The sequence below is a fragment of the Paenibacillus sp. Pae15 genome (genome assembly GCF_024519685.1).
GTDB classification, from domain to species: Bacteria; Bacillota; Bacilli; order Paenibacillales; family NBRC-103111; genus Paenibacillus_G; species Paenibacillus_G naphthalenovorans.
In genome coordinates this window covers 1-57671 of sequence record NZ_JALJRM010000013.1, presented here as the reverse complement: position 1 = coordinate 57671, position 57671 = coordinate 1, and the positions used below count along the sequence as shown (strand labels likewise).

General features: G+C 49.8%; 48 protein-coding genes, 7 tRNA genes and 1 rRNA gene (1 of these 56 running past the window's edge). 9 read left to right on the top strand and 47 right to left on the bottom strand.

The features are described 5' to 3' along the window. A protein-coding gene (gene ggt, locus NR121_RS12855; RefSeq protein WP_062406340.1) for a gamma-glutamyltransferase crosses the window boundary here: on the bottom strand, positions 1–1461 show its 5' portion. 120 nt of this gene lie to the left of the window's left edge; 1461 of the gene's 1581 nt are visible here — the first part of the coding sequence; it begins with the start codon at positions 1459–1461; its stop codon lies beyond the left edge, outside the window. Between the two features lie 222 nt (positions 1462–1683). Here ggt and chrS point away from each other — a divergent pair, with 222 nt between their 5' ends. The 4 genes from chrS to NR121_RS12835 all read left to right on the top strand — a co-directional run bounded on the left by chrS (position 1684) and on the right by NR121_RS12835 (position 4870). Beyond that, on the top strand, positions 1684–2166 hold the full coding sequence (gene chrS, locus NR121_RS12850) for a chromate efflux transcriptional regulator ChrS (protein WP_062406338.1): 483 nt from the start codon (positions 1684–1686) through the stop codon (positions 2164–2166). A gap of 4 nt (positions 2167–2170) precedes the next feature. Beyond that, entirely contained in the window at positions 2171–2782 is a 612-nt protein-coding gene (chrB, locus tag NR121_RS12845) for a chromate efflux transporter ChrB (RefSeq protein WP_082660583.1), read from the top strand. Further along, positions 2770–3309, top strand: a complete 540-nt coding sequence (chrA, locus tag NR121_RS12840; RefSeq protein ID WP_054817581.1) for a chromate efflux transporter ChrA — start codon at positions 2770–2772, stop codon at positions 3307–3309. Before chrB ends, chrA begins: the two co-directional genes overlap by 13 nt. Positions 3310–3616: 307 nt before the next feature. Further along, entirely contained in the window at positions 3617–4870 is a 1254-nt protein-coding gene (locus NR121_RS12835) for an MFS transporter (RefSeq protein ID WP_256831292.1), read from the top strand. A 49-nt stretch (positions 4871–4919) separates the two neighbouring features. Here NR121_RS12835 and NR121_RS12830 read toward each other — a convergent pair whose 3' ends face one another. From NR121_RS12830 to NR121_RS25325, 31 genes are all read right to left on the bottom strand, one after another. After that, positions 4920–5480, bottom strand: a complete 561-nt coding sequence (locus tag NR121_RS12830) for a Fe-S-containing hydro-lyase (protein ID WP_062406330.1) — start codon at positions 5478–5480, stop codon at positions 4920–4922. A 24-nt stretch (positions 5481–5504) separates the two neighbouring features. Next, entirely contained in the window at positions 5505–6347 is an 843-nt protein-coding gene (locus NR121_RS12825; protein ID WP_062406328.1) for a fumarate hydratase, read from the bottom strand. A 64-nt stretch (positions 6348–6411) separates the two neighbouring features. Continuing rightward, complete coding sequence (locus NR121_RS12820; protein WP_062406326.1) at positions 6412–7197, bottom strand: TrmB family transcriptional regulator; 786 nt, start codon at positions 7195–7197, stop codon at positions 6412–6414. Between the two features lie 189 nt (positions 7198–7386). Then, positions 7387–8775, bottom strand: coding sequence for a threonine synthase (gene thrC, locus NR121_RS12815; RefSeq protein ID WP_054817579.1), 1389 nt, complete (start codon positions 8773–8775; stop codon positions 7387–7389). A 90-nt stretch (positions 8776–8865) separates the two neighbouring features. Beyond that, positions 8866–10449 (bottom strand): FGGY-family carbohydrate kinase, encoded by a 1584-nt coding sequence (locus NR121_RS12810; protein WP_137670642.1) that lies wholly within the window; start codon positions 10447–10449, stop codon positions 8866–8868. A 157-nt stretch (positions 10450–10606) separates the two neighbouring features. Beyond that, positions 10607–11680: a 2-hydroxyacid dehydrogenase gene (locus NR121_RS12805; protein ID WP_054817577.1), complete on the bottom strand. Its 1074-nt coding sequence runs from the start codon at positions 11678–11680 to the stop codon at positions 10607–10609. A 13-nt stretch (positions 11681–11693) separates the two neighbouring features. Continuing rightward, the gene (locus NR121_RS12800) at positions 11694–12539 is read right to left on the bottom strand and encodes a MurR/RpiR family transcriptional regulator (protein WP_062406321.1); all 846 of its coding nucleotides are present in this window, start codon (positions 12537–12539) and stop codon (positions 11694–11696) included. A 199-nt stretch (positions 12540–12738) separates the two neighbouring features. Then, positions 12739–13803, bottom strand: a complete 1065-nt coding sequence (locus tag NR121_RS12795) for an LLM class flavin-dependent oxidoreductase (RefSeq protein ID WP_074728080.1) — start codon at positions 13801–13803, stop codon at positions 12739–12741. Positions 13804–13946: 143 nt separating this feature from the next. Further along, positions 13947–15659, bottom strand: coding sequence for an adenine deaminase (locus tag NR121_RS12790; RefSeq protein ID WP_062406317.1), 1713 nt, complete (start codon positions 15657–15659; stop codon positions 13947–13949). A gap of 20 nt (positions 15660–15679) precedes the next feature. Continuing rightward, the gene (locus NR121_RS12785; protein WP_054817574.1) at positions 15680–16747 is read right to left on the bottom strand and encodes an ABC transporter ATP-binding protein; all 1068 of its coding nucleotides are present in this window, start codon (positions 16745–16747) and stop codon (positions 15680–15682) included. A gap of 14 nt (positions 16748–16761) precedes the next feature. Then, positions 16762–17550, bottom strand: coding sequence for an ABC transporter permease (locus NR121_RS12780; protein WP_256831290.1), 789 nt, complete (start codon positions 17548–17550; stop codon positions 16762–16764). A 6-nt stretch (positions 17551–17556) separates the two neighbouring features. Next, a complete protein-coding gene (locus tag NR121_RS12775) occupies positions 17557–18378 on the bottom strand; it encodes an ABC transporter permease (protein WP_256831289.1) in 822 nt (273 codons plus the stop codon). A 39-nt stretch (positions 18379–18417) separates the two neighbouring features. After that, positions 18418–19353 carry a nucleoside hydrolase gene (locus NR121_RS12770; protein WP_256831288.1) on the bottom strand — a complete coding sequence of 312 codons (936 nt, stop codon included), beginning with the start codon at positions 19351–19353 and terminating at the stop codon, positions 18418–18420. A gap of 91 nt (positions 19354–19444) precedes the next feature. Then, positions 19445–20518 (bottom strand): ABC transporter substrate-binding protein, encoded by a 1074-nt coding sequence (locus NR121_RS12765; RefSeq protein WP_062406309.1) that lies wholly within the window; start codon positions 20516–20518, stop codon positions 19445–19447. Between the two features lie 178 nt (positions 20519–20696). Next, positions 20697–21041 carry a hypothetical protein gene (locus NR121_RS12760; protein ID WP_054817573.1) on the bottom strand — a complete coding sequence of 115 codons (345 nt, stop codon included), beginning with the start codon at positions 21039–21041 and terminating at the stop codon, positions 20697–20699. Between the two features lie 181 nt (positions 21042–21222). Then, positions 21223–22017, bottom strand: a complete 795-nt coding sequence (locus NR121_RS12755) for an MBL fold metallo-hydrolase (protein WP_174350576.1) — start codon at positions 22015–22017, stop codon at positions 21223–21225. A 364-nt stretch (positions 22018–22381) separates the two neighbouring features. Continuing rightward, entirely contained in the window at positions 22382–24703 is a 2322-nt protein-coding gene (locus NR121_RS12750; RefSeq protein ID WP_256831287.1) for an S-layer homology domain-containing protein, read from the bottom strand. 40 nt (positions 24704–24743) lie between these two features. Beyond that, on the bottom strand, positions 24744–26306 hold the full coding sequence (locus NR121_RS12745) for a DHA2 family efflux MFS transporter permease subunit (protein ID WP_256831286.1): 1563 nt from the start codon (positions 26304–26306) through the stop codon (positions 24744–24746). A 15-nt stretch (positions 26307–26321) separates the two neighbouring features. Next, positions 26322–27641, bottom strand: a complete 1320-nt coding sequence (locus NR121_RS12740; RefSeq protein ID WP_074728091.1) for an efflux RND transporter periplasmic adaptor subunit — start codon at positions 27639–27641, stop codon at positions 26322–26324. Positions 27642–27658: 17 nt separating this feature from the next. Continuing rightward, positions 27659–28318 (bottom strand): HlyD family secretion protein, encoded by a 660-nt coding sequence (locus NR121_RS12735; protein ID WP_054819140.1) that lies wholly within the window; start codon positions 28316–28318, stop codon positions 27659–27661. Continuing rightward, positions 28315–28752 carry a MarR family winged helix-turn-helix transcriptional regulator gene (locus tag NR121_RS12730; RefSeq protein ID WP_054819139.1) on the bottom strand — a complete coding sequence of 146 codons (438 nt, stop codon included), beginning with the start codon at positions 28750–28752 and terminating at the stop codon, positions 28315–28317. Before NR121_RS12730 ends, NR121_RS12735 begins: the two co-directional genes overlap by 4 nt. 313 nt (positions 28753–29065) lie before the next feature. Further along, positions 29066–30412, bottom strand: a complete 1347-nt coding sequence (locus tag NR121_RS12725; protein WP_137670634.1) for a hypothetical protein — start codon at positions 30410–30412, stop codon at positions 29066–29068. Positions 30413–30523: 111 nt separating this feature from the next. Continuing rightward, positions 30524–31996, bottom strand: coding sequence for an alpha-ketoglutaric semialdehyde dehydrogenase GucD (gucD, locus tag NR121_RS12720; protein ID WP_062406296.1), 1473 nt, complete (start codon positions 31994–31996; stop codon positions 30524–30526). 58 nt (positions 31997–32054) lie between these two features. Further along, the gene (locus NR121_RS12715; protein ID WP_137670633.1) at positions 32055–33107 is read right to left on the bottom strand and encodes an Ldh family oxidoreductase; all 1053 of its coding nucleotides are present in this window, start codon (positions 33105–33107) and stop codon (positions 32055–32057) included. A 17-nt stretch (positions 33108–33124) separates the two neighbouring features. Beyond that, the gene (kdgD, locus tag NR121_RS12710; RefSeq protein ID WP_256831285.1) at positions 33125–34060 is read right to left on the bottom strand and encodes a 5-dehydro-4-deoxyglucarate dehydratase; all 936 of its coding nucleotides are present in this window, start codon (positions 34058–34060) and stop codon (positions 33125–33127) included. Further along, positions 34057–35358, bottom strand: a complete 1302-nt coding sequence (locus tag NR121_RS12705) for a nickel pincer cofactor-dependent isomerase, group 22 (RefSeq protein WP_054819135.1) — start codon at positions 35356–35358, stop codon at positions 34057–34059. The genes kdgD and NR121_RS12705 overlap by 4 nt, the downstream gene beginning before the upstream one ends. An 86-nt stretch (positions 35359–35444) precedes the next feature. Next, on the bottom strand, positions 35445–36275 hold the full coding sequence (locus tag NR121_RS12700) for a Bug family tripartite tricarboxylate transporter substrate binding protein (protein WP_256831314.1): 831 nt from the start codon (positions 36273–36275) through the stop codon (positions 35445–35447). A gap of 36 nt (positions 36276–36311) precedes the next feature. Continuing rightward, the gene (locus NR121_RS12695; RefSeq protein WP_256831284.1) at positions 36312–36488 is read right to left on the bottom strand and encodes a hypothetical protein; all 177 of its coding nucleotides are present in this window, start codon (positions 36486–36488) and stop codon (positions 36312–36314) included. A 197-nt stretch (positions 36489–36685) separates the two neighbouring features. Next, entirely contained in the window at positions 36686–37390 is a 705-nt protein-coding gene (locus NR121_RS12690; protein ID WP_256831283.1) for a FadR/GntR family transcriptional regulator, read from the bottom strand. 75 nt (positions 37391–37465) lie between these two features. Beyond that, the gene (locus NR121_RS12685) at positions 37466–38971 is read right to left on the bottom strand and encodes a tripartite tricarboxylate transporter permease (RefSeq protein ID WP_256831282.1); all 1506 of its coding nucleotides are present in this window, start codon (positions 38969–38971) and stop codon (positions 37466–37468) included. Positions 38972–38980: 9 nt separating this feature from the next. After that, entirely contained in the window at positions 38981–39394 is a 414-nt protein-coding gene (locus NR121_RS25325; protein WP_375162526.1) for a tripartite tricarboxylate transporter TctB family protein, read from the bottom strand. A 263-nt stretch (positions 39395–39657) separates the two neighbouring features. Between NR121_RS25325 and NR121_RS12680 the strand changes: the two genes are divergently transcribed. Then, the gene (locus NR121_RS12680; RefSeq protein ID WP_062406281.1) at positions 39658–39933 is read left to right on the top strand and encodes an amidase family protein; all 276 of its coding nucleotides are present in this window, start codon (positions 39658–39660) and stop codon (positions 39931–39933) included. A 147-nt stretch (positions 39934–40080) separates the two neighbouring features. Here the strand turns inward: NR121_RS12680 and NR121_RS12675 are convergent, their stop codons facing one another. The 7 genes from NR121_RS12675 to NR121_RS12645 form a co-directional block, all read right to left on the bottom strand. Beyond that, positions 40081–41703: a glycoside hydrolase family 13 protein gene (locus tag NR121_RS12675; RefSeq protein ID WP_256831281.1), complete on the bottom strand. Its 1623-nt coding sequence runs from the start codon at positions 41701–41703 to the stop codon at positions 40081–40083. A gap of 22 nt (positions 41704–41725) precedes the next feature. Then, positions 41726–43807 (bottom strand): amylo-alpha-1,6-glucosidase, encoded by a 2082-nt coding sequence (locus NR121_RS12670; RefSeq protein ID WP_256831280.1) that lies wholly within the window; start codon positions 43805–43807, stop codon positions 41726–41728. Between the two features lie 79 nt (positions 43808–43886). Continuing rightward, the gene (locus NR121_RS12665) at positions 43887–44711 is read right to left on the bottom strand and encodes a carbohydrate ABC transporter permease (protein WP_256831279.1); all 825 of its coding nucleotides are present in this window, start codon (positions 44709–44711) and stop codon (positions 43887–43889) included. 5 nt (positions 44712–44716) lie between these two features. Continuing rightward, complete coding sequence (locus tag NR121_RS12660; RefSeq protein ID WP_074728098.1) at positions 44717–45664, bottom strand: carbohydrate ABC transporter permease; 948 nt, start codon at positions 45662–45664, stop codon at positions 44717–44719. Positions 45665–45753: 89 nt separating this feature from the next. Beyond that, entirely contained in the window at positions 45754–46980 is a 1227-nt protein-coding gene (locus tag NR121_RS12655) for an ABC transporter substrate-binding protein (RefSeq protein WP_137670618.1), read from the bottom strand. A gap of 173 nt (positions 46981–47153) precedes the next feature. Beyond that, positions 47154–48692 (bottom strand): response regulator transcription factor, encoded by a 1539-nt coding sequence (locus NR121_RS12650; RefSeq protein WP_256831278.1) that lies wholly within the window; start codon positions 48690–48692, stop codon positions 47154–47156. Then, complete coding sequence (locus NR121_RS12645; protein WP_306277262.1) at positions 48689–50362, bottom strand: sensor histidine kinase; 1674 nt, start codon at positions 50360–50362, stop codon at positions 48689–48691. Before NR121_RS12645 ends, NR121_RS12650 begins: the two co-directional genes overlap by 4 nt. A 391-nt stretch (positions 50363–50753) precedes the next feature. Here NR121_RS12645 and NR121_RS12640 point away from each other — a divergent pair, with 391 nt between their 5' ends. The 4 genes from NR121_RS12640 (at position 50754) to NR121_RS12625 (ending at position 56157) form a co-directional block, all read left to right on the top strand. Then, complete coding sequence (locus tag NR121_RS12640) at positions 50754–51746, top strand: sugar-binding protein (protein ID WP_174350588.1); 993 nt, start codon at positions 50754–50756, stop codon at positions 51744–51746. After that, the gene (locus NR121_RS12635; protein WP_174350589.1) at positions 51743–53194 is read left to right on the top strand and encodes a sensor histidine kinase; all 1452 of its coding nucleotides are present in this window, start codon (positions 51743–51745) and stop codon (positions 53192–53194) included. The genes NR121_RS12640 and NR121_RS12635 overlap by 4 nt, the downstream gene beginning before the upstream one ends. After that, positions 53169–54512 carry an AraC family transcriptional regulator gene (locus NR121_RS12630; protein WP_256831275.1) on the top strand — a complete coding sequence of 448 codons (1344 nt, stop codon included), beginning with the start codon at positions 53169–53171 and terminating at the stop codon, positions 54510–54512. The genes NR121_RS12635 and NR121_RS12630 overlap by 26 nt, the downstream gene beginning before the upstream one ends. Before the next feature lie 175 nt (positions 54513–54687). Continuing rightward, positions 54688–56157 carry a sugar porter family MFS transporter gene (locus tag NR121_RS12625; protein ID WP_074728111.1) on the top strand — a complete coding sequence of 490 codons (1470 nt, stop codon included), beginning with the start codon at positions 54688–54690 and terminating at the stop codon, positions 56155–56157. A 233-nt stretch (positions 56158–56390) separates the two neighbouring features. On the opposite strand, the gene NR121_RS12620 is transcribed toward NR121_RS12625, so the two are convergent. The 8 genes from NR121_RS12620 to rrf all read right to left on the bottom strand — a co-directional run bounded on the left by NR121_RS12620 (position 56391) and on the right by rrf (position 57515). Further along, a tRNA-Pro gene (locus NR121_RS12620) sits at positions 56391–56467 on the bottom strand. 293 nt (positions 56468–56760) lie between these two features. Beyond that, positions 56761–56834, bottom strand: a tRNA-Arg gene (locus NR121_RS12615). 127 nt (positions 56835–56961) lie between these two features. Then, positions 56962–57033: transfer RNA gene (locus tag NR121_RS12610), tRNA-Gly, on the bottom strand. A gap of 4 nt (positions 57034–57037) precedes the next feature. Next, a tRNA-Met gene (locus tag NR121_RS12605) sits at positions 57038–57114 on the bottom strand. A gap of 8 nt (positions 57115–57122) precedes the next feature. Then, a tRNA-Val gene (locus tag NR121_RS12600) sits at positions 57123–57198 on the bottom strand. A 6-nt stretch (positions 57199–57204) separates the two neighbouring features. After that, positions 57205–57276 (bottom strand) — tRNA-Glu (locus NR121_RS12595). A 41-nt stretch (positions 57277–57317) separates the two neighbouring features. After that, a tRNA-Asn gene (locus tag NR121_RS12590) sits at positions 57318–57393 on the bottom strand. A gap of 5 nt (positions 57394–57398) precedes the next feature. Further along, a 5S ribosomal RNA gene (gene rrf, locus NR121_RS12585) occupies positions 57399–57515 on the bottom strand. Positions 57516–57671 lie beyond the last annotated feature (156 nt).

Sequence of the window (57671 nt, the reverse complement as noted above, 5' to 3'; positions counted from 1 at the left end):
TACGGTGTGACCGGCCTTGGCTAAAGCTTCTGTCACTTCCGGGGAGATGCGGCCTTCAACCCTCAGATCCTGCGTCGACGCCCCCCACGTCCTACCCCATACCCATCGCGGCTCATCAACAGCCTGCTGGGGATCCATTCCAAAATCGACCATACGGGTCAAGATCGCCGTTTGGGTTTGCGGTTGTCCCTCCCCTCCCTGCGTGCCGTAAAGAATAACCGGCTTGCCCTCACGGCAGGCCATCGCCGGCATCAACGTATGGAAGGTTCTTTTGCGCGGCTGCAGGCAGTTGGCATGCGCCGGGTTCAGCGAGAAGAACGATCCACGGTTCTGCAGCGTAATGCCGGTATTCCCGGCCGTAACCCCCGAGCCGAATTCAAAGTACAGGCTCTGTATGAACGAAACGGCATTGCCCTCCTGATCGACCACGGCGGCATAGGCCGTATCGCTGCCCATTTGTTCAGCCTCCAGGCTCAGGGCGCGATCCATCCGGATGGAGGCCGCAAGCTCGCGGGCATACTCTTGGCTCAGCAGACGATGAAGCGGAATATCGGCAAAATCGGGGTCCGTCAAATATTCGTTGCGATCGCGAAACCCGAGTTTCAAGGCTTCGATCATCGAATGATAATATTCAAAAGACCCGTGCTCCATGCTGCCGAGGTCGAAGTTCTCCAGGATGTGAAGCGCCATCAAGCCCACAAAGCCTTGGGAATTCGGCGGCATTTGATAAACGGAGTACCCCCGGTACGACCCCTGCAATGGAGTGACCCAGTTCCCCTCATGATCGGCAAAGTCGTCCATGACCAGCAGTCCCCCCTGTTCCTGCAAATAGGAGGTCATCTCCTCCGCTATGGCACCCTTATAGAAAAAGTCCCTTCCATGCTGCGCCAATTCGCGCAGCGTTTGCGCCAGTTCAGCTTGCACGAAACGCCGGCCCGGCTTCACAATCCGCCCTTCCGGCAGGTAAATGGCCGATGTCGGTGCCGTCCCCCTCAGCATCGCCTCGTTCATAACCGTGTACTCGTATTGATTTCGGGACATCGCAAATCCTTTGGAAGCATACTCGATGGCCGGTGCAAGCACTTGCCCCAAGGTCAACCGTCCGTATTCACGAAGCATCGCATCCCAGCCGTCCACCATCCCCGGAACGGTTACAACGCTGAGCACACCGCGGGTTGGAATCTCGATCCGGCCCGCATAAACCTCCCGATTCGCCCGATACCCGGACCGACCGCTGGCGTTGTAGCCCCGCACCTGCCCGTCACTGTGATGATAAGTCAGCCAAAAGGAATCTCCGCCAAGACCGGTCATATGAGGATAGACCACAGCCAGGCAGGCGCTGACCGCCACAGCCGCATCAAATGCATTCCCGCCCTGTTCCAAGATACGGGCTCCGGCCGCCGAAGCCAAATAATGCGGACTCACCACCATCGTTTTTGTTCCCACAACCGCTTTCCTCATCTGCAGCCCCTCCTACATGGCATATAACCTGACATTTAATATTTTAAAAAATAACACGTTCTATCGCGCATAGCAACTAAAAAATTAAAAAATGTCATCATTTTTCTGAAATTGTATTGAAAATGAAGTTGATTGAATATATATTTATCCATATGGTAATGAAATCGAAATAATAACTTTCTTTTCGTAATTTATAATTCTTATAACAAGGAGTCGGTCTCTGTGCATTCCAGAACCTCCGGTGAAATTCCTCCGGTTCCCATCGATGAAATCGACCGTAAAATCATTGCCGCTCTCCATCAAAACGGAAGAATTTCTTACACCGATTTGGCCAAAGAAATCGGATTGTCCCGTGTAGCTGTTCAAGCCCGCATTAATGCCCTGATGGAGTCCGGCGTCATCGAACGGTTTACGGCCGTCATTAATCCCGAGAAAATCGGCATCCACGTATCCGCTTTTTTCAACGTGGAGGTCGAACCGAAGCATCTGCAAGATGTTGCCGAGCAGTTGGCGTCGGAGCCGGTCGTCACAAGCCTTTATCACATGACCGGACCGAGCAAGCTTCACATGCACGGTTTGTTTACGAACAATCTGGAGATGGAGACGTTTTTGAAGGAAAAGCTCTATAAGCTGCCCGGCATCATGAGCGTCGACTGCCAGGTTCTGATTACGCGGTACAAAAGCCGCATGGGAATGAGGTTATAAGAAGATGACCAAATCAAATGGAGTACGTCCTTATATGGATCTGGTATGGGCTATGGGCAGGACAGGGATTCTGGGCTTTGGCGGAGGACCTTCGGTGATTCCGTTAATCCGCTACGAAGCGGTAACCCGTTACCGCTGGATGGAGGATGACGAGTTTGGCGAGATTCTCGCTTTGGCCAATGCGCTGCCGGGGCCGATCGCCACCAAAATCGCCGCCTATCTTGGCTACCGGCAAAAAGGCGTTTCCGGTGCGATCATCTCCGTCCTGGCTCACATCATGCCTTCCGCTGTGGCCATGATCGCTTTGCTTTCGGCCGCCCAACTGCTGAGCGCCTCCCCGATCGTGCAGGGAATGATTGCAGCCGTGACGCCGGTGATCGCGGTTATGCTGGGGGTCATGGCTTACGAATTTGCCGAACGCGCCGTCAAAGGTCTCGGCAAGCCTGTCGGCTTCGCTTTATTTCTCGTCTGTTTTGCACTTTTGCAAATCATCGATATTCATCCGGCTTTCGTTGTCATTGCCTTTCTGGGGTATGGCGCTTTTCATTTCAAAACGACGGCATGGTTTAACAAGAAGAAAACCAGAAAAGAGGACTACACGACATGGAGTGGATAAATCTCTTCATCGGCTTTTTCCTAGCCAACGTACTCGGATACGGCGGCGGCCCCGCTTCCATTCCGCTGATGTATCAGGAAATCGTCGTTCGCCATCATTGGGCGACGGATGCGCAGTTTTCCAATATTTTGGCTCTAGGCAACGCTTTGCCCGGTCCGATCGCCACGAAAATCGCCGCATTTGTCGGCTATGACACCGTCGGGTGGCTCGGCATGACGATTGCTTTAGCCGCAACCGTGGTTCCCACAGCGGCCGCGCTCATTCTGATGCTGAGAATACTGAACAAGCATCGCCAATCGCCGGTCGTCAAAGGAATGACGCTGCTTGTCCAACCCGTGATTGCCGTCATGATGGTCATCCTCACCTGGCAAATGGCATCCACCAGTTGGCAATCGCTCGGCCTGTGGCAATCCCTTGCGATTGCCGCCATTGCTTATTGGGCGATGGAACGGCGCAAAATTCATCCCGCCCTAGTCATTATCGGCGCCTTCGCTTACGGAGGATTGGTTCTGCCTTATTTTATATAATCGTTGGAGACTGCCGGTTTAAGCCGGTTTAACCATTCCCGTATCAGCCTCATCCGGTCCGCCCCGCCGTTTGGATACTGCGTGTATCCGAACGGCGGGGCGCTCGCATTAAAGAACGGTTTTATAAAAATACGGAGTAATTACTATATTTTATTTTATCCAAATATTGTACAATCATGGAAAAGAGCTGCGAACCAGCCAACGGACGACGGGTTTTTCACGAATCGATAAAACCGCTCTCCAAGCCTATCGAACCATTCGCCATTCGGAAGTCGAACTAAAACCAATGCTTCGGGGAGGGTTTTCTATGCATTATGGATGGATTATCGTATCGATCACCTTTATTACCATACTGATTGTGGCAGGAATCCGTTCCACTACAGGAGTGCTAATCATTCCGTTGGAACAAGAATTCGAATGGAGCCGTTCAGCCATTTCTCTCGCTTTTGCGGTCAATTTGACGTTATACGGATTCTCCGGTCCCTTTATTGCGGCAGGAATGGAACGGTTCGGCGTCCGCAAGATGATGGTGTACGGCATGATCCTTTTGGTTTCCAGTATTGCTGCAAGCCTTGTCATGACGCACATCTGGCAGCTTCACCTGATATGGGGGATCATTATAAGCCTGGGCTCCGGTGTATTTCTCACCGTCCTTTCGGCAACCGTGGCCAACCGCTGGTTCGAGCAAAAGAGGGGGATGGTGCTGGGGCTGCTGATGGCAAGTACGGCCGCGGGGCAAATGGTGTTTCTTCCTCTGCTCTCCTATCTGATTCAAGCCTATTCCTGGCGTATCGCTTTATCCCTATTTCTTGGTTTAGGGATTTTGATGATTCCGCTTATCGCATTTTGGATGAGGGAGCGTCCTTCGGATAAAGGGCTTCTGCCCTATGGAGCAGCGGATGACAAACCGCCAATGCCATCGGATACAAGGAAGAAAGACCCCGTTTCTGCGGCTTTTGAAGGTTTATGGGCCGGGGTTCGCTCCGTGCCCTTTTGGCTGCTGGCAGCAAGCTTTTTTATTTGCGGCGCATCATCGACAGGTCTCATCGGCACTCATTTCATACCCGCATCCTCCCATCACGGTATTCCGGAGGTTCAGGCTGCCGGTCTGTTTGCTTTCATGGGTATTTTTAATATTATCGGAACGATCTTTTCCGGATGGCTGTCCGACCGGTTTGACAACCGCTGGCTTCTGTTTTGGTTTTATGGATTGAGAGGCTTGTCCCTGCTTTTGCTGCCCTATCTTTTTGACCTGAAATCGTATGTTCTTTTTATGGTTTTCGCTGTATTTTACGGTCTGGATTGGATCGCCACCGTTCCTCCTACCGTCCGTTTGGCTGCGGATCATTTCGGCAAAGAGCGCGGCATTGTCATCTATGGCTGGCTGTTCGCCGCACATCAGTTAGGTTCCGGCGCAGCCGCTTACTTAGGAGGATACATTTACGAGCAATACCATAGCTATACGCTTTCCTTTATCTTTGCCGGACTCCTGTGCATTGTAGCGACTTTATTTGTGTTTAGCGTAAGGAAGAAGCCCCAGTCGCGGCCTCTTAATGCATAAATCAAACAAGCTGATTGTCTGTTTGTACAGGCATCAGCTTGTTTGTCCATCAAGAATCGAGCGTTCTATATTTGGCTATCTCCTGCTCGTACAGGTCTCCTCCATGTGCATCGTACACCACCAGTACCGGAAAATCCTCTACCGTCAGCTTACGGATGGCTTCCGGCCCCAGATCTTCGTAAGCGATAATTTCAGCCGATTTGACTCTCTGCGCCAACAGCGCGGATAAACCGCCGATCGCCGAGAAGCATACGGCTTGTTCCTTTATGCAGGCCTCCTTGACTTCCTTGCTCCGCGGCCCTTTCCCGATGGTGCCTTTGACTCCGTACTTATACATTGCGGGTGTATAAGGATCCATACGCGACGCTGTCGTCGGCGCAATCGATCCTATAATTTGTCCCGGCTTCGGAGGGGTGGGGCCGGCATAAAATACAATTTCATTTTTTAAATCGACCGGAAAATCGCGGTGTTGAGCCAGCAATTCCAACAGCCTCTTATGTGCCGCATCCCGGGCCACATAAATCGTTCCATTGAGGAGCACTTCGTCGCCCGCTTTAAGCTGGATTACCGCCTCTCGGGTCAGAGGAGTTTCCAGACGAACTTTTGCCATAACCAATCACCTTCCCGATCTAGTTTAGATGATACACGTTTTTTTGCGCGCAGCATGACATTGAAGATTCACGGCCACCGGAAGAGCGGTAATATGACAGCCGTAGGTTTCCACGGCAACCCATAGAGCCGTACTCGTGCCTCCCAGTCCTTGAGGTCCGATGCCCGTCTTGTTGATATCCTCCAGCAGCTCTTTCTCCAGCTGAGCGATATGGGGCTCATGATGATAAACCCCCACTTCCCGCAAAACGGCTTCCTTCGCGATTTCAGTGACCTTATCGAAGCTTCCGCCAATACCTACACCTACGACCAATGGCGGGCATGCCCTTCCTCCCGCGGCCTGGATCGTATCCAGGACGAACTTCTTCACGCCGGCGACGCCGTCTCCGGGAAGCAAAAACTTCATGGCGCTCATGTTCTCGCTTCCGCCTCCTTTCGGAAGAACGGTGAATTGGATTTTATCCCCGGGCACAATCTTGGTATGAATCACGCCGGGTGTGTTATCGTTCGTGTTATTGCGCAGCAGCGGATCGCCTACAATGGAATTACGCAGATACCCTTCTTTGTATCCTTTGCGAATGCCCTCATGAATCGCGTCGGTGAAGCTGCCGCCTTGAATATGAACATCCTGGCCCACTTCGGCAAAAACCACCGTAAGTCCCGTATCATGACAATAAGGCCGATTTTCTTCAGCAGCCAATTGAGCGTTTTCAATCAACTGATCCAAAATACTTTTGCCCAGGGGCGATTTCTCGCTTTCACTGGCCCTATGAAAGCCTGCAAGGATATCATCAGGCAGATAATAACAGGCTTCCCAGCACAAAACGGCGATAGAATCACGAATTTGATCAACATGAACGGTTCTCATGGTCATCTATCCTCTCTCATTTGATTTGCTTCAAGAGCACATGTGATCAGGTCAGGGCGCCGATTCATTGTTCCCCGAAAAAGCGCTTCCTTGCCGGAGTGATCCATTGATCCATTTCTTCCCGCTTATCTTCCGTGACCAACCGGTTGACCAGCACATCGTGCCAAATATAATCCTCCAGCAGGTAAATATGAACCGGGTCGTCGGTATAGAAGGCGCCGCCGCTCTGTTCAGGAGAATGGCCATAGAACAGCTCCTTGCCATCTATGGACAGAATAAACCACGGATGGTCCACATGCTCCACGTAATGGGTTTTACGGTGAACCTCCAGGCCCGGCAACGGGTCCTTTACCTGGAACAGAAGCCCGCTCAGCAGACATTGATCCCGCTTGGCCTCCAGATCCTCCTTAAGCCTCCGATACATGGGCTCCCACAAAGACAGCAGAATTCGCTTCTCCGCACGCCGGATAAGAACGCGGCAAAAGGATAAGATGTTGTCCTCTCCTTTAATCGTCGTCACATAGACTTCCGGTTCGGGGCTTTGTTTTTCAAGAAGCTTCAATTCGGTTTCCAAACGGCTGTAGGTCGCTTCCCATTTCGTTTTCATCGACTCCAGGAAAACCTCGACCGGCAAGGAGGAATAATGGGCTCCTCCGTCCACGTCTTCCTTCATCACCAGTCCATGCTGCACCAAGCCGTCCAATACTTCATACACGCGTGCCCGCGGCACACCCGAGGCTTTGCTTACCTGATAGGCATTCGAAGGTCCGCGGGAAACCAGCGTCAGGTACACCTTGGCCTCGTACTGGGTCAATCCCGTCGATTGAATCTTTTGCAGCAGATCCTCCATCCCTCTCCCTCATTTCTAATTCCAACAATAGTTACTACTACAGTAGTGTACACTGCTCTTAATGCCATAATAACCAGTTGCAGAATTTTTTACAACTATTTTTTTGATCGGCCGATGATTTATCCCGACTCGTGACTCAAAACAAAATAAAACCGCCCGGAACTTCCCGGACGGTGGTTTGATCAGATATTAAAAGAAACGTTTCAGTTGTTCGGCTACTTCCTGCTTCGAGTTTTCAACCACAGTCATATGCTGGGGCTTGTCGAAAAGCGCTTGAATTTCGGCAGGGAACTTCTGGGAGATATCGCAAAGCTGAATGGATTCGTTAAACTTGGCCGGGTGAGCGGTAGCCAGCGTTACGCACACCTCATCCTTGTCGCAGCAGGCCTCGTAAGCCGCGATGCCGCAGGCCGTATGCGGATCGGCCAAATAGTCGTATTCCCCGGAATATTTGCTGATGATTTGCAGGCATTCCTCGTTCTTCACCCCGTGAGCCGAGAAGTCCGACTGTACTTTCTTCAGCAGCTGCGGGTCGATGACGATTTGGCCTTCCGACTGGAACTGCTGCATGAGAGACGTAACCTTCTCCTGATTTTGATCCAGCAGGTAATACAAATATCGCTCGAAATTGCTTGCAATCTGAATATCCATAGACGGGCTATGAGTAACCCGGAAATCTCCCGGACGATACACGCCCTCTTTTACAAAACGCTCCAAAATATTGTTCTCGTTGGTAGCCAGCACGAGGCGGTGAATCGGAAGTCCCATCCGCTTCGCCAGATAGGCCGAGAAAATATTGCCGAAATTACCGGTAGGAACGCTAAAGCTGATTTTCTCCGCTTGGGTCCTCCTGGAAATTTGGAAATAGGCGTAAAAATAATATACCGTCTGCGCCAATATGCGAACGAAATTAATCGAATTGATCGCCCGCAGATGATATTTGTTTTTATACTCCACATCGGCGAACAGCTCTTTAATGATCCGCTGACAATCGTCGAAATTGCCATGAACCGATAAGTTCAGGACGTTCTCGTCGTCGACCGTGGTCATTTGCAGCTCCTGCACCTTGCTTACCTTTTGATGCGGATGCAGAATGCAGATGCGGATGCCTTCTTTCCCCCTGACCCCTTGAATGGCGGCAGCCCCCGTATCCCCGGATGTTGCCCCCAGAATGTTAATGATTTCGTTCTCCTTGCGGGAGACGTACGAATACAGGTTGCCCATAAATTGCAGGGCGATATCCTTGAATGCGAACGTCGGTCCGTGAAACAGCTCAAGCACATACAGCGAATCGTGAATTTGTTTCACCGGCGTCACTTCAGGGCTGCGGAAGCCCGAGTAGCTTTCGTCAATTAATTGCTTCAGATCTTCCCGCGGAATCTCACCGTTGGTGAAATAGGAGAAAATTTCGAGCATCAGGTCCCGATAGCTTAATTGCTCCCATTGTTTGAACACTTCTTGCGGAACGGCCGGAATATCCGTCGGAAGCATGAGCCCCCCGTCATCTCCAAGCCCCATCAAAAAGGTTCGGATAAAACCCGTTTTTTCCACTTTGCCTCGTGTGCTTATAAAGTCCATAGCAGTCCCCTCACGTCATAATTAGCCCCTATTATAACACACTTTTTCGCAAAGCGGAAAAGCCCCGGGGGCGTTCGGGGCTTTTTTCGTTTATTCCCGTTTATGCAAAGCATTCAGCTTTTCCGTCACGCGTCTTGCCCGTTCATAAATTCGCTCTTTATTCAAAGTCTCGTAGATGGCATGATGAAGCTCGGCCATTTCCCGGTAGATGTCTTTCATCTCGCGGTTCGCCGTTTTCATCCTTTGCAGATCGAGCCTGCCCATCTTTTTATGCGCCTCGTTCAAGTCGGGAAACAGGCCCAATGCGGTGAAGGCGATCATGGCAGCTCCGAGGGAGGTCGCCTGCTCCGTTTGGTCGGGAATGACGACCAGACCGTAAATATCCGCCTGAATTTGATTGAATAAGTCCAACCGGGCCAACCCCCCGCTGACATGAACCGCCGTGAGCCGGATATGGTCCGCCTTCTGATCCTGCGAAAGCAGGGAATCGATCACATTCAGATTTTTTTGAATTTCAAAGCAGATGCCCTCCAGATAGGCGCGAACGACATCGCTCTTCTTGGTCCCCAGCGACAAATTGAACAAAATTCCCGAGGCGTTGGCATTCCAATATGGCGCGGCGCTGCCTGCATAATGCGGAATATGAAACAGACCGTTCGCCCCGGGGGCGGACATCTCCGCCTGCTGATTCAGGGCATCGTAAGATCCGTCCGTCCCAAGGAAATCCCTCAGCCAGCGATAGGTGGAGCCGGTCGTAAAGATGCCCGCTTCAATGACCCACTGGCCCAAAACCGCGGAGGCGCTGCACACGACCTTCTGATCGGCGCTGCGAATCGGCCGGGCTGTCGGGGCGACGACAAAAGATCCGGTGCCTGTCGTTACTTTCACGATGCCGGGACGGATCGCGCCAAGCCCGACCGCCGCGCACTGCTGATCCCCGCCTGCCATTACAACCGGCGTTCCCGCCTTTAGGCCGAACCGGTCCGCCGCCGCGTTCGTTACATTGCCGGCAATGGTACCCGTCGGATAAGCTTCCGGCATCTTGTGAAGATCCACATTCATCGCCTCGGCAATGGTCCGATCCCAGGCGAACTCGTGAATATTGAACAGCATCGTGCGGGACGCCTGGGTCCAGTCGGTCTTAAATTCGCCGGTCAAGGCGTGGACAAGATAATCGTGGACCGTTAGGAAGCAGGCCGTCCGGGCGTATATCTCCGGTTTATGATTCCGGAACCACATGATTTTGGGCAGTGAAAAGTACGGATCGATCTTGAGTCCCGTCCGCTCATAAATCATCTTTTGTCCCAAGCGTTCTTCAATTTGTTTGCTTTCCTCGATCGGACGCTTATCCTGCCACAGAATCGCATGAGCCAAAGGGATGCCGTTCTCGTCAACCGGAACGATCGTCGCCCGCTGCGTGGCAATGGAGATAGCCCGAACCTTGTTCCATAGCTGCGCGGCCGTTTGCCGCAATTCGGCAATCCCCTGCTCGATCGCCAGCAGCCAGGTCGCAGGATCATGGTCAATCACGGTCGGAGCATGAAACACACTCTGATATTCACGATAGGCCATACCAAGGATTTCCCCGGCCTGGTCTATAAGAATGACGCGCCCGCCGGTTGTTCCGATATCCAGGACGAGCACCAATGGACCGTCGGTCATGTGATGGGTCATACGGGTCTCCTCCGCTTATGCTATAGTTCAACGTGCAGGTATTGCCGGAAGCGATGGCTGCAAGGTGAACCGATGATGATAATCATCTGCATACACCGGAGAGCGGACAAAAAGGGTCATGACCTCGTCTGCTCCCGGTTTCATGATCACCATACGTTTATGATTTCAGTAGGGTAAGCCATTCCTTCACTTTGGGATGCTCCAGAACCTCGGGGTTTTTGATCCAGTTGGCTTTCTCCCCGTCAAGCACCTTTTTCACTTCTTCTGCCAGCAAATAAGGCGATTGAGTCAAAGCGTCCGAAGTCGTTCCGGCAATATGCGTGGTCAGCGTTACGTTATCGAGCGCAAGCAGCGGATGATCCGCAGGAATCGGTTCGATATCGAACACATCGAGTCCGGCGCCGGCAATCTTCTTCTCGGACAGCGCTTGAACCAACGCCTCCGTATCGATCAGCCCGGACCGGGCGCAATTGATCAGATAGGCCGTAGGCTTCATCATGGACAGCTCCGCATGGCTGACGAAATGATGGTTTTCCTCGGTCAATCTCGCGTGGATGGAGATAAAATCGGATTCGGCAAACAGCGTTTCCTTCCCGACCAAAGTCACGCCCGGCATATCGACGGATTCCGCTTTGACGTATGGATCATACACCAGGATTTGAACATCGAATCCGGCCAGCTTCTTTGCCACCAGGCGTCCGATATAACCGAAGCCGACGATACCGATTTTTTTGCCTTTCAGCTCCGGAATGTAATCCGAGTTGCTGAACACCTTCCGCCATTCCCCATTCTTGATCGACAGATGCGCACGGGCGATGTTTCTCGACTCGCTCAGCATCAAGCCTATGGTAAAATCCGAAACGGCCTGTGCATTTCTGCCCATGACATGGACGACGATAATCCCGCGCTGCGTAGCCGCTTTCACATCGACGTTCTCCGTTCCCGCCCTTGCCACGCCGATCAGCTTTAAATGATCAAAGGCATCCATCCCGTCGGCAGAGAAGGGTCCGAACAAACCGAGCACCATATCGGCGTCCTTGTTCTCTCGAAACACCGCGGGAACTTCCTCCACCGCCGGCCCCTGCTGCTCGATGACAAGCCGTCTGTTCTGCAGCCGTCCCCAATCGGTTTCCCAATCCGTCGTAACGATTTCATGGTCCCCCAATAAGCGTGCGGCCTCCGTAAACTGCTTGCCGCTGATCATCGCGTCTCCAAAAGTAAGTATCTTCATGTTGCACCCTCCATTATGTTTTTAATTTGGCCACCGCAAGGCGGGAAAGGTTCACGGCTTCAATCGCATGATTTCCTTTATGCAGCACCGTAATCACGTAAAGGCAATCGATAATCGTCATTTGCACGATTCGGCTTACCATGGCGTCCGGCCGGTAGTTGGTCTCATTCGCACTGGTGACCAGCAACTCGTCTGCGATCTGGGCGATCGACGACTTGCTGAAGCCCGTAATGACGATAATGCGGGCTTGTTTTTCTTTAGCCAATTGGAGCACCTTGAGCAGCCCTTCGCTTTCGCCGGAGTGCGATATGGCGACAATGACATCGCCCTCGTTCATATGGGAGGCCGCAATGGCTTCCATATGAAGGTCGATAATCGGCATCACCGTCTCCCCAAGCCTGAGAAATTTGTGAGCCGCATCGCTGGCCATAATCCCCGAAACCCCTTGTCCGAAAAAGAAAAGACGTTTGGCCGCGGCCATCATGGCGCCTGCACGCTCAACGGCTTCATAGTTAATCAATTCCTTGGTTGTATGCAGAGCGACCATGGTTTGATCGATAATTTTATGAAAAATTTGATCGGCGGAATCCGATAAATCGATCTCTTCATAAATGCTGCCGGCCGCGTTATCGTTTGCATTTTCCTGAACCAGCGCCACCTTGAGCTCTTGATAACTGGCATACCCGAGTCTTCGGTAAAACCGGACTACGCTGGGCTCGCTGACTTCGCTCAATTTGGACAGCTCATTCATGGAAAGCAGAAAAGGCTTCTCCGTTTGGGACAAAATGCTGTAAATCTTTTTCTCGGAATTGGTCATCTCCTTTTCAATGGCTTTGACGCGATGCTGAAAAGTAGCCATACCTGCAGTCCTCTCTTTCAGTATAATGTAGTTTTACTACATTTTTGAACTGATATCAATATATTTTTATTACAAAAAAATCCCCGCCAAAAAGGCTTTGACAATAACATTACGGGCAAAATGAAACGGCCTTAGTCCAAAAAAATTCAGGACCAAGGCCGCTTCAAGGATTTTTATTTGTTGTACATTCCCATTCAGATTAAAGCGCGACCGGGTTCAAGCTGCGAACACGCGGGAAAACCTCCCTCGCAAAGCGTTCCAGCTCGGATTCAAGCGGTTGGAACTGCAGCATAAACAGTTCGACGCCAATCTCGTGAAACGCTGCGATCCGCTCGGCTACCTGGTCATATGAACCGACCAGCCCCGCTGCCGTGCCCCCGTTCGTACCTATAGCCGGATACTTGGCAATCGTTTGAAACATGACTGCTTTCTGGTCTGCATGTCCGAAAAGCTGTTCATTCAGAGGCTGGTCGGCCTTGGCATATTCCCAGGCTTTAGCCAGCTCGGCCTGCGCTTCCTCCTCCGTCTCACGCGCAATGACAAAAGCGGACAGCCCAAAGCGGACGGGGACGCCTTCCCGTTTCCGCCCGGCAACGGAACGGATGAGCCTCTCGACATTCTCAAGCGGCTGCCCGTTAATAAACCAGACGTCGCCCAGACCCGCAGCCAAATCTCTCGCCGGCTCCGACTCTCCACCCACATAAATGGCAGGACGCTGCCTTGTTTTCGGTTTCGGGTTCAATTCAATTCCATCCACGTGGAAGTACTTGCCCTCAAAGCTGGTTTTCTCCCCGGACAGCAGCGAACGGACAATCGTGAGCCATTCGGTTCCGTAAATATAACGCTCGTCATGTTCGGCAAAAGGAATGCCCGATTGGAGCAGCTCCGGTTTGTACCAGGCATTGACCACATTGATCGAGAACCGTCCGCCGCTGATCTCCTCGATGCCGAGAGCTTGCTTGGCGAGCACCACCGGGTGGAAGAGCGTCGGCTTTATCGCGGCGATAATTTCAATGCTTGAGGTTAATGAGGCCAGACCGGCGGCTGCGGTCCAGGTCTCCAAAATATCAAATTCATGCCCGTACGGATTGACGATATGCTGGGCTATAAGCGTTGAATCGTAGCCGAGCTTTTCGGCGGACAGCACCAGCCGTTTAGCTCTTTCCCAGGAAGCGTCAAAGGGGTCCTCCGGATGCGTCGTAGCCCCCCATGTTCCATAAACCGGTGTCCATACTCCAAACCTAGGACCTGCAATTCGACTCATATTTTACATCCTCCTATCTTCTCATAAGAATAAAAAAATCCATTCTCGCAGCGAGAATGGATTTTCCGGCGTACCGGTCAAATCATATTAATTCAATTGGAATAATTTAAATTATAAAATTGATCCGTTTTTTTGTCAATTCCTTATTTTCCTGTTATCAATGATACGATCTTTCCCGCGTTTACATCGATCAAACCCCGGTCGGTTATTTTCAAATGCGGGCTGACAGGCAGCGAGTGCGTGCTGATCGACATAATCGGATTATAATGGCGGTATCCGAGCGATTCCATCGCTTGGCACAGCCGCTCCACTTCCTTAGCCACCTGCTCCAGCGGGGCCTCGGTCAAGATGCCGCCGACGGACAGCCGGAGATGGGCCAGCACACGGCCGTCCTCCACTACACAGAAGCCTCCGTGGCAACGGATCACCTCATTGGCCGCCAGCATCATGTCCTGCGGATGATGACCGACGACAAGCAGGTTGTGGTTATCGTGGGAGTAAGTCGTCGCCACCGCGCCGCGCTGGATCGTATCTCCGCCGATCAAACCGTACGCCCGATTGCCAGTCTTGCCGTAGCGCTCGAAGGTAGCGATCAGGCCATAGGGGCTTTCCTGCCATAGGAGCTCCCCGCCCCGGATGTCCACCTCCCCGCGGTGCTCCCGGGTGAACGTCGAATCTTTATTGACCATCATCACCCGGCAGGCATACCGGCCGTCGGCCTCCTCCGTGCGGATCGCGAAATCGGCTTCGGTCAGCAGAGGAAGTTTGACGCTTTCGTAATAATGGGCCGGGAATGCCGGCGGAAACTCCTGCTGCCGGTAATCATCGTTAACATCGAACGCTAGCCGCCCGTTCTTGTACACCTGATCAATGGCGAACTCCCGGATATCGGATACGACCAGGAAATCTGCGATCTTCCCTGGGGCGATCGCCCCCCGATCGTGAAGCCGCATCCTCCTGGACGGGGTGAATGTACTCGCGTAAATGGCCCGCTCGGGGCTCATGCCCATACAGATCGCTTTGCGCACCAGATGGTTCAAATGGCCCCGCCGCTGAAGGGAATCGGCCATGACGTCGTCGGTTACAAAGCAAAAATGCTCCGAGACGTCGTTGGCAATCAAAAAGTCCATCACCTCTTCGCTCATCGATTTTTCCTGAATTTCGATAAACATCCCTGCGCCGATACGCGCTTTCAACCCTTCCACGGTCTGATGCGTATGGTCCGAATCGACTCCGGCATAAATGACGCGCTGCAAATCCAGATCCAGCAGCCTCGGGCAGTGCCCCTCAATGATCAAATCGGGATAATGGCTGCGGACATGCTTCAGAATCCGATTCGTCTTGCTGTCGGGAGCGGTCACGACATCGACGTAGTTCATGATTTCGCCCAAGCAAATGATGTTCTCCGATTGCAGCAGCTCGTCCAATTCGGGAATGTCCAGAGAGCCTCCCGACGTTTCCAGCGAAGTTGCAGGAACCGAGCTGGGGACGGCATAGAACATATCGACCATACAGCCTTCACTCGCCCGGATCATCTGCTTCACGCCGTCCATCCCGAATACATTGGCCATCTCATGGGGCTCGGGCACAATGGTCGTGACGCCGTTCGGGAGGAGCCCGTAAGAGAACGTCCGGGGCGTCACCATCGTGCTTTCGATATGAAGATGAATGTCAATCAGTCCCGGAATCAGATAGCGTCCGCTCCCGTCCATCACCTCATCGCTTTCAAGGTCTTCCGCTCCGCGGGGGCCGATGTACAAAAACCTGCCGTCCGCGACAGCCGCGTTTCCCTGAATGAATGATTTAAAATAACTGTTGTAGATATGAATGTTTTGGATCAGCAGATCCGCTCGCATGCCGGGCACCTCCAAGTTCATTATTTAACCAATACCAGCTTGTCCTTAGGGAATTGCAGATGAACCTGCCGCCCGTTGACATAAGGTAAATCCATTTCTTTGTTGACCGTAAAATTCCCGAGCTCCGTTTCAACGATATATTGGTAGCTTCGTCCCAGGAATGTGCTCACCTTGACGGTTCCCGTCAGGCTGTTCCCGCCGGAGGAGTAAGCCTCGCCAACGCCGTGAAGGACGATATCGTCAGGACGTATGGCGCCTTTCCGGCCGGCATGCTGCGCATACTTCGGATTCGGAGCGACCGTGAATGTATGCCCGCCCCGGTGCTTCAGCTCAATGTCTCCGCCGCGGTCTCTGCGCGCTTCGAAATCGATAAAGTTGGTAAAGCCGGTGAACTTGGCGACAAATTCGGTTTTAGGGTATTTAAATATGGCGGCCGGTGTATCGAGCTGTTCGATTAACCCTTTGTTCATAATGGCCACCTGATCCGAAATCGAAAAGCACTCCTCCTGATCATGCGAAACATAGACGGTAGTAATGCCGAGCTCCTGCTGAATGCGGCGGATTTCCACCCTCATGTTGATCCGGAGATTGGCGTCGAGGTTGCTGAGCGGCTCGTCAAACAGTAGCAGGTCGGGCTCGATCACCAGCGCGCGGGCGATCGCTACCCTCTGCCTCTGCCCTCCCGATAAAGCTTTGGGCATTCGCTTGTCTAGGCCTCCGAGACTGACAATGTCCAATATTTTTTTGACCCGCCGGTCGATGTCTTCCCTGGGAACCTTGCGCATCTGCAGGCCAAAAGCGACATTATCGTAAACGTTCAGGTGCGGGAATAAAGCATAGCTTTGAAACACAAAGCCAAAATTCCGTTTGCTGACCGGAACCCGGGTGTAGTCTTTTCCGTTAAATATGAATCGCCCAGCCCTGGCTTCCAGGAATCCGGCGATCAATCTCAAGGTCGTCGTTTTCCCGCAGCCGCTCGGACCGAGCAGCGACACAAACTGCCCCTTGTCTATATCCAGACTGAAATTTTGCAATATATTTTGCTGATCGTAAGCGACCGATACGTTGTCCAGCATAAGCAATGCCATGATAATAGCCTCCGTTATTTTTTGGTAAAATAAGATAATCCCATCAATCGCTCGATCACAAACATCAGCATGGCCGTAAAGATCATGAGCAGCACGGAAATCGCCGCAATCGTCGGGTCAAAGTTATTTTCCACATAAGTCAGCATCTGGATCGGCAGCGTGCTGACGCCCGGTCCCGTCATAAAGACGGAAATGTCCACATTGTTGAACGACTCCAAAAACGCAATGAGTACAGCTGCGATAAGGCCCGACTTGATATTGGGCAGCACGATGGTGAAAAAGGTGCGGAGAGGCCCCGCCCCAAGACTATGCGCCGCTTCCTCGACGGCAAAATCGAAATTGGACAAGCTGGAAGCGATGACGCGGATCATAAACGGAAGCATAATGACGGTATGCCCCGCGAACAAGGCCGTATAAATCGGCAGTTGATAAGCGACGATCAAATACTTCAGCATGATAAAGCCGAGCACAATGCCGGGGATGAGCACCGGCGAAATAAAGACCGCATTCCAGGTGTCCTTGCCTTTGAAGCTAAACCGGCTTAACGCGTACGCCGCGGGAATGCCCAGCAGAAGCGCCAATACGTTGCCGACAAACGAAACAAGCACGGATGTCCGGAAGGTCTTCATGAACATCTCGACTTCAAAGATATGTTGATACCATTTGAATGAAAATCCCTGGGGAGGAAATTTCAGAATTGTGCCCGGTTCAAAGGAAGCCACCCCGATAATCAGCAGGGGCCCGAGCAGAAAGATATAGACCAGCAGCGTAAACAAACCCAGTCCGCGATGGTTCTCCCGCACATCAAGCTACCCCTTCGGATTCAATTTATTGGCGACGGCATTCATCAGGGCGATGACAGCCAATGTCACGACAATCATAATCGCGGCGATCACCGATGCCGAATACCAATCATTCAGCGTAATTGCATTTTGGTACAAAAAGGTGGAGACGACAAGCTGCTTGCCTCCGAGCAGGGCAGGCGTCGTATAAGCCGTCAGGCTGCCTACGAACACCAGAATGCTCCCTACGATCAGACCGGGCACGCTCAGCGGCACGACGACTCTGAAAAAGGCTTTCAGCCTGGATGCCCCCAGGCTCTCCGCGGCCTTCAACAAATCGGGATCGATGTTCTCCAGCACGCCGACGAGAGTGATCACAATCAGCGGCAGAAACAGATGAACCATGCCGATCATCATCGCCGCAGGAGTATACAGAATTTCGAGCGGCTGATCGATCATGCCCAGAGCCGACAGAGAACGATTCAGAAGTCCGTTCTTGCCTAGAATGATCATCCAGCTGAACGAGCGGACGACCGGGCTCGTCAGCAGCGGAAAGATGGCCAAAGCCAGCAGCACTGCTTTTGTACGGGGAGACTGCCTGGAGATGTAATACGCCACCGGGAATCCCACAATAACGCACATTGCGGTTGTCACAAGACTCACCCGCAGCGTCGTGAGCAATATTTTGAGAAAATACGGATCCTTGAAAAACTGCATATACCCGCCGAGCGTAAAGCTCCCTTCCGGAAAGAAGGTCGAACCGATCGTCAGCAGGATAGGCATGAGCATAAATACCGCCAAAAACAATAGGCCGGGCAGCAGCAGCAGATAAATATACGTTTTTTTCATGTAAAGCAATCTCCTGTTCCGTTCCTTGTTTCGCCGGTACTAGATGCTGCGAAGAGCACGGATAAACAGCCGGAGGAAAGCGCCGGTATCGACTTCCAGGCATACATGGACGTTCGGCTGCTTGTGAAGCCGGTTCTGAAAATCGCAGACCGTCTGCCCGTCGCACAAGTCGCTTCGGGTCTCCACATCCACGTAATAATATCCGGTTGTGACCAGGTCGCGGTTTATGGCTACGCCGACGGCCAGCGGATCGTGCATGGCGCAAGCACGCACTCCGTACCGTTCATAGTAACGCTTCATATAATCTGCCGTGCTCTGCCGGACATAAGCACCTAAGGGAGAGCCGGCCAGCTGCCCGATGTGCTCTTCTGTCAGCAGCGCACGGCGTGTGACGTCCAGCCCGACCAGCGTTAATGAACGAAAGCCCGCATGCATAACGATCTTCGCTGCTTCCGGATCGACGTACATGTTGTACTCGGCGGTGGGCGTCACGTTGCCGAAGCTTTGGACTGCTCCTCCCATGAAGATCACCTCCTTCACGCGATGGACCAAGCCCGGATCTTTCCTGACGGCATGGGCCAGATTGGTGAGAGGCCCCGTCATGACCAGCGTAACCTCGCCCGGAAACCGCGCCGCACTCGCGATCATGAAATCGGGAGCAAAGCCGTCCGCAGCCGTTTTCTCAAGCTGCATTGCGGATAACGCGCCGCCTAGACCGTCTTCCCCATGCACTCTGTGTTCAAACACGGCCGGCCGGAACAAAGGCCGGTCCGCCCCCCGGATGACGAGAATCCGCTCTGCCGCATCCAGCAGCTCCAAGATTTTGCATGTATTCTCGGTCGCTTTGGCTAAAGAAACGTTTCCGCTCACTGTGGTAATCCCCAGAATATCGAGCTGCCGGCTGCGAACCGCAAGCACAATCCCGAGCGCGTCATCAATACCGGTATCCACATCCAGGATAACTTTCTTTTGCATAACCGTCCCCTTTCTTCCGCATAAGCTCCCGTCAAGAAAAAACAAGGATACACTGGAAAACCGCATATCCTTGTTTATCCGTTCATTCGCCTTATTGCGTGATTTCCCGGTTCCAACGGTCGGTCCAGGCTTTCAAACGTTCATTGACGAATTTCATATCCAGCATACGCAGTTTCTCCACAACCTCTATACCATAGGTGATTCCTTGTACTTCCTCCGGTTTCAGCTGCAATGTTTTATTCACCGGAGAATCGACAGCCGCTTTGGCCGCCTTCTCCTGAACTTCCTTGCTCAGATGCCAGTTAATGAACTCTTCGGCCAACGGTTTGTTCTTGCTGCCCTTCACTACATTCACGGTGTTGATTACAGCGTAAGCTCCTTCCTGCGGGGCGATGAACTTCGCGTCCGGAACAGCGGCTTTCAGATCTTTCACGTACATTTCCAAAATCGGTCCCGCGACGATTTCGCCTTGGGCGAACATATTCACGAATTCGGACGTCTTGCTGTAATACTTGACTACATGGGGGTTCAGCTCTTTCAGCTTGGCAAACGCCTGCTCTTCATCGAATGAGGAGGAGCCGGCCACATGCGATGCGGCATCAAGAACCATCGGGCCGCTCGTCGAGGTGATCGACGGCAGCGTCAGCTTCTTGGCCAGCTCAGGACTCCATAGATCACTCCAGGATTTCAGCTCCTTGCCCGCCGTTTTCGGATTGTATGCAATGCCCAGTTGGCCGATCGTATACGCCGGACCGTACTCCTCGCCGAGCGGCGCTTTGGCTATATCGTAAATCTGCTCGATATTAGGTATTCTGCTCCGGTCGATCTTCTCGAACAAGCCGGCTTCAATCGCCTGCTGCGCATAGTAATCCGACAAATAAATGAGGTCCACTTGAGAGCTGCCCTGCTTTACTTTGCTCAAACGTTCCGCATTGTTACCAATTTCAACGACGATTCGGGCATGATGCCGTTTTTCGAACGGTTCATAGACTTCTTTCTTGAAAAAATCCTCCGAGAAGCCCCAGGTGGAAATAACGAGTTTGGTCGGTTCCCCACCGCCCTCCGACGCCGTACCGCTTGGTTCTTGCTTTTCCGTTCCGCACCCGGCCAGAGCCAGTCCCAAAAGAGATACTGAAACCAGGCCGCTAATCCATTTTTTCTTCACATCCTATTCCTCCCCTTGTTTTATGTGGTTAAATAAAAAAAAGGAAAGCGTTTCAGCTAGAAAGAATCTTCTAACCAAAGCGCTTTCCCTTCGTAAACAAAGTCAGGCGTTATCCGTTGGTTTCCGTGGGGTAGCTCCCCTTAAGATATATCAAAAAGGGAACGTACCGGATATTCCGTCAGGATTCGGCCAAAATAACATTCGTGATGGCCCACTGGGTGGCAGGATCATAGTCCCGCAGCACCGCCTCAATGTCCAATTCGAATCTTTCCTCCAACCGTTCCCTCATCTTCTTCTTGTAAATGTTCGACATATAAAAGTCAACTTCATACTTCAAATTGGGGGCTTCTCCCTCCAAAGCTTCCGAACGCGGAGACCGGCGATGTTTGGCTTTGAAAGTGATTATATTGCCATCAATCGATACTTTAAGCGAAATCGTACCGAATCCGAACAAACTCTTGGATACTTCGTTATAAAGATGGGCAAGCTTCTTCTTACTTTCATTAGAATCTATCGGAAGCACGCTATCACCTTCTAAACCAGCATATCACCATATTACCTAAATAAGTAAAGTTTGGCAAGCTATTGTTCGGTTTCTTTTGTTTGTTTTTTTGCATTTCGAACATTTTCGTGCGGATGTTATGTCAATTTCCGAATAAGCCGTTTCTTCGCGGAGGTTGCCCGCCGCTCTGCAAATTTCCGGCCTATACCAACCGGTATACTTTTCCTTGCTGCAATAAACGATAGGCGCCAATGTTTTCACTTGGATTCTCCGGACTGTCACGATATGCCGTGTCCGCATAATGGCATAAGAGCGTTTTACGTTGAAAATCCTCCGGCAGCGTCAACAAATCGGCAATGGGCGTGTGTAGGCTGCGAATGTCTCCTCCTAATGCTTCGGTTTTGCCGAACCATGCATCGTGTATGATTAAATCGCATTCATTAAGCCATGCGATCAAATCAGGATCAAATCCCGTATCCGGGGCATAACCAAGCCTGAAATTGCCAAAGTCGAACCGGAAGGCGAGCGTGCGCGGGATGTGGCGAGTGGTTTTATAGCTGACTTTGAAGTCTCCGAAATCATGGAAATGCGGAATCGGAACCGGGTCAAAATACCAGTCAAAGGCAGCAAGCCCGCCTCCTTCGCGCACAGATGGCTCAAGGGCCGGGCGCAAATGAGTCCAGATGTCTTGAAGCAGCCATTCGGGACCATAGAGTTTAACCGGATTCTCGGTTTTGTAATACTGAAAGTATGCGAGTTCCTCAAGTCCGCCGACATGGTCTGCATGCATATGAGTAATGAAAAGCTCGCGATAACGGTGAAGATCGAGTTTCAGTTCCCCGTGCTTATTGTTAGAATGAAACATTTTTCCGAGATAAGCCGGGCAGTCAATAAAAAACTCACGGCCGTCCACGCTGATGAAGCTGTTCACAAAAAAATGTCGCGCAGTGAAGGCATCTCCAACACCAAGCGGATAAAGGATTACCGAGTTTGCCATATTTACCTCCCTCTCATGGTTGGAAACCATCCATCTCATTCCCGGTCATTGCGGGGTCCCGCTCTGCCCATATACCTGCCTGTCCCATCAAGGAGAAAGCATCTCCTTCATCAAAAAAGCCTTCTTAACTCTCATGAACAGGAGAGGAGAAGGCTTCCATACATATGGTCAGCAAAACGGTGTTATGATTTGCGCCGGACATGCCTGCCCCCGACGTGTCGGGGTTTACCGCCGAATTACCGCATTCGCCAAAACAACCATTCATATATACTTACTATGAATTAAACAGTACCATCGGATGATTAGATCGTCAACACTTTTTTTAAACCGGGCTCATAAGACAGCCTGAAAATCAAAGGGATGATCATTGCTTCAATACAGCTAATAACCGTTTGGCATCGCCGGCAGGGGTGTTTATGGTTTCATAAATTTTCAGCGTCACGGGAATTTCCAGCTGATCCGAGCTTACATTATCAAAATTAATGATCTGGCTCCCGCTCATCAACCGGTTTTCTCCTGCCAACGTGTACACCTTGGAGGCTATCCGCGTGCCTTCACTGTTCTCCAGCTGCATATACAGCTTCGGATTGCCAGGGTCTACGATCACCTCATCGGTCGTATGAACGTCAAGGTCCATCTTGAATTTATAATTAAAGGTGTATGCCCGGGTCGTAGGGTTCGCCATCGTAACGGCGGATAAAGACCAGGAAGACAGCTTCAATTCAAAAGGATAGAACGTGAGCAAAGTAGAATCGGCTGCAGGCGGATTTACAGCCACACTGGTTTCAGCAACCGGAAATTTGTACGTTTGCTGCCCCTGCTGCTCCAAAAGACGGAAGGTGAACCGGGCCGCATCCTCGGATAAAGGTACGGTAAAGGTGAACGTGACTACCGTCCCCATTCCGGGCAGCACTTCTTTCACGGAGCTCGCAGTCCGGCTGCCGCTGTATAGGATGCCCTGGGCATTCTGCAGCTCGGCCGTCAGATCAGGAACCGAAAGCGGGCTGCCGCTCGGGTTCTTGAATTTCAGCTGTGCCACCGCCGTCTTGAAGCTTTGTCCTTCATTTTCAAACCAATCCAGACTCATTAGCGACACGCCCAACTGCGGACTAACGGCTTGACTTAGCGAGTCGATGGCAATAGGTTTGCCAAACTCATAAGCCGGCAATGCCATCGGCGTTCCGTAAGATGACGGGAATCTGAAGCCGATCCTTCCGGTATAGTACACTATTGGCGTGCTCTGCCCTTGCTTCAAGAAGCTTTCAGGCGATAGAACATAGAACGCAGTAAGCTGTGTGTTCAGGTCGGTAGTGACCGCGTAATGTAAATACTTCCTCTCGCCGGGATGGAGAGTAACGGGTTCCTGTTCGATCCGCTTCCCGATAAACGTCTGTCCCTCCGCTTTTCCCCCGAGGGTAAAATCCGGAACGGTTTCCGTATAGCTGCCCGGGTTTTCCACGATGAGCTGCACGATATAGGTCGGCGCTTGTCCTGTAAATTGTCGGTTCAATCGCGAAGCCGTATACTTCAAAGCAGAGGACTCTCCCGGAACGGAGAACGTGACGCCCCAATTCCCCAACAAAGCCGAATCCTCAATGACTGCATCCTTGCCGCGCCATACGATCGATCCGATTGGAGCATCAGCCAGCAGGGTCTCCTGCTTCGGATACACATTCTGATCTACATCAATCCAAAGCAAATCCGTTAAATTCAGCTCCGTTTTCACTTCAATCACGGTCATATAGCTTAATTCCACATAGCTCTGAGGCGGAATCGAATGCGGGTTGCTTGCGCTTGATTGCAGAACGTATACCGTGCCGTCCGAAGCTTTGGCCCGAAGCTCATAATCAGGAATCCGAACCGCTGAGCCCGATGTGTTCTTCAGCTTCACGACAGCGCCGATTCTCCAACCCTCATCAGTCTTTTCCTGCAGTACGCTTTTAACTTGTGCTTGCGTGCTGCCCGTAATGTCGTAGCTTGGCATATCCGTGGTCAGCGTAACTGCTCCTCCGCCGGGTTCATTCGTATTTCTGGAGCCAGGTATATATTGCTGCTTTGCTTCATAAGAAGAGGTAACCAACAGCTCGCGGGTGGCAGCAGAAGTACCTCCGAATGTACCGTCCGTTTCGCTGTCCATAAGCTTTAGCCGGATAGCCAGAGCAGCGTAGCCTTTGGCCCAATCCGAGACGGTCGGATCGTTCAAGCCCGCTGTCGATTTGGCTTCAGCATCTTTATTCAAACCGCGGATCAAAAAGGCGGCGAGCTGCTCCTTTGTCACTTCACCGGCCGGGTTGTACGCATTCTGAGCAAAGCCGTCCGTGAGATTAGCCCCTCTGAGCGCTTCGATATAGGGAAGGGCGTAGCCGTTCGCAGGGTCGTCGGCACTTACGTCGCTAAAGCTGGAAGCCTTCAAGGAAGTGTCCACCTTCAAGCCGAAAATCAACGCAGCGACCTTCGCGAATTGAGCGCGGTTCATTTTGTCTTTTAAACCAAATCTTCCTTCCCCGACTCCATCGAAAATGCCTGCGGATATCATCGTATCGAATTTCGCTTTCGCAGAAGCATCCAAATCCTTTAAATCGCTGAAGTCAGCCGATGACTTCGATGTACCGGCACCGAATGCTGCGGTTGAAAGCATCGAAAACGCCATAGCCGCACTCAATAGAATAGATAACCTTTTCTTCATTTTTGTAAACCTCCCGAAATCACTGGGCCGCCGGCTGCATTCACTTTTTTGCAGCAGGGGCTTTTTTCTTGCCGCTCAGGAAAAACACAAACGGGATGCAGAGAAAAGCAGGTATAGCCGAGAGGTAAAATGTATCGGCGATCGACCTTACCATGGCTTCTCTTTGCATAAAACCGGCCAAGTATGAGGCTGCGGTTCCCGATGCTGTCGCCATATCCACCGCCCAGGAATAAATCGCTCCGGAGAGCATCGAAAGCGTATCATTGGCCGTAATGGAGTCGACAGACACACTGTCGGAAATATGCTGATAATGAAGAATTTGACGGTTGCTCATGATGGCGGCGAAAAGCGCGATCCCCAAAGACCCGGCCACCTGACGGCAAACGTTGGACAGCGGAGAAGCGTTGCCGACCTGCTGAGGAGCCACAGCCATCATGCCGGCTGTGGTCAGCGGCATCATGCAAAGCCCGATCCCGATTCCGCGTATTGTTAAGATAAAATTCAACCAATGATTCGGTGTATCTGTCGTCAAATGATGCAGCTCCATCGTCATTATACCCAGGATAGACAGTCCGACGACACTTAATGGAACAATACCGAACCGGTCCGCCAGCTTCCCGCTGAGCGGCATCATCAAAGCCATGGCAACCGACTGGGGCATCATGAGTATACCGGTCTGCATCGCGGTAAGCCCCTGGATATTTTGCAGGTACAGCGGCGTTAAGAACGTACCGCCCATCATGCCCATCATGACCAGACTGCCCGAAATCACGCTGATCGTAAATTTGGCATTTTTGAAAATTCTCAAATCGAGCACGGGCTGCTCCACACCAAGCTCGACCCAGAGCAGCAGCAAAAAGCTGAAAAAGGCGATAAACAGCAGGCTGACGATGTACAACGATGTCCATCCTTCCGCTTGGCCCTTGCTTAAGGCCAGCAGCAGCGTTCCAAAGAATATCATGGAAAGCACCGCGCCGGTCGTATCGAATTTCAACCCTTCTTCACGCGGTGTGTCTTTCAGCAGGATCTTTCCGAGTATAACGGCAAGGATACCGATAGGAATATTGATGAAAAACAGCAGACGCCAGCTGTAGTATTGAATCAAATATCCGCCGAACGTCGGCCCGAGTGCGGGAGCTACCATGGCGGCCACGCCCCACAGCCCGATGGCGGTACCGACCTTATCTCTAGGGAAGTTCGAATAAATAATGGACATCCCGATCGGCATAATAAATCCGCCGGCGAAGCCTTGAAGCACACGGAATAAAATGAGCGTGCTGTCGCTCCACGCAAGCCCGCAAACGACCGACCCCAGAGTAAAACCGGCAACGGAATAGATAAACACGGTTTTATTCCCGAATCGCGCCCCCAGAAAGCCGCACATGGGAATGACCATGGCGGAAGCCAGCGTATATCCGGTGATAACCCACTGGATCGTATTGATATCGGAGCCGAACACCGCGACGAATTTATTCATCGCTACATTCATCAGGCTGCTGTTAAGTACAGAGACAAAGGTGCCCAGCACGATGGCGATCAGTGCAAACCACATCCCGCTATCTCCCGACTTTTGTTGTTGATTGACCGCCGATGCATCGGCCATAGCTGCAAGCACCTCCTATTGAGCTTTCACCTTGGTGCCATCCGCCAGCTTATCCCCGGGGTTCACGACAATTTGTCGGTCTCCCTTGAGCTTGTCATTCGGCTGCACATAAACCCAATCCTGATTTTTTTCTTCCGTTTTCACTTCTACGAGGCGAGCCGTATCGTTATCCATAATGAACAGATATTCCTTGTTCTCTTTTTTCACGATGGCGCTTTTCGGCACCTCGATCCGGTTATCCCCGGCACCATCAATATGGACTTCGGCCACCATACCGGCAAACAGCAGGCCGTCCTTGTTATCCACCTTTACTTTGACCGGGAATGTATTGCTGTTCGGGTTAGAAACGGGACTGACAAACGAGATCGTACCCTGGAACAATTGATCCGGTATGCTTTGAACCTTCACTTGTACAGGTGTCCCTACGTTTACCTTGGAAATTTGATTGTCCGCTACGCTCAACTCCACTTGTACCTGATCCATATTGACCAGGGAGATGATCGGCACCCCTGCCTGAGCCATCTCGCCCGGCGATATGCTTTTCTTCACGACGACGCCGTCGATCGGTGCCGTAATCGTTGCATTGTTCAGGCTGCTGTTCGCCAGCTCCAGTCCCGCGTGTAACCGGTCAACCTCCGCCTGAAGCGCTTTGAGCGTATTGTCCGTAGGCCCGATCCGGGCCTGTTCGAGCTTGGCCTTGGCCGCCTCTACCTGGGCCGCCGCCGATTTTTGCGCGGCCTGCGCCTGCTCGTAGCCCGCTTTGGCTTTCTCATAATCGAGCGTACCCTTATCCAGTTCCTCCTGCGTCACGCTTGAGCTGCTGTCAAACATGTTCCGCAGGCGGTTATAGGTTTTGGTGCTCAGATCCAAGGCGGCGCTGGCTTGCTGCAGGGCAGCCGTGGCTTGTTCATAAGCGCCCTGCGCCATTTTCACGGCGCTCTCCAGCCCCTGTATCTCCTGCGTGCGGGCTCCTGCCTGCGTATCGGCCAGCTTCGCCTCCGCCGCGGCCACGCCGGATTGGGCTTGCCTCACTTGCTGAAGCAAGTCGTCCGTTTCCAATTGGACCAGCACGTCGCCTTTTTTCACTTTATCGCCTTCCTGCACATTCACCCCGGCCACTTTGCCGGATACCTTCGATACGATTTTGATATCTTGATCGGGGATAATTTTACCGCTTAACCCCGGATCCGTGAATTGACCAAGCTTGATGACCTTTACCGGCACACTCGCGGGATTCGCACCGCTTGCGTCCGATGTATCGCTGCATCCCGGCAAAATTCCAACGAAAACCGTTGTAAGAACCGTTGGAATAAGCCATTTATGTATTTTTTTCATGGATAACTAACCCCTTTTCAGTTGCTTTTCAAATGAATTTTGATCGTAGTACTCATGCCAGGCGATAAATCCAGCCCCAGCTGATCATCAATTGAAATTTTGACGGGAATGCGCTGGGTTACTTTGGTAAAGTTACCGCTGGTATTCGTTGAAGGAAGCAGCGAAAAGGTCGAAGCCGTGGCCTTGCTTATTTCTTTCACATGACCCGTCAACGGTTGGCCGGGAAACGTATCGACGCGGATATCTACCCTTTGCCCTTCATGGATTTTATAAATCTCTGTCTCCTCGATATTGGCCGTGACGTACAATTGTCTCTTATCCACCACCATGGCAACGGTTTGGCCAGGAGAGGCGACTTCTCCCGCCTTGACCAAGGTTTTGATCACAGTCCCTTCAATAGGGGATCTTAGTGCCGCTTGATCGAGGCTGCTCGTAGGCAAATTATTGCTGTCCTGCTGTCCGATAATTTGATCGGCCATCACATGATCCCCTTCATTCACTTGCAGCGATATGACCTTCCCCGTAATGCGGGGCATGACTTTATAAATATCTCCGGCAAGCCTTGAATCTTCGGTTGAGACATAATTTTGCCCTTCATACCAGAAGTAACTGCCGATTCCCCCTCCAACGACCACCAGGCACGTTAAAATAACATACAATACCGCTTTGCGCTTCATGTCTTCTCCCCAACCTTCATTTCTATTTGTTTGTTCAGCAATCTGATAGATTTCACAATCATGTTCAGTTCATGCTCCGGCAGCCCGCTCAGGAGCTCAGTATAAAACGTTTCCTGAAAGATCGTGTTTCCCGCCATTCTTTCCTGAAGCTTATTCGTTTTATAGATCCAAATGATGCGGCGGTCCCGCTCATCCCTTTCGCGCCGAATCCAACCGTCCCGTTCCAGCCGGTCAATAATGCCCGAAACCGTGCTGTAGGAAAGCTGCACCGCATCAACAATCTGTCCAATCGTCTTGGGCTGCTGATAAATTTGATGCAGTGTCATCCATTGGGGAGGCGTTATGCTGTCATCTCTCATCTTCTTGCTTAAGATTTCATTGTGGCTGCGAATTAAATCTTTCAGCAGCTTGACGATCTCACCCTCCAGACCCATGGGTACACCCCCATTTAAGTTGTCGTTTTCATATTACATAAATCATTAAAAACGATACTTATAAATATTTTAAGACTATATATTTCGTGTCACTAAATTTTTATACATGAACTATATCAAAAAAAGCAGGCATTGGAAATCCTTAAATACAGGCATTTTTCCCCGAAAAGATGCATTCAGGCGATTCATCCCGTCATTTCCTCACAGAATGACATTGTGTCACCTTTTTGTTGAGTATCATTACTGTTAAACCATGGAAAAGGAGGGGCAACAAAATAAGAGGCCTCGAAGGCCTCTCATTCGGTTTGATGCTCTATTGAATGATCGTGATAATCGATAATCCGAGGATGGCGACAATTAACAGGTGAATCCCGTTGGCGCGAACCCCTGCGGCAAGCCCCGTAATGCCGGACAGCCGGCTTACCAGCAAATTCAATGGGTTAACCGGACTTAGTACGGCTGAGGTGGACCAGGCGAGCATCAGCAGTATCGCAAGCGCAATGGGAGTCGTCCCCAATGCCTGGGCATCCATTTGGGTAACCAGCGCGGTAACGATCACCATCGGATGAATGCCTATGAAGGCAACGACAACGACAGTAACAATAATCGATATCTCGAAAATAAAAAACGACTGTTGGGCCAAGCTGATCAGGGCCCATTTCATCCCGCTTCCGAAGGCGGTGCCCTGCAAAGCGTTTCCTAATAATCCTGCGCTGGTAAACAATAGGATTTCATTATTCATAATGGGCACGGACCGGTCTCGAAAATCAGCCAGCTGGGTGCGCAATAGACTCCATTTTCCGGTTATGATTACCCAGCATAAAGGAAAGGAAATGGACAGAAGGCTCACGATGACAAGCATCGACCAATGGGTCAGCGTTTCCAGCAGAAAGGTCATACTCATCAAAACCGCGACAATCAAACCCAATCGAACGAGCTTTCGGCGATAGGTGCCGTCTTTTGATTCTTCCGCGGACGCCGCTTCGGCGAAAGAATCCGGGCTTAAGGGATGACGTTTGGACCAAAAGGCAAAGAGCACATTTCCAATCAAGATAAAGAGCAAGGCAAACCCGATGCCATAGGCCATGTATTCGATGGTCGGAATTTTCAAGTAATAGAGAATCAAAGCGACGGATGCATAATACGGCGACCACAGCATAGTCGTCGAGAAGCCCACTAAATAGCTTTTGGCAAGCATCACGGGAGGAAGCTTCAAGCCTTTAAGCAGTTCATCGACGATGCGGATCGAACCGAGGTTCAGAATCGGCCCCAGGACAAACAATACGCTCGTGATTCCCGCAAAAAGCTTACGGGGATGATGCAGCAATCCCCGAAGCAGCGTATCGATAGCATCAAAATATCCCCCGAGCTTTAACGGAATCGAAAGCAGCGGCACCAAAATGACGAGCGTAAGCAGAGGAAGATTCATCGATATGCCTTCACTGACTCCGTCGATCCCCCTCCCTTTTTGAAACTCCAGAACGATTCCGGTCATCAGCATGCAGATCCCAAACCATCGCGGCACGGGATCCGCTTTGGTAGCGCTTCCCAGAAAGGCGGCAAGCGCCATAAAAATGACCAGATACTCCAGCCATTGAACGTGAACAAAATATTGAATGAGGAATAGTCCGCACATGCCCAAAATCAAATAACTTCGCACCAGGTATTTCGCCTCCGGCTTTCAGTAAGAAAAGCTCCATATATCTTAAGAAAAGCCGGTTTCTTCTGTCAAGAATCCCGGCTTTCGGTGATATGTGTTAACTCAAAAGAATCATGCTTTCACAAATACGGTTTTGATGGACGTATAAAATTCAATGGCCGCCTGACCTTGTTCCCTGGAATGGGAGCTGGATTGTTTCATACCGCCAAACGGCGCTTGCAGCTCAACCCCGGCCGATTCCGCATTAATGCGGACCAGGCCCGCATCCATCTCTCGAATAAATGATAACATATTTCCAATGTTTTGTGTGAAAATAGAGGCGCTTAATCCATATTTTGTATCATTCGCCACTTCCAGCGCTTCTTCTATAGTATCCACCTTGATTAAAGCAAGCACCGGACCGAAAATCTCCTCCTGCGCAATGACCATATTGCGATTCACATTTTCAAACACGGTAGGCTCAACATAGAAGCCATTTTCCAGACCGCCGCCGGTGATCCGCTTTCCGCCTGCAAGCAGTGTTGCTCCTTCCTGTTTCCCCTTCTCGATATAAGATAATACGGTGTTTAATTGATTTTCACTGGCGCAGGGCCCCATCCATGTATCGCTGTTTAATCCGTCGCCAACCTTGATTTCGTTCACTTTGGCCAGCAGCTTTTCTTTAAATAGGTCATAAATTTTACTTTGTACGATGACACGGCTGGTGGCCGTGCATTTTTGTCCCGTAGAGCGGAGACCGCCGCTGACGGTGGCTTCGACGGCCAGATCGAGATCCGCATCCTCTGCCACGATCACCGGGTTTTTGCCTCCCATTTCAAGCTGATACTTGGCTCCGCGGGCAACCGCACCCTGAGCTACAAGCTTACCGACTTGATCGGAGCCCGTGAAGCTGATCCCTTTAATATCCTTATGATCAATGATGCCCTGCCCAATCACGGAGCCGGCGCCGGTCACCATATTGAGCACGCCTGCCGGTAGGCCCGCTTCGGCGAAGCACTCTATCACTTTAGCAGCCGTTACAGCGGTTTCCTGCGCAGGCTTGAACACTACGGCATTGCCATAAATCAGTGCGGGCGCGATTTTCCAGACCGGAATCGCAACAGGGAAATTCCAAGGCGAAATAATGCCTACCACACCGAGAGGAACACGATTCGTAAACATCAGCGCCTCACTGTCGGTGGATGGAATCACATCGCCTACCTTGCGCATGCCTTCGCCCGCATAATAACGGAGAATCGCCACGCCTCTGGCCGTTTCTCCTTTGGCTTCGGGAAGCGATTTGCCCATTTCTCTTGTCATCGTTTCGGCAATGTCGTTGAGTCGGGCTTCAAGAATATTGGCCGTTTTGAAAAGATAATCTCCTCTGGCGGCGCCCGAAAGCTTTCTCCATTGAACCTGAGCTTCCTTCGCCGCTTGGACTGCCCGATCCAAATCGGCTGCCGTCGATTTTTGAATATAGCCTACAATTTCCTGCGCATTGGCGGGATTCGTACTCTTATCCACTTCACCGGACGAAGAAGCGGTCCAGCTTCCATTTATATAATTCAAATAAGTATTCGTTGTGGTTTTCTCTCCTATAGTCATCTGTATTCCAATCCTTTCTATGGCGTTCATAGGTAATGACGAGCAATTCTGGAAATTATTAGTCCACTAAAGTCACATTGGCACCATAACGCCGGGCCGCACTTAACAGCTCGTTATGGATTTCACTAGACAATACGATCCCGTTTTTCCGGGCTTCCTCGGCTCTTGCATATTCCAGATCTCCCGGCATATAGACTTTATCAAATCCTTTGGCTGGTGCGCTCTCCCGGGTTTCGCGCTCTTTTTCCGCCATGCGCTCAAGGAAGGTATCAAGAGGCATCATTGCATTGACATCGAGGGCGGCAAACATATGTCCCAGATTTTGCGGAACCGGATCATCATAAAAGCGCGGGATTTGCGATCCGTACAGAGCCCCGGTCAACACGCCCGTTAAAATATCAACCATAATGGCCAACCCGGACCCTTTGGCTCCCCCGAAAGGCAGGAGACTTCCTTTTAGCGCCTCATGAGGATCGCTTGTTTCCCGTCCGTCGACGGTAATGGCCCAATCCGTCGGAATCGGTTTGCCCATCTTGGAGGCTAGGGTGATTTTGCCTCTGGCCTGGTTGCTTGTAGCCATATCCAGCATAATCGGCTTGCCCGATGGAGACGGCACGGCAATGGAAATCGGATTCGTTCCCAAAGTAGGCACCTTGGAACCGAACGGAACCATGACAGGAGAGGTATTGGTCATCGAGATGCCGATCATTCCCTGCGCTGCAATTTGAGCCGTCCAATAGGCTGCTGTCCCGTAGTGATTCGAATTCCGGACGCCAACCCAGGAGCTGCCGTACTCCTTCGCTTTCTTAACCGCTACGTCGACGGCTTTCTGGGATACGATCTGGCCCCAGCCGTTGCCCGCGTCAAGCAGTGCGGTTGTCGGCGTTTCGGAAACGACGGTGATGTTCGTTTCCTTCGTCACCAGGTTATTGTCCAGTCTGACCAGGTAATCGTTCAATTTGGAAACACCGTGAGAATGAACGCCTGTCAGGTTGGCGTGAACAAGAGAATCTGCGATAATTTCCGAATCGCGCTCGGGGATACCGGCTGCGGTCAACACTTGTTTACAAAACGCCGTCAATTTTTCCGGAGATACTCGAATGTCGGACATGGTATACTCATACTCCTTTATTTGCTGGATTCTATTGCTGTTTTTTTGGGAAACCGATCTAACGCATGCTTCAAGATAACCTCCAGCTGAGCGTAATGCTCTTTCTCTACGGGAATCAGGGGCGCACGTACCCTGCCGCCGACGGGTAATCCCATGATCTCCATACCGGCTTTGATTAGGGAAACGGCATAGCCTTTTCTTTGTTTGCGAATGTTGTTGATCGGGAAAATCACTTCTTTATACAGCTCGTTCAGTAAAGCTTGATTGTTTTCTTGGACTGCGCTATAAAACATTCTCGAAATGTGAGGTATATAGTTCGAAATCGCCGATGAATAGGAAGTAAAGCCCAACGGAACATAAGCCGGGTACGTCACTTCGGCAAACGGCATGCCATTGATCCAGCTCAGGCGGTTTCCTAAGGTCTGAACGAACTCGATGTTGCTCTCCATCTTCCCGACACCGTCTTTGAGTCCGATGAACTGGGGAAGCACGGCTAATTTCGTCAGGGTACCCAAAGACAATACGGCATTGTCGCGTTGATAAACAATGGCATTCAGATCCGTAGATTCGATAATGGTCTTAAAGTATTCGTATAATCCGGATTGTTCTCCGTTGATTAAATAAGGAGGCAAAATTAAATATCCGTCAGCCCCTTTGGCTTGTGTGATGCGCGCCAATTCGACGGCCTCTTTGATGTTTCCCCCGACGCCCGTGTATACGGGCACTTTTCCCCTGCTCAGCGAAACGGCGATCTCAACAATCGCTTCATACTCGCTGCGTGTCAGCGACTGAAACTCTCCCGCTCCGGCCGAAACGTAAATTGCATCCAGCCCTCCGTCAATCAAAAAGGTAATGTTTGCGGCTAATGCCTGTACATCCAATTGATCGTTGTCTTTAAAGGGGGCGACGGGAAAGCCCAGAATCCCTTTGATTTGATTGGCAGGTTTACTCATCCGTGCTCCATTCCTCTCCATATATCTGTTGTTATGTTATGGTCTGAATCGAAGGCGATCTCCAAAGGTTCGCCTAATACTTGTATGCGGGGATCTCCCTTCATATCCGCCAAAACCGATTCGGAAATCAAAATATTTTCTAATTCCAATGTATTTTTGATCCATACCACCCTCGGATTTTGAAGATCGATATGGTAACACGTCCTTAAAGCGGTGCTTATGGCTTCCCGGTCATTGGACATAATGACGGGAATTTTGGCGGAATCCAGAATTTTGGATGTAATGACGTTGGCGTAGGTGTAGCTCAGATTGATCTGTTCAAAAACCCGTCTGGTGATCACATCGGCCACCCCGATTCCGCAAGCATTCCCCTTCGTTTCCTTTGTCAGGCCGCGAACGAAAATCCGTTCAATTTGAGGTGCGTTGAATTGTTGCGGTGCTTTCGATGCGGCCCGTCCTGTGATGTTAGGATCCATTCCCGAACCGCTGATGTTTTTCCCTATTTCATTGACCATAAGCAGATCGACTTGTTCCGGTACAATCCTGGGCATATACTTTTTGGCTTGAATAAGCAGTTCTTTATCTTTAAGTATGAGCTCATCCGGCGTGACCGCTTCAATATGCGCGGTCTTGTCGTAAGCATTCTCCAATACTCCAACCCCAAAGGCGATCGGGGCATGCTTCAGATAGACCTCAGCTATTTTGGGCAGCAATACGGGCATTTCAGCCAGCGGATGCTGATGGATTGCCAACGTCCCCTTGTGCCGGCCCAAGCCGATCGCCATCATTTTCAGCAATCCGCTTTCATGATCCCCTTTAAAGCTCGTATGAGGCTTTACCCGATTGATGAAGACAATGGCATCCGAACGATAGGAGGCTTCATCCAGATAAATGGGGGTGCCGTCATCCAAGGTGCCGATCTGAACGACATCCATGGAGTTCAGGATGGGTACTCCCATGCTTTCTTCCGTAACGCCCAACTCCGCCAGCATCTTGATCTGGCCTTCTGCGGTTCCTCCTCCATGGCTTCCCATGGCTGGAACAATAAACGGTTGGGCTCCCCATTCCTTCAGTTGATGAATCAGTGTAACTACCAGTTTGGGAAGGTTCGCAATTCCCCTGCTTCCAACGCCTACGGCCACACGGGACCCGGCTTTAATTGAATTTCTTATCGCTTCTTTGTTCAGTTCCTTTCTCAGTTCGCCTTCAATATCATTGATCGTTGGCGCGTCAAAAACTTGACGTACAGGGATCATTCTAGGAAGCGGAACGAAATTGCTTAATTCACCCGTCAACATTGGTTTGCACCCTTTCGTCCGTTACATAATGAGGGTATATCATCTCATATGCCGGAGATGACATACCCTGTATCCTATAATGCCGATTACTTGATCAGGCCGATCTTCTTCGCAACATCCCCGGTGGATTTATACGTTTCTTCGGCAATCTTCTTGAAATCCTCCGGACCGCTATAGGCCGGCGAAATTCCGATCTTTTTGAAGTCCTCAATGACTTCAGGGTCTTCCAAAGCCTTTTTGAAGGCGTCATGCAAAATGGTCACGACTTCATTAGGCGTCCCCTTCGGAGCGACAATACCGGTCCAAGCGTTGTATCCGGTATAACCTCTTTCCGCAAGCAAAGGTGCATCCGGAATCGCATCCGATTTGGTGGTTCCGATATTGGCCAGAATGCGCAGTTCCCCGGAATCCACTTGCGGTTTGGCTTCATGAACTTGTACAACCGCGCCTTTCACATGTCCGCCAAGCAGTGCCGTAATGGCAGGCGCAGCACCGTCATAAGGTACATGCTTCAATTTAAGATTATCCTTGAGTGCGACGGCTTCCAAATTCAAATGCTGCGTATTCCCTACGCCCGGAGTGGAATAAGTAAATGCATTCGGGTTATTTTTGACATAATCAAACCACTCATCAATCGTTTTCCACGGCGCATCCGCTTTCACAACCAATACGTGAGGTACAGAGTTTGCGATTAAGATCGGTTCAAAGCTGTCAAAGGAGTACGGTGTTTTACCGTAGTTCGGCTGAATGGACAAATTACCGATCGTCGCCATGGAGATCATATAGCCGTCGGGCTTGGCTTGAGTAAGTCCGGTCAACCCGATCGTGCCGCTGGCCCCCGGCTTATTTTCGACTACAACGGTACCTTTGTTCGGAAGATATTTAGAAACGGCGTTTGCAAGCGTGCGGGCCGTGATATCCGTACCTCCTCCAGCGGCATAGGGAACAACCAGCTAAATCGGTTTTTCAGGAAACTTGGACTTCGGAGCTTCAGCGGTGTTGTTGGATGCGGCCTGCGCAGGATCCGTACCCTGAGTCGAGGATGCTCCTGTACCGCACCCTGCCAATAAGGAACCTGCGAGTGCTGCTACAGACAATGCGGAGAGAATCGTTTTGTTTCTGCTTTTCATTTGGAATGGCCTCCCTTTTCATGTTTCCTGTCTGCCCATCAGGTTTGAAGTATTCGCTTTTTTTGTGTATACTTCACTTGGAATTGTTTTTTTATATCTTCTTCACCTCCTGTTACATGGTGTCAGCCCGCACGACTGGACACCATGTAACAGGAGGTGCTTTTTTATTGCCACTGCTCTTGTGAAAGCTTAACTTTCTAGGCCTTGCTTTCTTTTCTTTGCTTTAAAATTTTTTTCCTTACGTAGTCCAAATGTCGGTACATTTGTGCAAAAGCTTCGGACGGCGATCTCTTTTTCAATGCCTCATAAATGGCTTTATGATGTTCAACCGCAACATCCCGTTCTCTAAATTGGATGTTTTTACTCATCCGGTCAAAAGCCATCAAAAGGGAATCGATCATGCCTTCCAGAATGTAATTGTTTACGCTAAAAGCAATAATTCGATGAAACTCTTTATCCACTTGAGAATAGTCCCCCGGATGTTCAGAAAGAGCCTTAATCGTTTGGTTGAGCTCATCAAGCTGCTGATCTGTGATTTTCTCCGCAGCTATCGCAATCATACCAAGCTCCAATGCCATCCTGGCCTCGATAATGGACGGCAAATCATCCCCGGCCAGAGACAGCATATTCGTATACGGTTTACTGCTGATTTTTTCAGAAAAATACGTGCCGTCCCGCGTTTTTCTGTGAATAATCCCCAAAGATTCCAGGGAACTCATAGCCTCACGCAATACAGGTCTGCTGACTGACAGCATTTTCGTCAGTTCCGTTTCGGGATAGAGCTTATCCCCGGGCTTTAATTGCCCGGAGGCAAGAAGTTGAATGATCCTGTCAGCCACTTCTTTGGCCAATGTTTTGCGAGGGACAGAATCCAGCACGATTTCTTGTTTTTTCTTAATCAATTCATTCCACCTTCCTTTTTTATTTGCCATATTTTAAAATTGTATGACAAATAAAATGAAATTACAAACATTTCTTTACATTTCCACGTCGCTGGCCAGCATGCCCTTCTTATTCTTTATGCCAGCATAAACGCTGAAAATAAGAATAATAAAAGAGATGGACAGCAGTACAAGTGAAATCGGTCTGGAGAAAAATCCAAGAAAACTGCCTTCAAATAAAATCATCGATTGCAGCAATGAGCTTTCCAGCAATTGTCCAAGAACAAAGGTTAAAACAATCGGCGCCATTGGGATATCGAGCTTTTTCATGAAATAACCCAATACTCCGAAAATCAGCATAACCCACACATCAAACAAGCTGTTATTTACACTGAATGCGCCCAGAATGGCAACTGCAAAAATAATCGGGTATAACAGCTTCGCGGGAATCAGGGCAATTTTGGCCCACATGCCGGCCAAAGGTAAATTTAAAACCAGCAAAATCAGATTCCCGATGAACATGCTGGCAATGATTCCCCATACGACGTCGGGATTGTTTTGGAATAACGTAGGGCCGGGAGTTAAACCATGCATGATAAAGGCTCCGAACAATACGGCAATCGTAGGAGAGCTCGGGATTCCTAATGTGAACAGCGGAATTAAGGCCGCTCCGCTGTAAGAATTGTTCGCTGTTTCCGGCCCGGCAACCCCTTCGATGGCTCCTTTGCCGAAACGTGACGGATCTTTTGCCATTTTTTTCTCAAGAGAATAAGACAGGATCGCCGGTATGACGGAGTTCGAGCCCGGTACAAGTCCTACCAGGAAGCCTAACCCGGTTCCTCTTCCGATCGCGGACAGCGTCCGCCTCCATTCGTCACGGCGGGGAAGCAGCCCTTTTACTTTCGGCGGAGCTTCCAGTTTGGTGATATTCTCCATGCCAATCATAATTTCGGAAAGACCGAACAATCCCATGGATATAATGACAAAATCGATCCCGTTCATTAAATTCGGCTCATCGAAGGTAAACCGGATGGCGCCTGAAACGACATCCATGCCTATGAGAGCCAGACACAGGCCCAAAAGCGCGGAAATGATTCCATTCACAATGGATTTTCCCATAAGTCCAACCACCGTGATCAGCCCCAACAGCATGAGGGCAAAAAATTCCGGAGGACCGAATCTTAACGCGAATTGAGCTAAAGGCGGCCCGATCACCACGAGCCCAATGATGGAAACGGTTCCGCCGATAAACGAACCGATACCGGCAACCCCTAAGGCAGTCCCCGCTCTTCCCTGTTTGGCCAGAGGATGCCCGTCCAGACACGTAATTACCGAAGCCGCTTCCCCCGGTGTATTGATCAGAACGGAGGTTATCGTTCCGCCATACATTGCGCCGTAATAAATGCCCGCCAGCATAATGATGGCCGAAACCGGCTCCATGGAGAACGTGACCGGCAATAAGATCGCCGTCCCTGTAGTCGGGCCCAATCCAGGCAAAACGCCGACCAGCATCCCGATGGTAACTCCGAGTAAACAATACAGCAGGTTCGACCATGTAAGCGCTGTTTCAAAACCTTGTAATAACTGCATCAATGAATCCATTGAATCCTCCTACCATCCCAAGGCATTCACCGGAAGCGGGACCCCGAGAAATATGTGAAATACTACAAATAAGCATAAGGAAATCGCTATGGAGATCATAAGACCCGAATACCATGTAAATAATCTCCTCAGGATAAAAAACAGCATGATCGTACAGGCCATAAGAAAACCTAAATATTCAACGGTCAAAAGAAAAAAAACAAGTGAACCCACTAAAGTGACGACATTCCATAAACCGCTTCCCGTCGGAAGAATTTCTGAAAAAGCAATTTTTTCCTTGAAAGAGCTTACGATATAAGATAAAGAGAAAATGCCTAATCCTCCGCTTAACCAAAGCGGAAAAAACCCAGGACCGGGACCCGTGTCGGTGTAATAATCCAATTGAAGAGACTGACAAAAAATAACGGCCGAAAAAAGCAGCATCAGTAAGCCCATGTAAACGCTGGCATTATTTTTTACCACGCAATCACTCCCCTAATGTTTTGGTTTTTAAGCGTTTTCACAACCAACTAAGTCATATTGTAATACAAATTGAATAGTAATACAATACGTTTTTTTGCGTGATAGATTCATTGAAAACCCAAAGAAGCGCCGCAAGTTTGCAGCGCCTCGGATGATTCTCCACGTTCTCCACTTTTATTCATGCCCATGTAAGGCAGCAACCTTTTGATAAAAATCTTTGACCGATGGGTATAAGCTTCGGAGCCAACACTTCTATAGTCAATGGAATCGAATCCGATGTAACCGACGATTTGATTCGTTTGACTTCACCGAGCAACTTGACCGGCCTGCCCAGCTTAACGATCCCTTGCGGATTCAGCAATGGACTTCCCGTCGGCTTGCAGCTCATCGGTAAGGCATTGGATGAAGGCACCCTTTTAAAGGCCGGATATGCATTCGAACGCACGAACGAACTTCGCTTTACAAAGCCTATATTCGCTTCGGCCATGAAGTTGAACTAAGCCGAACTCCCCGTTTACAGCCTGCCCCGCAAATCATTCCCCGCTCAAAAAGATCGCCGGCCATTCCGATAACGGAATAGCCGGCGATTGTCCAACCTTCATCGGGATTGAACCGATTCGTTCAGATCCCCGATAAAGGTTATTGCGTTAAGATGATTTCAAACGGTATACTCTGGACTCATAGGGCCTCAGCTGCCATTCATCGCTTGGATCCGCCTGCTCCCGGTAATTCGCGATCAACAGCTCCCTTGGATATGAAATGACGGATGCAGGAAGCTCACAGACGGCCGGCTGATCCGAGATATTCAGAACGACAAGCCATTTCTCGCCGCCGAGCTCGCGCAGGTAAGCGTATATTTGCTCATGATCCTCAAGCAGCGGCTCATAGCTTCCATAAACCATCACTTCATGAGCTTTTCTCAGCTGAATGAGCTTTTTGTAGTAATAAAACACCGAATTCGGATCGGCCAAAGCCGCAGCCACGTTAATTTCCTTATAATTGGGATTCACCTTAATCCATGGCGTGCCGCTCGTAAACCCGGCGTTCTCCGAATCGTCCCACTGCACGGGCGTTCTTGAATTGTCCCTTGACAGATGAAGCAGACTTTCAAAGACTTCTTTGGGATCTCTTCCCTTCTCTACTTCTTCCCTATATTTATTTTTCATCGCGATATCGTTGTAATCCTCAATGGAATCGAAGCGGACGCCGGTCATCCCGATTTCTTCCCCTTGGTAAATGTACGGCATCCCCGGCAGCGTATGCAGCAGAGTCGCGAAGCATTTGGCGGATTCCACACGATACGTCGTATCGTTGCCGAATCTGGTAACGAGTCTGGTGTGGTCATGGTTATTTAAGAATTGCGAATTCCAGCCTTTTCCCCACATGCCATCGTACCATCTTTTCTGAATATCCTTGAACCGCAGCATGTCCCAATGCGCCATATAATCGCACACTTCAAAATGGAACAAGGTATGCAGCTCGCCGCGGTCTTCTCCAACGTAAAGCACCCCGTCCTCCGGAGTCACAAACGGAATTTCCCCCACGGTAAAAATATCGTAATGCTTCAAAACCTTCTCATGCATCTCTTGGAGATATTCATGGATCCCCGGATTATTTCCCAAATAAGAAATGTTGTCGGGATTCTCCGCATCAGGAAAACCAGCCTGTTTGGCGAGAAGATTTATGACATCCATCCGGAATCCGTCGATTCCTTTATCCAGCCAAAAACGCATCATGTCGTAAATTTCTTCCCTGACCTTCGGGTTTTCCCAGTTTAAATCAGGCTGTTCAACGGCAAAAGAATGGAAATAATATTCCCCTGTCTTTTCATCATATTCCCATGCCGAAGGCGTAAAATACGATCTCCAGTTATTAGGCTCCTTCCGCCAGATATAATAGTCTCTTTTCGGATGATCCTTGGACGATCGCGATTCCACAAACCACGGATGCCGGTCGGACGTATGATTCACGACCAAATCCATAATGAGCTTCATGCCGCGGGCGTGAACCTCTTGGAGAAGTCTGTCGAAAGTATCCATGGTTCCTGCTTTGGGCATAATGGACCGGTAATCGGAAATATCGTAACCGTTATCGACATCAGGAGAGCCGTAGCACGGATTCAGCCAAATGACATCGGCGCCAAGCTCGCGAATATAATCCAACTTTTGAATGACTCCCTCTAAATCCCCATAGCCGTCTCCATCGGTATCATAAAAGCTTCTCCAATACACCTGATAGACGACCGCTTCTTTCCACCATGTTTTTTTCATGCTCCCACTCTCTCACTTTGTTTTACTTCGATGAATGAATCAGTTCAAAGCCGGTCGTATTCTTCAGAATCTCAACCTTGACCGGGTCCGAACCGCTCCTGCTTCGGGTTACCTTCAAAGAAAGATGCCCCGCGCCAATAGGAATATGCTCGGCCAGCAGCTCGTCAATCATCTCCGGCAAAAACGGATCGATACGGATCTCCTTCTTCAGCGCGTTCGGGTGTAATCCGAGCAACGCCTGCATAAAAACAATCGCGGTCCCGGCCGCCCATGCTTGCGGAGAGCAAGTGGTTGGATACGGTACGGGATACCCGAGCTCCGAGCCATGTCCGCAGAACAATTCGGGCAGACGCTGATATTCGAAGAACCGGGATGCCGCAAGCAGGCTTGAGATGACCTTACCCGCTTCTTTCTTATAGCCCAAACGGCTTAACCCGAGCAGAATCATCCCGTTATCATGCGGCCATACGCTTCCATTGTGGTAGCTCATCGGATAATAGCCCGCGGCTTCCGTACTCATCGTGCGAATGCCAAATCCGCTGAACATGTCATCGGCAACCAGGCGCTTGGCGATCCGGTCCGCACGGGAGGCACCCGGCAAACCTGTCATTAATAAATGTCCCGGATTGGATGTCACGGATTGGACTTGCCGCCGGTCCTTGTCGAGTGCGATGGCGTAGAAATTCTCATTCTCCATCCAAAAGGCCTGTTCGAACCTCGTCCGGAACGCTTCGGCATCTTGGTCCAGCTTCTCTGCAAGCGCCATTTCACCCATCCGTTCAAAAATCGGCGCCAAGCTTTTCTTGGCCTGATAGACGTAGCCCTGCACTTCGGCCAAAGCGATCGGCGATCTCGCATACTCTCCGGAGGCGTGAACGATCGAGTTGCTCGAATCCTTCCAGCCCTGGTTAGGAAATCCCCTTTCCGCTTCCTGGTGATAAGTTAAAAAGCCCGAGCCCGCTTCGATTCCACGGTCAATCCAATCGAGCGCGCGTGCAACGTTCGGTTTTAATTCCTCAACGATCGAAAGATCCCCCGTCCAACGGACATATTCACCTAATAATACTAAAAACAAAGGTGTGGAATCAACCGATCCATAATAAGGGCCGAAAGGCGACTGATGCGTATTCACCAGTTCTCCAAAGCGGATTTCGTGCATGATTTTTCCGGGCTGCTCGTCCCGCCAAGCATCCACAGAATCCCCTTGGTAGGCGGCCAATGTTCTCAGGGTTCCCTTGACCTTCTCCGGATTTAACGGGAGCATAAACAAAGAGGTGATGAGACTGTCTCTTCCAAAGGGAACCGCAAACCAGGGCAGCCCGGCCACAGGCGTTTCTCCATATCCGACGTCGGTCATTAACATACGCAAATCCTGTACCCCGCGCCGGTATAAACCGTTAAACACATCGGCATTCGTCGTTACACGGGACGTCTCGCGGTACCATTGTTCATATGACGCTTCGAGACGCTTCAAGCCTTCTTCAAAGGAAAGAAGAACAGGCCATTTCTGCTCCAATACGGGAATGATGAAGAAGCAAATCTGCTTTATTTCTTTGGGTTCCAATGTCATGGAATAATGGACAATACCGTCGGCATCCACTTCCGACTCGTTCTGATCCCAACGGATGCAGGTCTCTCTTAGCATGTCATCCGCGCCTTGGTAACGGATCGACAAGGTCCGCTCACCCGTGACCTTTCCGATGATCTTCCCGACTTCCCCTGTTCGGTACTTCCGGACAATGAACATATCCTGAAAATCGGCGTCGAAGGCAGCCGAGAAATCAAAGGAGACGGCTTGGGGAAAGAAGTTCGTTAACGACACTCTTTCATACAATACCCCGTCGTATATAAAGTGCTCCCGATGAATTTCAATGGCTCCCTCATCCTTTCGATCCTTCATTAACCGAATGGATGCGAAGTAGCTTCGATTAGCCGATGATGAGAGCAGGGAAGGCTTCTCGCCATCGACGAACAGTTCCATCCGGCTTAAGAACCGGGTATCTTTCGTGTACAGGCCATAACCCTTTTCATTATTTTCCGTGAGTTCTCCATTTTTATCCGTCAGAAAAAACAAGTCGCCTTCTTTAATCACACTGTATTCCATGGACTAAGCCTCATTCCGTATGAATTTATTGACGATGATAACCAGATTATGAAATCCTTCATCCGATCCTGTCCCCTGGTTATCCTTTGACCCCGGAGCTGGATATGCCCTCCATGTATTGCTTCTGGAAGAAAAAGAAGAAGATCAAAATCGGCAGCATAGATAAAACACCCCCCGCCATGATCAGCGGCGTATTTTCAAAAAACATATCTTTCACGCTGTTGAGCCCCACCACGAGCACATATTTATCCGGGCTGTTAGCCAAGGTGCTTGGGATCAGGTAACTGTTCCAGGTCCCTGCAAACGCCAGGATCGACATCGTAATGAGCGGGGATTTGGCCAAAGGATACACAATGCGCCAGAAAGCCCCCATTTTCGTCAATCCATCCAGCCTTGCCGCTTCAATGAACTCGTTCGGTACGCTGATAAAAAATTGTCTCATCATGAAAATGTACAGACATTGATACAGAAACGGAACCGTTAATGCCGCAAAAGAGTTTAACCAGCCAATCTGCGCCATATTAACGTATACCGGTATCAGGATCATGTGATAGGGAACCATCATGGTGGCCACGACAATCCAATAGATGATTTTTTTTCCCGCAAAATCCAGCTTCGCAAGAGCAAAGCCGGCCATCGGATTAATCATCAAATTCCCGATAATGACGATCCCCGTCATAATGACCGTATTCAAGAACCATTTGGGCACGTTGTAAGCCTCATTCGTAAAAAATAATTTGTAATTATCCAACGTCCAGTTCGAAATTCCCGTTATTTTATTCACGTACTGCATCGGAACGAAAGAGGTGTACAACGTATAGGCGAAAGGCAGGATGAACATGCATCCAACGATCGTAATGACGGCATAAATGCCCAGCAAAGTGAATTTTTTATTGATCTGCACCAGTGTCACCCCTTATCGTCCAACCATTTTTTCTGAAGGAAGGTAATGATCATAATAATGAAGAAGAACAAGACAACCGCGGCGCTTCCGTAGCCGATGTTCATATAACGGATACCATGCTGATAGAAATAAGTAACGACCGTACTGGTTGCTCCGGCAGGCGAGCCTAACGCCCCATATCTGGAAATCGCGGCAATCTGGTCGTAGATTTGAAAGCCTAGAATGGTAGCGACGGAAACGACAAAAAACGTGATCGGCTTTAAATAAGGAACCGTAATATAACGAAATTGAGCCCATTTGGATGCGCCGTCCATTTGACCCGCTTCATATAAATCTTTAGGAACTTCCTGGAGCGCGGACAAATAAACGATCATACTGAATCCGCATTGTTGAAATATAAACAGAATACTGACGAATAGAAGGGCATAGTTCGTATCGGCAAACCAGGTCACATTCCCGAAGCCAAACAGAGAGAAAAATTCGGTAACGAAGGTCCCTTTTTTAAACAGCATCATAAACACGGTCGTAATCGCAATTTGAGAGGTGATATAAGGGATAAAAAAGACCGTTCTAAAAATGCCTTTTCCTTTGATTTTCTGGTTCACCAGAATCGCCATGAGCAATCCCAGCAGCGTTTGAACCGGCACGGCGATCACAACGATCTGCAGGGAGTGAAGTACCGCCCGGTAAAATTCAGGATCGTTCAAAATTTGAATATAGTTTTGTAATCCGATAAATTTGGCTTTGTCTAAAGCCGTGAAGCTTACCTCCTGAAAACTTCTTACGAAGGACTGCACGAATGGATATAAAAACCACCATCCCCACAGAACCAGGAACGGTAAGCTGAACAGCCAGCCGACAACCATATCCGAATCGGCAATCATACGAAACCATGACTGCTTGGGGGGGCGATTTCGCCCTATACTTACGCTTCTATTCTCATAGGAAGCCATCATGACCCTCCTGAATTCTCAAAATTTGGTTAAAAAAAAACGATTATAAAAGTGTTCCCGTTTCTCGGACGGAAACGGGAACAGATGGACTATTTAAATTGTTGCTGAACGCTGTCGAGAATCTCTTTTGGCGATTTATTCGTTCCGCCCAGAATCGATCCCTCCAGCTGTTTAACCAGCTCGTCAATGAATTTCTTGGTTTCTGTCGGATAATTGAAATCGGTGCTGTACTCTAGAGCAGGCTCCACCGCTTTGAACTCCGGATTTTCTTCAAAATATTGAGCAGAAAGACTTGGAATGGCCGGGTTAAACCCAAGCTTCAAAAATTCCGTCTGCGTCTTGTCATTCGTCAAATAGTAGGCAGCTTGCAGGGCCGCTTCCTTGTTTTTGGCATCTTTTAAGACCACATAGGCATCCGAGATCATGGTGCTGCCCTCCACCGTTCCTTTCGGTACCGGCACGGCTGCATATTTCAGATTCGGATTCGCGTCTTTCAAATATCCTTTGTACCAATAACCGCCTGTAGTCATGGCCGCTTTGCCGTTAGCAAATACCTCTCCATCCCATCCGTAACCTAACGACTTCGGAGTTACGGCTAAGCCTTCTTTATACATATCAAAGATCTTCTGCAAGGCTTGAACGTTTTCCGGGGAGTTGATCGTTTTTCCGCCGCCCCAATCGCCGCCGTAGCTTTTCACGTAGTTCGTAATGTGATAGGCGTCCAGATTGATGGTAATTCCATATACATCGTCGGTCTTCAATTTTTTTGCGGCAGCTTCTACTTCATCCCATGTTTTCGGATAGTCGCCAAGCCCTGCTTTTTTCCACAGGTCTTCGTTAATAAAGAACATGGCCGGCATACTGATATTAGGAATGCCATATTGTTTTCCGTCTTTTTTCCAGATATCCAATGAAGCAGGCGTGAAACGATTCATATCGATGCCTGCGGCAGGAATCAGCTCATCCAATGAAGCGAACAAATCTTTACTGATATATTCATTGGCCCCTTCGTTGGAGATTTTAATGAAATCCGGCGCTACGCCGGCCGCAATTTCTCCGGGAAGGATGTTCCAGAATTGCTCGCTGCTCGGATACTGCTTAATTTTCAGCTCAATATTCGGATAGGTTTCCGAGATGGAAGCCGCAGCATCCTGATATACTTTCAGGTCCTGGGCCGCTCCCCAAAATCCCATCGTGATCGTCGTCTTCTTTGGAGTATCTCCCGCTTGACTGCTGCTGTCATCGCTTCCGCATGCCGCCAAACCGGCAATCAATATGAAGGATAACAGCATAATACCCGTAAGCCTTTTCATCATATCAACTCCCCCAAATCATTGTTTTATCCTTAATGCTAATTTGATGGTAACGAAATTGGGGCAAAAAAAAAATTAATCAAATGATGATTAATTTAACAAAATGTACTTTCAATTGTAGTTCATTGTCGGGAGGATGGCTTTTTATTATTATTTTTTACTTTTCTTTAATAAAATCAAACCTTTTCTTTCCTGTATTCTTTCGGAGCCATCCCCACGTATTTATGAAAGACGATCGCAAAATGAACCTGACTGTTGAAGCCGACCAGCTCCGCCACCTCATATATTTTGTACCGGTAATCCTTTAACAGCTCTTTGGCTTTCTCAATGCGGATTTCATTAATATAATCAAACAGCCCTCTGTTCACTTCTTGTTTAAATAGTCTGCTTATATAATTGGCGCTGACATGGAAATGATCACCGAGGCTTTTCAGGGATATATTTTCTTTATAATGGGTTTCGATATACTGCATGATATTGCGGATCAGCGGGCTGTACTCTTTATTTTTTTGGGAGATCCGGGCCTCCAGTTTTTCATTAAACCGCGCGTGATAGTAAGATGACAGTTCATTAAAATCCTCAATTTCCTCCAATAGGTTTCCATTCTCCAAATATTCCTCGCCGTCCTCCATCATAAACAGCAAGCCCTGATAAATTTTATGGACATCCTTTTCGTTCATACACTCTTTATTTTGCAGATACTGCTCCCATTCCGCTAAATTAAGCGCGAATTCATCGTACTTCTCTTCCTTTAGCCCGTTTTTCATGGCTACAATATAATGATTGACCTGTTCAAGGGATGCTTCCATCTCTTCGTTTCGATTTTGATAATAAAACAGCGGGTCACTTGGATGATAAAACTTCCGTTCCAATGCCTGCTTGGCTTGTGCAGCGGCTTGTTTACCCTCCTCATAGGTTTGAAATATGTCACTAACCCCAAAAACCGTATCGATATTCACAAACCGCTTCAGAGAAGAACTGATCAGATAGACGATATCGTTCACATGGGCAAAGGAGGCCTGCATGCTCTTGATTTCACTATGGCTTACGAGGACGGCAAACAAGTTGTCCTCGATCTGTACAAATTCCACTTCTTTCTCTTTAGACAGGAGCTCGGATAAAATATTCGAAATCGTATTGGGCAGTATAGCTGCATTATCTTTCGTATATCGTTTTACGACCTGCGCATACTTTTTGATGCTAAACAATAGAACATACATGTTGCCTTCCTTTAATCTCGTTTGCCGGATCCCCTCTGTATTCCCATGAAGCCATGCTCGAAGGATGACGTCTTTGGCATGAGGCGAGCGGTTTAGAACGTCATCTGCGGCATGCCGGTCGCTTTCCATCTCCTCCTTTATTTTTTGCAGCGCGCTTTCGATTTCAAGTTCATTCATACCGGGCTTATGAAAATAATCCGATGCCCCCAGCTTCATGGCTTTTTTGACCAAAGTGAAGTCATCAAAGCTGCTTAAGATGATCACCTTGGCTTCAATTCCGATTTTTTTCATTTCAGCCAGCACTTCAAGGCCGTCTTTTTTCGGCATTTTGATATCCAGGATGATGGCATCCGGCTTTCGTTCCAGAATCAGCTTCATGGCTTCTTCGCCGTCAGCCGCTTCGCCCACGATTTCCATTCCGCCCGCTTCCCAGCGGATGGCCGATTTAAGTCCGATTCGGACCAATGGTTCATCATCCACAATTAAGACTCTCATTCAAACTCACCCGATTTTCCATTCTTAATGACGGGAATCACGATTTTTGCTGTCGTTCCGCTGTTCTCCCCGCTTGTGATCCATAAACCATAACCTTCCCCGTAATGAAGCTCTATTCTTTTGCGTATATTTTTGATGCCGATCGAATTCATCTGATCCGCCGCACTTCCTTGTTCAAGCTCCTGCTGCTCCGCCTTGGACATCCCTCTTCCGTTATCCGTCACGAGCATGATGATGCGGCCTGCTTCCTCATTGATTCGAATCTCCAGCTTCCCTTTATATGGAATTTCATCGAACCCGTGAAAGATTGCATTTTCGACCAAGGGCTGGAGAAGAAACTTCAATGTCTTGTATTCAAGTACATTCGGATCGATGGAATAAAAAACTTCAAATTTATTCAGATAACGGAAGTCCAGAATTTTCGTGTAGTTTTGAATAAATTCGACTTCCTCCCTGATGGTGACGTAATCGCTCTCGGTTTTGGCCGTAAATTTAATCACCGAGGAAAACGCGGTCAGCGCCTCTTCAATCCCGGTTGCCCCCTGGATCTTGGCCATCCATTTGATAACATTCAAGGTGTTGTACATAAAGTGGGGCCGGATTTGCGATTGCAGCGCTACAAGCTCAAGCTGCCGCTTTTCTTGTTCTTCCTTATATATCCTCTGAATCAGCCTTCGTATTTCCTTTAACATGCGGTCAATAGTGATGCTGATTCTGCCTACTTCCCCATGCTGAATGTCGATGGCGACGTCCAGGTTCCCCTGCGAGACCAGCTTCATTTTCTCATTTAAAACCGAAAGGGGCTTCGTGATGCTCGTAGCGACATAAATCGAAGCAACGATGGACAATCCAAGCAGCAGGATCAACGAAATAACAATCGTTCTTACGATAATATCCACAAAACCAAACAATTCATCCTTCGGAATCAGCGTAACGGCTTTCCAAGGGGTGATGGTGGAAGTGGAAGTGATTAAATAATGATCTTTGCTCTCTCTTGTTTCTTGTTCCTCTCCGCCGATGCCCGCCATATCCTGGCCCAGCACATCGGCTGAAGGTTTGCCTATCTCGCTGCTGTTTTTGCTGTACACTACATTTTCATTTTCATCGATCAGGTAGAAACGGGTATGCTCCGTAAATTGAATGTCACTCCATAATGTTTTCAGTTGATCGACCCCGACGTTCAACAGAATCAGCCCGAGATTTTCTTTCGTATAAGGGTCCATGATCGCCCGTCCGATCGAGACAACAGGTTTTTCATGAAAAGACAGCAATTTTTCGGGATGAATGCCGACAGGAACATATCGTCCCTTGTTGTGCAAAATGTTTTGTACAAACGGTTCATGATAAAATTCATGCTCCAAATAATGATGATCCATGTAATCGTCGTTGCTTCTGCCGATGACGATATGATTTTTGCTTTGGTAAATCACAACCGATTCAATCAAATCGGTATAGAGCAGCATGCTGTTTCTAATAATCCCGCCCACCGTTTCAAAATCCTTCTGCCTTTCATACAGGGGATAAGGATACGCGGTATAATCCTTGCGCATAATTTGAAAGATGCTCGGATCATGCTCGGGATACATCGCCAACCGTAATAATGGATTTAGAGAGCTGTCCATATTTTTCACAATTTGCTTGTTATTTTCTACTGCCGCGTCCAAAATCATACTCCGATTGGAATCCACATACAGCCAGGACAAGGTCCCGCCGATGATCACAAAAGGAATCACAATAAAGCATGAAAAAACAGCAATAAGTTTATTTCTTAAACTTATATTTCTTAATTTATTCCTGAAGCCGGTCATCCGATCACTCTTTTTCACTTCAATCTATACTTTCATTATACCAGATTCACCTGACCCGGTAACTTTCGGGTAAACCTATCGTTAATTTACCAAAAAGAAAGTAAAAAATACGATCCAAGCCTCTTCTGAGCATGGATGGGTTCCAAATCCATTCTTCATAAGACAAAAGGTTCGTCCCGCCGAAGCCATTTTGGTTTGGCTTCAAGGTTTTTGTATAATGAGCGTATATCTGAACGTTCCAAAGGAGCTGCAAATGTCGAATCGCAAATGGAATCTGGGAATTCTCCTTCTTTTTATCCTGTTCGCCTGCCTGCTTTTGAGCTTTTTGTTATCTGCGCTGCGCATCCGCGAGCTGGTTCAGCCCTTAAAATCGGGTGGTGTGGTTATAGACACACGGCATGTCGTGTTAATCTCCCAAGAGCTGGACAATCCGTTCTGGCGGGCCGTAGAGCAAGGAGCAAAGGAAGCGGCCGCGGCATACGGAATGACTCTCGAATATATGGGGCCGTTCCGAATCAATCCGGCAGAGCAGATCAAGCTGTTGGAGAAATCGATTGCCGCCAAAGCCGACGCGGTATTGATCCAGGGAATCAATGATCCTTACTATCGGACGCTGATTGACAAGGCCATGAACCAAGGAATTCCCGTGATTACCGTGGATACGGATGAACCGGGAAGTCGGAGACTGTCTTATGTAGGCACGGATAATCTGGAAGCAGGGAAAAAAATGGGCGAGCTTGTTGTACAAGCGGCGGGAGGTCAGGGCAGTATAGGTGTACTGCTCGGTAAAGCGGAGGCGGACAATCAGCGGATGCGGCTCGAAGGCTTCCGCTCGGTCATCAGCCGCTATCCGGAGCTTGCCATTGTCGATGTGCGCTCGTCGAATATCTCCCGGCTCCAGGCGGCGGGACAAACGGAAGAAATGCTTCTGAGTCATCCCCAAATCCGGTATCTGGTCGGTTTCAGCGCGCTGGACGGACCGGGAATGATGGAAGCTGTCGAACGTGTCAGTCCGCAGGGAGTGAGTATTTTCGCATTCGACGATTTGGAGGAAACAAAGGAAGGCATCCGGCAGTGCAGGATTGTGTCGACGATTGTACAGCAGCCTCATGAAATGGGATATCATGCCGTATCGATGCTGAATGATTATTTCCAAGGAAATAATTTGCAACGGCAGCATTATACCGCGATCGCTGTGCTCGACCGGAATACGGCCGGTAACGGTGCCGGAGGAAGCTGCCGATGACCATTCGACAAAAATTGCTGGTGTTTATTCCATTGCTGGTGCTGCTGGCCAATTCGGTCACATTCTTTTTGTTTGAGAGCGGAAAAATCGTGCGGCAAAGCTACGATGTAATGATGGACCGCATCCTGTTATATAAACAATCCGCTCAGACGTCCGAGGACACGCTCAGGCTGCTATATGGCTATCTGGTCAACCCCGGCGGAAGCAGCGGAGCCGAACTGGGGCAAATGCGGACCAAGCTGCAGCATATTCGCGCCGATTTTCTCGCAAAAACAAGCCCCTCTCTCCCTGCTTCGACACTGACGGGCTACGTGCATATGCTGGACACACTTCTGGAGCAGGAGCAGGCCGCACTCGCCGCAGCGGAAGCCCAGTTGCCGCGCGCCGCGCTGGACCACTACGGGGAGGCGGAGAAGACGACCGGTTTTATCCGTGAGGAGGCGCAGCGTCTCGTCGATTTGGAGCTCGGCTACTATCAGCCGGTCTACAAGCAAATTCAAAATGAGAATGCGCTCATGAACCGTTTGGGCGCGGCCGTCTTCGTCATCAATACGCTGTTGAGCATCGTGCTTGCGGTCTGGATTTCCCGCAGCATTACCGTTCCTGTCGGCCGCCTTGTCGATATGGCCAAACAGATGTCCAAGGGAAACCTGCCTGTAGATCCTGCGCCAATTCGCTCGAGCGATGAACTGGGATTATTATCGAATGCCTTTAAGCAAATGTCGACCGATCTGAAAACGTTGATCGAAAAAGACAAAGAAAGTCTGGAAAAAGACCGGTTGGTCAAAGAATTAGAGCTGCAGGCGCTGCAAAGCCAGATAAACCCCCACTTTCTGTTTAATTCGCTCAACGTGCTCTCCAAACTGGCTCTGCTGGAAGGTGCGGAAAAAACAAGTGATCTGATCATCTCCATGTCGAATCTCCTACGCTATAATTTGCGCAATCTCGATCAGCCGGTCACCCTTCAGGATGAGCTTGAAAACGTGAAGGAATACATTACGATTCAAAAGGCCCGTTTTCGGGACCGGATCCGCATCGAGATGGATATCGACGAATCCGTGCTGCAGGAGCCCATTCCCTCCCTGACGCTTCAACCCATTGTAGAAAATGCGTTCGTACACGGGATTGGAGGCATGGAGAAAGGAGCCGTCATCCGTCTTCACATTGTGCGTGCTCCGGAAGGTATACGTATCACGGTATCTGACAACGGGAGCGGAATGAGTGAGGAAGTCAGACAGGCATTACTGCGGATGGAAGCGGAGAGCGATAAAAAGAACTCTGCAGGCATCGGAACCCGAAATGTGTTCAAACGGCTGCAGTTATTTTACGGACAGCAAGCGCTTGTCGACATTGATAGCGAGCCGGGAAAAGGAACAACGGTGACGATGATCATTCCCTATCGAAAGGAAGGTACCCCAAAACATGTATCGGCTATTGATCACGGATGACGAGGATTTGGAACGGGAAGGACTGGAATGGATCATTCAGCATATGCTGCCGGATACATTCCAGGTTATCCATGCCGAGAATGGCCGGATGGCTATAGAGCGGGCCGAGGAGTATCGTCCGCATATCGTGATGATGGATGTGAATATGCCCGGTATCCAGGGGCTGGCGGCCATACGGGAAATCAAGGAACGTCTTCCGGATACGAAGTTTGTGCTGGTCACGGCCTATGATTATTTTGCTTACGCCAAAGAGGCGCTTTCGCTCGGCGTCAAAGAATACCTCGTCAAACCGGTTCGGCGCGAACAAGTGGTTAAAACGCTCGAACAGCTGGTCGGGGAGTTGGAGCTGGAGAAGCGCAAGCGAACGGATGAACTGGAACTCAGGCACAAAGTATCGCAGCTGCTGCCGATGGTAGAAAATGAGCTGGCGCTCATGTTCATGGTCGATCAAATTTTGGATACGGGCGTCGAGGAGTTGTCCGATTGGCTCGACTTTCCTCTCGATCAAGGCTGTGCGGTCGTGGTCGCTTTTCCGGAGGACGTTTATACTCTGGACAAGAAGAAGATATACGATATTATCCGCAGCTACGCCAAGACGCATGGAGCGACCTGCATTGTCAGCTCATTGATTGACCGTCATATGGCGATTTTCATGCGAAAAACACCCGGGATCCAGGATGACCAATGGAAAGAGGAAACGAAACGGTATGGAGAAAAGCTGTGTGCTTTGGCTGATCGTCAGCTCGATTTGGCGGTTTCAGTCGGCATCGGAACAGCCCGGAACGGGGCGGAAGGACTGCGCAAATCTTATTTTGAAGCGGTTTTTGCATCTACCTATTATGAACACGGCGGAACGGTATGCCACTTTGACGAGTTGAAGCATGGAGGCGGCCATGGAATCTCCGAGCGGGAAAAGTCGCCTTTAACCATGGAAACGCCTCACCGCTCCTACGTCATTTCCGCTTTGCAGCGAATCCGTGAAGAACGCGAACAGCAAACCTTGACCGTTCTGGAAAGAGCCAAGAACTATATACAGGGAAAATACACCGAGGATCTATCCCTTGAAGAAGTGGCGGACTTCGTCCATCTGAATCCCCATTATTTCAGCAAAATATTTAAACAGCGGTTTGGAGAAACGTTTATTGATTTTGTCACCGGTTTGCGAATTGCTAAAGCCAAAGAGCTGATGGCTTCGGATCATTTGAGCCTTAAGGAAATCTGCTTTATGGTAGGGTATAAAGACCCGAACTATTTTAGCCGGGTCTTCAAAAAAATCACCGGCGTTACGCCGACCGAGTATCGCGGCCAATCCAGATAAGGCTTCATCTTAACGTCCATGTCTATTACGCATGGATTTTTTTATGTTTGCAGGACAAGAATGTGCTAGTTTTTCATCAAATCACGAAAAAAAGCGGCTCGTGCAAATTAAATGCGGAAAGACCACAGATTAGTGAAGGTGATTTCTCCCTTAGTCCAAAGCTCCCCATGATATAATGAAGTTCGTTTCTGAACAAGAGACAAGGTCAAAGTCAAACCAAGGGATATATAAAAAACGGAATGTTGGAAGGGAGATAAGAAACTTGGAATTGACGATCAACAAACCGAATGAACAAGTGAGCATAAAGTTTGTAACGCTTGTTTCCATGGTTGCCGCCTTGGGTGGTTTATTATTCGGATTCGATACGGCTGTGGTATCCGGTGCGATTGGTTTTATGGAACAAAAATTTCACTTAAACAATCTGCAGGTCGGCTGGGCCGTTTCCAGTCTAATTATCGGTTGTATTGTCGGAGCTGCAGCCTCCGGTGTGCTGAGCGACAGCTTTGGCCGGAAAAAAGTGCTGATCTTCGCAGCGATTCTTTTTATCATCGGCTCGATCGGCTCCGCTATCCCGGCAACTTTCACCGGTTATATTGTTGCCCGGATCATCGGCGGAATCGGCATCGGTATTACATCCACCTTATGTCCGCTCTATAATGCGGAAATTGCACCCGCCAAATACCGGGGCCGTCTGGTCGCACTGAACCAGCTGGCCATCGTTACCGGCATTTTTCTTACGTATTTCGTGAATTTGTGGATTGCCGGATCCGGAGACGAGGCTTGGCAAATCTCCACAGCTTGGCGGTGGATGTTCGGCGTAGGCGCCATTCCCGGATTCCTGTTCCTGGTTCTGCTCTTCTTCGTACCTGAAAGCCCCAGATGGCTAATCAAGCAGGGAAGACCGGTAGAAGCGCTGCCGATTCTGCTGAGGATTCATGGCGAAGATTTGGCCAGACAGGAAGTATTGGATATCAAGGAATCGTTCAAGCAGGAAAGCGGATCGATCCGGCAGCTGTTTAATCCCGGGCTGCGGATCGCCTTGATTGTCGGGGTAGGGCTGGCTATTCTTCAGCAGATCACAGGAATTAACGCCATTATGTATTATGCCCCCGAAATTTTCAAAGCAACAGGCGCAGGTACGAATGCCTCGCTGATCCAGACCATTCTGGTCGGTTTGATCAATTTTCTTTCCACCATTCTGGCCTTGTGGCTGATTGACAAAGTTGGGCGCAAAGTACTGCTGCTGGTCGGTTCGTCCTCAATGACGCTGTGCCTGCTTGTTATAGGCTTGGCTTTTCACACGGGTAATACCTTCGGGCCAGTGGTATTGATCTTTATTTTGCTTTATGTGGCCTCCTTCGCCATCTCTCTGGGGCCGGTCGTATGGGTGATTATGTCCGAAATTTTCCCGAACCGTATCCGCGGGAAAGCTACGGCGATTGCGGCCATGGCGCTGTGGGCGGCGGATTACGTTGTATCCCAGTCGTTTCCACCCCTGCTGAGTTCCGCAGGGCCGGCGATTACCTTCTGGATCTTTGGCGCGATGTCTTTGTTCACTTTCATTTTCACCTGGCGCATTGTACCCGAAACGAAGGGCAAATCCCTCGAGGAAATCGAATCCTTATGGTCAGTGAAGAAAGCTTAATATCTATGGAAGATGCCGTCCGAAGAGGACGGCATCTTTTTTGTGGGAGGGCGACTGCAGCCAGCGGGCAGGTGCGAAACCAGGGGGGCGCGGCATCGGTTAGTTTGAAAATCAGCGCAATAGAGGTCAGTATAGTACACAGTAATAGATGTTGTATCAAGACTGAATAAACAGACATATATAAAAACATAAAAGCTGCGTGTATACGCAGCTTATCTTTTATCTAAAAATAATGGTCGGGACGACACGATTCGAACATGCGACCCCCTGGTCCCAAACCAGGTGCTCTACCAAGCTGAGCTACGTCCCGATAATATATTTTATGCCGGTAGACGGACTTGTACCGCTGCGGCTTTCCACACGATTTTAAATGGATTGCTTAGTGTCCTAAGAATGCAGCATTTCAACCGATTGCGATGCTAGCCTTCTGAAGCAATGTGCTTTCTACGAAAACTTGCAGCACCGACACTCTCATCATACTTAAGTTCACTACGTGCCCTGAGAGATGCGGCCCTTCAGGCCGACTGTGATGTGATTCCTACCGTAGCAGAGCCCGACGAACTCTTACCCTTCTCATCTATCTCAGTTCACTTTGTTTCACTACGTGCCCTGAGAGATTCGAACTCCCGACCTTTTGATTCGTAGTCAAACGCTCTATCCAGCTGAGCTAAGGGCACATATTGACGATGGAGAGGAAGACGGGATACTCTCCGTTACACTCCGAGACTGCGGAGTATTCCTAAAAAGTTGATGCTCCGACGAACCCATTTGGGTTCTCATCCTGATCTCCAAATTCATTACTGAAGCGGAAGACGGGATTCGAACCCGCGACCCTCGCCTTGGCAAGGCGATGCTCTACCCCTGAGCCACTTCCGCGTATTGGTTGCGGGGGCAGGATTTGAACCTGCGGCCTTCGGGTTATGAGCCCGACGAGCTACCGGACTGCTCCACCCCGCGATAGGATATGGTGAACGCTGACGGGATCGAACCGCCGACCCTTACCCTGTCAAGGTAATGCTCTCCCAGCTGAGCTAAGCGTTCACATAATGACCCGTAGGGGATTCGAACCCCTGTTACCTCCGTGAAAGGGAGGTGTCTTAACCCCTTGACCAACGGGCCCCGATAATATGTATTTCTATGAGATTACTTTATGGAATAGATGGCTCCCCGAACAGGACTCGAACCTGTGACAACTCGATTAACAGTCGAGTGCTCTACCAACTGAGCTATCGGGGAATATCGCTTGGCGACGTTCTACTCTCCCAGGACCCTGCGGTCCAAGTACCATCGACGCTGAAAGGCTTAACGGTCGTGTTCGGTATGGGTACGCGTGGTTCCCTTCCGCCATCATCACCAAACGTATTGATGTTTCTGCCAGGAAACATCGCATTTTCACTTTCAAGGCGGCTTGTGCCCTGAAAACTGGATCGAAACCAAGCCGCTGATCATCTTCATGTGCTTTTTTGGATAAGCCCTCGACCGATTAGTATTCGTCAGCTCCACACGTTGCCGTG

Coding starts and splice junctions, on each gene's coding strand:
- chrB (WP_082660583.1), top strand. CDS start 2,171: ATGACCAAATCAAATGGAGTACGTCCTTATATGGATCTGGTATGGGCT.
- chrA (WP_054817581.1), top strand. CDS start 2,770: ATGGAGTGGATAAATCTCTTCATCGGCTTTTTCCTAGCCAACGTACTC.
- NR121_RS12835 (WP_256831292.1), top strand. CDS start 3,617: ATGCATTATGGATGGATTATCGTATCGATCACCTTTATTACCATACTG.
- NR121_RS12830 (WP_062406330.1), bottom strand. CDS start 5,480: ATGGCAAAAGTTCGTCTGGAAACTCCTCTGACCCGAGAGGCGGTAATC.
- NR121_RS12825 (WP_062406328.1), bottom strand. CDS start 6,347: ATGAGAACCGTTCATGTTGATCAAATTCGTGATTCTATCGCCGTTTTG.
- NR121_RS12820 (WP_062406326.1), bottom strand. CDS start 7,197: ATGGAGGATCTGCTGCAAAAGATTCAATCGACGGGATTGACCCAGTAC.
- thrC (WP_054817579.1), bottom strand. CDS start 8,775: ATGGACTTTATAAGCACACGAGGCAAAGTGGAAAAAACGGGTTTTATC.
- NR121_RS12810 (WP_137670642.1), bottom strand. CDS start 10,449: ATGACCCATCACATGACCGACGGTCCATTGGTGCTCGTCCTGGATATC.
- NR121_RS12805 (WP_054817577.1), bottom strand. CDS start 11,680: ATGAAGATACTTACTTTTGGAGACGCGATGATCAGCGGCAAGCAGTTT.
- NR121_RS12800 (WP_062406321.1), bottom strand. CDS start 12,539: ATGGCTACTTTTCAGCATCGCGTCAAAGCCATTGAAAAGGAGATGACC.
- NR121_RS12795 (WP_074728080.1), bottom strand. CDS start 13,803: ATGAGTCGAATTGCAGGTCCTAGGTTTGGAGTATGGACACCGGTTTAT.
- NR121_RS12790 (WP_062406317.1), bottom strand. CDS start 15,659: ATGCGAGCGGATCTGCTGATCCAAAACATTCATATCTACAACAGTTAT.
- NR121_RS12785 (WP_054817574.1), bottom strand. CDS start 16,747: ATGGCATTGCTTATGCTGGACAACGTATCGGTCGCTTACGATCAGCAA.
- NR121_RS12775 (WP_256831289.1), bottom strand. CDS start 18,378: ATGAAAAAAACGTATATTTATCTGCTGCTGCTGCCCGGCCTATTGTTT.
- NR121_RS12770 (WP_256831288.1), bottom strand. CDS start 19,353: ATGCAAAAGAAAGTTATCCTGGATGTGGATACCGGTATTGATGACGCG.
- NR121_RS12755 (WP_174350576.1), bottom strand. CDS start 22,017: ATGGCAAACTCGGTAATCCTTTATCCGCTTGGTGTTGGAGATGCCTTC.
- NR121_RS12750 (WP_256831287.1), bottom strand. CDS start 24,703: ATGAAGAAAAGGTTATCTATTCTATTGAGTGCGGCTATGGCGTTTTCG.
- NR121_RS12745 (WP_256831286.1), bottom strand. CDS start 26,306: ATGGCCGATGCATCGGCGGTCAATCAACAACAAAAGTCGGGAGATAGC.
- NR121_RS12740 (WP_074728091.1), bottom strand. CDS start 27,641: ATGAAAAAAATACATAAATGGCTTATTCCAACGGTTCTTACAACGGTT.
- NR121_RS12735 (WP_054819140.1), bottom strand. CDS start 28,318: ATGAAGCGCAAAGCGGTATTGTATGTTATTTTAACGTGCCTGGTGGTC.
- NR121_RS12730 (WP_054819139.1), bottom strand. CDS start 28,752: ATGGGTCTGGAGGGTGAGATCGTCAAGCTGCTGAAAGATTTAATTCGC.
- gucD (WP_062406296.1), bottom strand. CDS start 31,996: ATGACTATAGGAGAGAAAACCACAACGAATACTTATTTGAATTATATA.
- NR121_RS12715 (WP_137670633.1), bottom strand. CDS start 33,107: ATGTCCGACATTCGAGTATCTCCGGAAAAATTGACGGCGTTTTGTAAA.
- kdgD (WP_256831285.1), bottom strand. CDS start 34,060: ATGAGTAAACCTGCCAATCAAATCAAAGGGATTCTGGGCTTTCCCGTC.
- NR121_RS12705 (WP_054819135.1), bottom strand. CDS start 35,358: ATGTTGACGGGTGAATTAAGCAATTTCGTTCCGCTTCCTAGAATGATC.
- NR121_RS12695 (WP_256831284.1), bottom strand. CDS start 36,488: ATGAAAAGCAGAAACAAAACGATTCTCTCCGCATTGTCTGTAGCAGCA.
- NR121_RS12685 (WP_256831282.1), bottom strand. CDS start 38,971: ATGGATTCATTGATGCAGTTATTACAAGGTTTTGAAACAGCGCTTACA.
- NR121_RS25325 (WP_375162526.1), bottom strand. CDS start 39,394: ATGCTGCTTTTTTCGGCCGTTATTTTTTGTCAGTCTCTTCAATTGGAT.
- NR121_RS12680 (WP_062406281.1), top strand. CDS start 39,658: ATGGGTATAAGCTTCGGAGCCAACACTTCTATAGTCAATGGAATCGAA.
- NR121_RS12675 (WP_256831281.1), bottom strand. CDS start 41,703: ATGAAAAAAACATGGTGGAAAGAAGCGGTCGTCTATCAGGTGTATTGG.
- NR121_RS12670 (WP_256831280.1), bottom strand. CDS start 43,807: ATGGAATACAGTGTGATTAAAGAAGGCGACTTGTTTTTTCTGACGGAT.
- NR121_RS12660 (WP_074728098.1), bottom strand. CDS start 45,664: ATGGCTTCCTATGAGAATAGAAGCGTAAGTATAGGGCGAAATCGCCCC.
- NR121_RS12655 (WP_137670618.1), bottom strand. CDS start 46,980: ATGATGAAAAGGCTTACGGGTATTATGCTGTTATCCTTCATATTGATT.
- NR121_RS12650 (WP_256831278.1), bottom strand. CDS start 48,692: ATGAGAGTCTTAATTGTGGATGATGAACCATTGGTCCGAATCGGACTT.
- NR121_RS12645 (WP_306277262.1), bottom strand. CDS start 50,362: ATGATTTTGGACGCGGCAGTAGAAAATAACAAGCAAATTGTGAAAAAT.
- NR121_RS12640 (WP_174350588.1), top strand. CDS start 50,754: ATGTCGAATCGCAAATGGAATCTGGGAATTCTCCTTCTTTTTATCCTG.
- NR121_RS12635 (WP_174350589.1), top strand. CDS start 51,743: ATGACCATTCGACAAAAATTGCTGGTGTTTATTCCATTGCTGGTGCTG.
- NR121_RS12630 (WP_256831275.1), top strand. CDS start 53,169: ATGTATCGGCTATTGATCACGGATGACGAGGATTTGGAACGGGAAGGA.
- NR121_RS12625 (WP_074728111.1), top strand. CDS start 54,688: ATGAAGTTCGTTTCTGAACAAGAGACAAGGTCAAAGTCAAACCAAGGG.